Consider the following 41,756-nt stretch of genomic DNA (forward strand, 5'->3'; position numbering starts at 1 on the left):
CTCTTCCAATGTCGGCGGAAACAGGCTGCTTTGTTGCCGATCTTCACCTTGGATATAGCCCATAAACGACAATGCCCCTATCGACCGATAGAGGCATTGTCTTCACCTTGCTCTCAGACTGCTAGGTTTTCACACAGTCTGCGAGGGCGCCGTTTTCTTTACCGCAGCAGCAGTTACTTGCCGGCCCAGCGCTTGAGCACCAGAGTGGCGTTGGTGCCGCCGAAGCCGAAGCTGTTGCTCATCACGGTATCGAGCTTGGCGTTCTCGACGGTGCTGAGCTGGATCGGCATATCAGCAACTTCCGGGTCGAGCTCGTCGATGTTGGCCGATGCGGCGATGAAGTTACCTTCCATCATCAGCATGCAGTAGATCGCTTCCTGCACGCCGGCAGCGCCGAGGCTGTGACCGGACAGGCTCTTGGTCGAGCTGATGGCCGGGGCCTTGTCGCCGAACACGGCGCGCACGCCTTTGATTTCCGCAACGTCGCCAACCGGCGTCGAGGTACCGTGGGTGTTCAGGTAATCGATCGGGGTGTCGACAGTGGCCAGCGCCTGCTGCATGCAGCGGATCGCACCTTCACCGCTCGGAGCGACCATGTCGTAGCCATCGGAGGTCGCGCCGTAGCCGACGATTTCCGCGTAGATCTTGGCGCCACGGGCCAGAGCGTGCTCCAGCTCCTCGACCACGACCATGCCGCCACCGCCGGCGATGACGAAACCGTCACGCTTGGCGTCGTAGGCGCGCGAGGCTTTTTCCGGGGTGTCGTTGTACTGGGTGGAGAGGGCGCCCATGGCGTCGAACAGGCAGCTCTGGCTCCAGTGTTCCTCTTCACCACCACCGGCGAAGACCACGTCCTGCTTGCCCAGCTGGATCTGTTCCATGGCCTGGCCGATGCAGTGTGCGCTGGTGGCGCAGGCCGAGGAGATGGAGAAGTTGACGCCCTTGATCTTGAACGGTGTTGCCAGGCATGCCGATACGGTGCTGCCCATGGTGCGGGTCACACGGTATGGGCCGATGCGCTTGACGCCTTTCTCGCGCAGGGTGTCGATAGCTTCCATCTGGTTGACGGTGGAAGCACCACCGGAACCGGCGATCAGACCGGTGCGCGGGTTGGAAATCTGCTCTTCGCTGAGGCCGGAATCCTTGATCGCCTGCTCCATCGACAGGTAGGCGTAGGCCGCAGCGTCGCCCATGAAGCGATAAAGCTTGCGGTCGATCAACTCTTCCAGGTTCAGATTGACCGAACCGGAAACGTGGCTACGCAGGCCCATTTCAGCGTAGGACGGGTTGAAACGGATGCCGGATTTGCCCGCGCGGAGGCTGTTGGCAACGGCTTCTTTGTCATTGCCCAGGCAGGAAACGATGCCCAGACCGGTAATCACGACACGACGCATGTGCAAGTCCTTCAGAAACTGTCGGTAGAGGTGAACAGGCCAACGCGCAGGCCTTCGGCACTGTAGATCTCGCGGCCGTCGACGGCCACGGTGCCATCGGCGATGCCGAGGATCAGCGAGCGGTTGATGGTGCGCTTGATATGAATGTTGTAGGTGACTTTCTTGGCGGTCGGCAGGACCTGACCGAAGAACTTCACCTCGCCGCTACCCAGGGCACGACCGCGGCCCGGGTTGCCTTGCCAGCCCAGATAGAAACCGACCAGCTGCCACATGGCGTCGAGGCCCAGGCAGCCTGGCATGACCGGGTCGCCTTCGAAGTGGCAACCGAAGAACCACAGGTCCGGGTTGATGTCGAGCTCAGCGACGATTTCGCCTTTGCCGTGCTTGCCGCCGGTCTCGCTGATGTGAACGATGCGATCGATCATCAGCATGTTCGGGGCGGGCAGTTGCGCGTTCCCGGGGCCGAACAGTTCGCCGCGGCCGCAGGCGAGCAGGTCTTCCCGAGAGTAGGCGTTTTGTTTTGTCATGCGAGCTCCTCAATTGTCCCCATGCTTCTAAGGCTGGGCGAATCGTCCTGGCCGGCGCGCCTGAAATAGGGGGCGTCTGCCGGCAGCCTAGTCATAGACTATTGCGTTGTGGTGAAAGTCACAGCGCAGTGAGTACAGTTGTACTCTGCTGTACTGGCATTGTCACAGACACAGCAGTTTCCCCTTGTAACGCCGGCTTGTCACGGGCGCTACTCGCCTATGGTCGGGGTGGTAGCCAGCGCAGCAGAATGCGTTGCAAATCTGCTCGTTTGAACGGTTTTGCCAGGTAATCGTTCATTCCCGCTTCCAGGCAGGCTTCGCGGTCACCCTGCAGGGCATTGGCGGTCAGGGCGATGATCGGCACCTGTTGGTATTGCTGGAGCTGACGGATCTGCCGCGTCGCCTCGTAACCGTCCATCAACGGCAGTCTGCAATCCATCAGGATGGTGGCATAGTCGTGCTGGCTGCAGTTTTGTACGGCCTGCTGACCATCGCCGACCAGACTGACCTGATAGCCCAGGCTGCGCAGCATGGCTTCGATGACCGTCTGGTTGACCGGATTGTCCTCCACCAGCAGCACTGCTTGGCCGTCGCCGCTGCTCAGGCTCTGGCTGTCACTGCTTTGTGCCTGCTCGCTGCGGGCCAGAAAGGGTAAAGGTATCTCCAGGGTGAACACCGAGCCTTCGCCCAGTCGGCTTTCCGCGCGCAAGGTGCCGCCCATGCGTTCGGCCAAGGTGCGAGCGATCGGCAGGCCGAGGCCGGTGCCGCCGTAACGGCGGGAAATCGAGGTGTCGGCCTGCTGAAAGGCGTCGAACATGTGTTCCAGGCGCTCGTCGTCGATGCCAATACCGCTGTCGCGCACGGCGCAGGTGAACCACAGCACCTGGTCGTCCAGCTGCTGCCAGCGGGTTTGCACACGAATCTGGCCTTCTTCGGTGAACTTCAGTGCGTTGCCGATCAGGTTGACCAGAATCTGTCGGATGCGAGTGGGGTCGCCTTGCATCTCCAACTGCTCCAGGCCTGGCTGGTTTTCCAGCAGCAGTTGCAGGCCGCGTTGCTGGGCGCTGTGCTGGAACACCTGAACCGAACCCTGCAGTAGCTCCAGCAGGCTGAAGGGGATGGCCTCGAGCTCTAGTGCGCCGCGTTCGATCCGCGAGAAATCGAGAATATCGTTGATCACCTTGAGCAGGTGCTCGGTGGATTCGGTGGCCAAGGCTGCGTATTCGGTCTGCTCGTCATTCAGGCTGGTGGTTTCCAGCAGTTGCAGCATGCCCAGTACGCCATTCATCGGCGTGCGCAGTTCGTGGCTCATCATCGCCAGGAAGTCGGATTTGGCGCGGTTGGCCTGCTCGGACTCCTCACGCGCCTGGATCAGCTCGGCAATCGCCTGTTGCTGCTCGTGACCGCTCTGCTCGAGGGCGCAGGCGAGGTTGTTGATATGCCGGGCGAGGTCGGTTAGCTCGTCATTACCGCGCTCGATCAGCGAAGGTCGATAATCGCCGCTCTGGATGCGTTCCAGAGCTTGGCCCATGGCGCTCAACGGCTGCGCCAGACGCCTGGCCAGGCGCCTGGCGAGGAGAAAGGTCAGCAGCAACGCCAGCAGCGACAGAATTCCGGCCTTGAACAGTATCTCCTGCTGGCGCGTATTGAAGGTGTCGTTAGACATGCCCACTACCACCCGGCCCAGGTAGCCGTCGCCGAGTGCCTTGCCCAAAGGTGGCAGCGCTTGCGTGCGGGCAGGCTGGCCCTGTAGGCGGATGGGGGCCTGGAACACCTCGACTTGCGGCGTGCTATGACCTTGTTCCTTGGGGCGTTCGACATACACCAGGATGTTGTCGTCACGGTCGCGCACTTCGGCGAAGCGCACGTCGGGGGTGCTCAGGGTGGCACGCAGCAGGCTTTCCAGTGTGTTGAGGTTGTCGTTGAGCACGCCGTATTCGGTGGCTGGCGCCAGTTGATTGGCGATCAGCTGGCCGATATGGCCCTGCTCCAGGCGCAGGTCCTGCAGGCGGGTGAAGGTGAGAAAGCCGGTCAGCAGCAGGGTCAGCAGCAGGGCCGGGCCGACACTGATCAGCTGGGTGCGGGTGTGAATGTTCCAGCCGCGACGCTGGTTCATGGCTCTACCATCCTTGGAAAGCGGCGCTGCTGCCTGACGAGAGGTGCAGGGTGGGGGCAAGGGGCTGCCTGTGGGCACGAATCGTCCTTGGCAATTAACGTCGATCCAGCATGTTAACCGACCCGACGCGCTTTGCCAGCGCCAGGTGTCTGCACTCTGCGGTAATTCTCGTTTGCCCCACCTAACTGACGGCCAGCGCTGAACTTTTGCCCTGGCCGGGCACTCTCGGCTCCGTATAATGCACGCAGACCGCCATTACCAATGGCCTCATTCGGAAGACCTATGACACAGCTCCAACCCATTGCCGTACTCGGCGGCGGCAGCTTCGGCACCGCTCTGGCCAACCTGCTGGCAGAGAACGGCCAGCGCGTCCTGCAATGGATGCGTGACCCCGAGCAGGCCGAGCAGATGCGCCAGAGTGGCGAAAACCCGCGCTACCTGAAGGGGGTCAAGCTGCATAGCGGTATCGAGCCGACCAGTGACCTCAGTGGCGTGCTGCAGCAGGCCGAGCTGGTGCTGGTCGCATTGCCTTCCAGCGCTTTGCGCGATGCTCTGCAACTGGTTGCGCCACTGCTGGCAGGCAAGATGCTGATCAGCACCACCAAGGGCATCGAGGCCAAGACCTTCAAGCTGATGAGCCAGATTCTCGAGGAGATCGCTCCCGAGGCGCGTATTGGCGTGCTGTCCGGGCCGAACTTGGCCAAGGAAGTGGCTGATCACGCGCTGACCGCGACAGTGATCGCCAGTGAAGACGAAGAGCTGTGCTCGCGCGTGCAGCAGGCCTTGCATGGCCGGACCTTCCGCGTCTATGCCAGTGCCGACCGTTTCGGCGTCGAGCTCGGCGGCGCGTTGAAGAACGTTTACGCCATCATGTCCGGCATGGCGGCGGCGCTGGGCATGGGTGAGAACACCAAAAGCATGCTGATTACCCGTGCCCTGGCGGAAATGACCCGTTTCGCGGTCAAGCTCGGCGCCAACCCGATGACCTTTCTCGGCCTGGCTGGCGTCGGCGACCTGATCGTCACCTGTTCGTCACCGAAAAGCCGCAACTATCAGGTCGGCTTCGCCCTGGGCGAAGGTCTCAGCCTGGACGACGCGGTGCAGCGCCTTGGCGAAGTCGCCGAAGGGGTCAATACGCTGAAGGTGCTCAAGGCCCGTGCTGAAGAACTGGACGTATACATGCCGCTGGTCGCTGGCCTGCATGCCATCCTCTTCGAGGGGCGTACGCTGGCTCAGGTCATCGAATTACTGATGCTCGGTGAACCCAAGACTGACGTCGATTTCATCCCCACTGCAGGTTTCTGAACCCGGTAGCCAATCAAGGAGAGTGACTCATGAGCGATGAAAAGCAGGAATTGGCGCGTGAATCGATTCTGTTGCGCATTCTGTGGATGGTGATCTTTCTCATCATCTGGCAGCTGGCCGAATTGCTGCTCGGCGCCGTGGTGCTGCTGCAGCTTGGTTATCGTCTGTTCTACGACGCGCCGAACGCCAGCCTGCTTGGCTTTGGCGACAGCCTCAGCCAGTACCTGGCGCAGATCGGTCGTTTCGGTACCTTCAACACCGATGAAAAACCCTGGCCGTTCGCCGATTGGCCAACGCCACGTGCGCCTGAAGGCGAAACCGCGCACAGCATTCCCCCTGCGCCACATCCTGTGCGCGATGAGGAGCCAAAGCTGTGAGGTTATGGCTGCTGCGCCATGGTGAGGCCGAGCCACAGGCGGCCAGTGATGCTGCGCGCGAGCTCACCGCTCATGGTCGCAAGGAAGTGCAGCAGGCCGCAGCTCAGCTCGCCGGCCGGCCGTTGACTGCCATCGTCGCCAGCCCCTATGTGCGTGCCCAGCAGACTGCCGAGCTGGTGCGCAGCGAGCTGGGGTTCACTGGCAAGATAAACACCGTGACCTGGCTGACGCCCGATAGCGATCCCCGTGAAGCCCTGAAGTATCTCGATGAGCGCGAGCGTGCCGAGGTGCTGCTGGTCAGCCATCAACCGCTGATTGGCGCGCTGGGTGGGCTGCTGGTACACGGTCACCGGCAGGAACCGCTGCCCATGCGCACTGCCAGCCTGGCTGAGCTGGAAGGCGATATCCCGGCTGCCGGGCTGATGGAGCTGCTGGCGCTGATCCACCCCCGTTGACCCTTCGTTCTGTGGCGCCGCTTGTGGCGTCACAGCTGCGTCGTGCCTGGGCCTGTCGCGCTTCTGCGGCAAATGTTCCAGACGAGAAACATTTCTTAACTTGCACCTCTTTTGTCTGCGTGGAATATTCAACCAAGCAAGTGCTTGGTTGATTCCTACAAAAACAACAAAGGAGGAAGCCCTGTGGCTGATGCAATCCGTTTGCCGCTCGAGCTGTTTTACGAACGTGAAGCAAGGCACCCGAACAAACGCTACATGGTGCAACCTTTGGGGGGCGGCCAGCTGCTGGAGCTGAGCTGGGCCGATGTTGGTGAGCAGGCTCGTCGCGCAGCCAGTTGGTTGCGCAGTCGCGAGCTGCCACAGGGTAGCCGCATCGCCATCATCTCCAAGAACTGCGCGCACTGGATCGTTGCCGATCTGGCAATCTGGATGGCGGGCCACGTTTCGGTACCGTTGTATCCCAACCTGACTGCCGACTCGATGCGCCAGGTGCTGGAACATTCAGAAGCTGCTCTGGCCTTCGTCGGCAAGCTCGATGACTGGGCGTCGATGGCGCCTGGCCTGCCGCAGGATTTGCCGACAGTCAGCCTGCCGCTACATCCTCAGGGCAGCTTCGACTACAGCTGGGATGACCTGCAGCGCAGCGCGCCGATTCAGGATGACCCCAAGCCCGCAGCCAACCAGCTGGCCACCATCATCTACACCTCCGGCACTACCGGCACGCCCAAGGGCGTGATGCACAACTTCTCCAATTTCGGTTTCGCCGCCAGCAACGCCATCAAGCTGTTCGGTGTGGGCGAGGATGATCGGCTGATCTCCTACCTGCCGCTGTGTCACGTGGCCGAGCGCATGTTCGTCGAGTTAGCGTCCATCTACGCGGGGCAGACGATCTTCTTCGCCGAGAGCCTGGATACCTTTCTGGAAGATCTCAAGCGCGCGCGGCCGACCGTGATGTTCGGCGTGCCGCGTATCTGGACCAAGTTCCAGATGGGCGTGTACAGCAAGATGCCGGCGCAGAAGCTCGAGCGTCTGCTGCGGCTGCCAATCATCGGCCATTTCATCGGTCGTAAGGTACTCGCCGGCCTTGGCCTGGACGCCATTCGCTACGCGCTGTCCGGCGCTGCGCCAGTGCCTGAAACACTGCTCAACTGGTATCGCCGCCTGGGTATGGAGATCCAGGAGGTTTATGGCATGACCGAGAACTGTGGTTACTCCCACGTCTGTTTGCCCGGCAAGTTCAAGCAGGGCTGGATTGGCCAGAACAACCCCGGTGTCGAGGTGCGCATCGCCGAGGATGGCGAAGTTCAGGTGCGCAGTGGCGCGACCATGCAGGGCTACTTCAAGGACCCGATGAAGACCGCCGAGACGCTGACTGACGACGGCTTTCTGCGTACCGGGGACAAGGGCGAGCAGGACGCCGAAGGTAACCTGCGTCTTACCGGGCGTATCAAGGAAATCTTCAAGACCAGCAAGGGCAAGTATGTCGCGCCGGCACCGATCGAAAATCGCATCGGTGAACACTCGCGTATCGAGCAGGTGTGCGTGGTTGGCGACGGCTTGCCGCAACCCATCGCTCTATGCGTGCTCTCCGATGTGGGGCGCCAGGAGGCGGCCAATGACAGCCGCGATGAGCTTGAAAGCAGCCTCAAGGCCTTGCTCGCCGAGGTCAATGGTCGCCTCGATCATCATGAGCGGCTGCAAGGCCTGGTGCTGGTCAAGGAGGTCTGGGCGGTGGAGAACGGTTTCCTCACCCCAACCCTGAAGATCAAGCGCGCGGTGATCGAAGGCACCTACGGCGAGCGTTTCGCCGAATGGCAGCAGCGCAGCGAAGCCGTGCTCTGGCACGATTGAGTATCAGTGGGCCGGGCTGACCGGCCCGGTTTCAACGCACAAGGGACACGCTCATGGGATTGTGGCAACGAACGCCCGATATCGATGCACTCAACGCGACCTTGAAAAATAGCATCGGCGAGGTGCTGGACATTCGTTTCGAAGCCTTCGACGACGAGTCGCTCAGCGCCAGCATGGTGATCGACTCGCGCACTCATCAGCCTTACGGTCTGCTGCACGGCGGCGCCTCGGTGGTGCTGGCGGAAACCCTCGGTTCCACCGCCAGCTACCTGTGCATCGACAGCAGCCGCTTCTACTGCGTCGGTCTGGAGGTCAATGCCAACCATCTGCGCGGTTTGCGCAGCGGGCGTGTGCATGCGGTGGCGCGGGCGGTGCATCTGGGGCGTACCACTCACGTCTGGGACATTCGCCTGAGTGGCGATGACGGCAAGGCCAGCTGCATCTCGCGGTTGACCATGGCCATCGTACCCCTGGGTGAGCAACCGCCGAAACTATGATTTTCGGCCTGCAATTTCATCCAAGATTTGCCTGATCCATGGCGCTACAGTACGCGCCATGGATCACATCACTCATATCCAAAGCAGCTTGCCCGGCGTTCGCCTGATTGACGCCGAGTACCGCCGCTTCGCCTTTCCTCGGCATTTTCATCTGGAATACCACGTCGGCCTGCTGATCCAGGGGCAGCATCGCTACGCCTATGGCGGTGAGCGCCGGCATGTCGGGGCAGGGGACGTGTTGTTGATGGCGCCGGAAGGGATTTATGACGGCGCCTGCCTCGATGGCCAGAGTTACCGCATTCGGGTGATGGCGTTCGATCCCTCTTGGTGGATGAAGCCAGTCGTACCCTGAGTGACGGTCGTCAGGGCGCGCCACGCTTGACCACCAGCAGTCTGCGTCACCCGCTGCTGTCACAGCACCTGCAGCGCTTTCATGCGGCGATGCTGGGCGGCTCGAGACTGGCCCAGGAAGAAGCACTCTGGCAGGCGTTGGCCCATTTGTTGGAGATGGGCTCGACGTTGCGTGTCAGCGAGCCGCATCGCGTTTTTGATCCGCACACCTGGCAGCGGCTGCGCGATTGGCTGGAAAGTCGCCTGGACGATCCGCCTTCGTTGGATGAAATCGCCGCTTTCTGCGCCATGAGTCCGTGGCAGGCGTTGCGGCGTTTCCGCGAGCACACCGGCCTGCCACCGCATCAGTGGCTGACGCAGCTGCGTTTGCAGCGGACATTGCCGCTGGTGCTGGCCGGTGAGCCTCTGAGCGAGATCGCCTTGCGCCTGGGCTTCTACGACCAGGCGCATTTCTCGCGGTTGTTCCGCCGCACCTACGGCCTGCCACCGGCGCGTCTGCGTCAGGGCTGACCCACTCACACATCGCGTTTTTCACGTTCCTGGAGATCACCATGCAGGAGACGTCCGTCTTGCTGTCGCTGGCTGCCGTGTTCGCGGTGGCCCTTATCAGTCCCGGCCCGGATGTGGCGCTGGTGGTGCGCACCGCTCTGCATCAAGGGCAGCGTGCAGGCTTGCTCAGTGCGCTTGGGCTGGCTTGCGGCATTCTTCTGCATGGCACACTGGTGCTCAGTGGCGTGGCTTTGCTGCTCAGTCGCACCGAGTGGTTGTTCGCTCTGGTGCAGGTCGGTGGCGCGCTCTACCTGGGCTGGCTGGGCATCGGCGCGGTGCGCGCCTGGTGGCATGGCAGTGCGGGCAGCAGACGTCTGGATGGCGAGCTGACACCTTCGCTGTTCGGCCCCTGGTTACGCGGCGTGCTCACCAACCTGGGCAACCCCAAGGCCCTGGTGTTCTTCCTGGCGCTGCTCAGCAGTCTGGTGCCGGCGGACATGTCGCTGCCCGGCAAGGTGGCCTGTGCCGCTCTGTTGTTCGGCCTGAGCCTGTTCTGGTTTGGCCTGCTCGGTATGACCCTGAGCCGACCGCTGATGCGTCAGCGGCTGCTGCAGGTGGCGCCGACCATCGACTTCGTTTGCGGTCTGGTATTTATGCTGGTGGCGGCCAGTATCGTCGGACGTCTGCTGCTATAGCTCTGACCATTGCGCCGCCATCAATGGCCGTTACGGTCATTGCCACTGCTACGTAGCTGCCGGAGAATCCGGGCATATTCGCCTTCTCGAGTTTGATGCATGCCGCAGCCGGTCTTTTTCGCTCATGCCAACGGCTTTCCGTCCGCCACCTACGGCAAGCTTTTCGCCGCGCTGGCGCCGGATTTTCAGGTGCAGCACCTGGAGCAGCACGGCCATGACTCGCGTTTTCCGGTCAATGACAACTGGTCGAATCTGGTCGATGAGCTGATCCATCACCTTGAGGACAGTGGCGAGCCGGTCTGGGGTGTCGGTCATTCGCTCGGCGGCGTGCTGCACTATCACGCCGCTTTGCTTCGCCCCGAGCTATATCGTGGGGTAGTGATGCTCGATTCGCCGGTGCTGACGCTGGCTGACCGCATGGTGATTCGCGCCGCCAAGCGCTTTGGCTTCATCGACCGCATCACGCCTGCCGGCCGTACCCTGGGGCGCCGCGAAGCCTTTGCCGATCTGGTCGAGGCGCGCGATTACTTCGCTGGCAAGAGCCTGTTCCGCCGCTTCGATCCCGAGTGTCTGGATGCCTATGTCAGTCACGGTCTGCAACGGGCGGAGCAGGGACTACGCCTGAAATTCGACCCGGCCACCGAGATCAGCATCTATCGCAGCGTGCCGCATACCTCGCCGGGCAGGCCGCAGCAGCTGGCTGTGCCGCTGGCCTTGGTGCGTGGCCGCCACAGTAGAGTGGTATTACCGCATCATGCGCATCTGCTGCGGCGCATGCCGCGGGCCGAATATCACAACCTGCCGGGCGGACACATGTTCCCGCTGGAGCGCCCTCAGGCGACTGCCGACCTTTTGCGTCAGCTGTTCACCCGCTGGGCTGGTAGCCAGGAGCAACGTGCATGAGCATGGGTTTCGAGGAAATTCGTCTGAGCCTGCCGCATATCGAGTTGGCGGCGCATCTCTACGGGCCGGAGGACGGTGTGCCGGTGCTGGCGCTGCACGGTTGGTTGGATAACGCGGCGAGCTTCGCGCGGCTGGCGCCGAAGCTCGAGGGGGTGCGCATCGTCGCCCTGGACTTCGCCGGTCATGGTCACTCCGAGCATCGTTCGGCTGGCGCCGGTTACGCGTTGTGGGACTATGCCTTTGACGTCCTGCAGGTCGCCGAGCAGTTTGGCTGGGAGCGATTTTCCATCCTGGGTCACTCCATGGGCGCGATCACTGCGGTGTTGCTGGCAGGGGCGATGCCGGAGCGGATCGAGCGCCTGGCGCTGATCGATGGCTTGGTGCCTTATACCGGTGAGGCCGAACAGGCGCCGGAAAAATTGGGCGAAGCGTTGCGCGCCAGGCAGGCGCTCACCGACAAGCGCAAGCCGGTGTATGCCGAGATGGCGCGTGCTGTCGAAGCTCGTATGAAGGGCGTGGGGGCGGTCAGTCGTGAGGCGGCCGAACTGCTTGCGCAGCGAGGGTTGATGCCGGTGCCGGGCGGTTACACCTGGCGTACCGATAGCCGCCTGACCCTGCCGTCGCCGCTGCGTCTGAGCTGGGCCCATGCCCAGGCGTTCGTTCGTGCGCTGCAATGCCCGGTCAGCCTGGTGTTGGCGGAGCAGGGCATGATGGGCGCGCAGTCCGCCGTGCGCGGCTTGCTGCAGGATTTGCCGTTCGAGGTGCACCGTCTGCCCGGCGGGCACCACCTGCATCTGGATGATGAAGCCGGCGCGCAGCTCGTAGCGGATTGTTTCAATCCATTCCTGCGCTTGCCTTGACTTGCCTGCAGTCGTGGGGAAAGGTGTGGCGGTCTGCCATGGAGGATCGCATGATCGACCCGTTAAACGTCGCCACTCGCTGCTCAGCAAGCCCGTCTGCCGCTTTCCTTCAACAGGTTTCCACTCGATGACGGGGCGCATGAAGCTGTTCTCGGCAGCGCTTGCCACCTTTTGCAGTGGGGCCGTGCTGGCAGCCGATCTGCCTGGCAGTCGCGACCTTGAGGTATTGCCGCGTTTCCCCGCCAGCCACATCGTCGCCTTCAAGGAAGCGTCCGATGTCGAGCGCATCTACCCGCAAGGCTCCATTCGCCGCATCAGCGGGCGGTTGCGCTATGAGCGTGAGGTCCTGGTGCAGGGCCAGCACAGTGCGGTGACCTACGAGCTGCCGCGTACCCACAGTGCCGATCAGGTCTTCACCGAAGCGCGGGAAACCCTGCTGGAGAAGGGCGCGGAACTGCTTTACTGGTGCCAAGGCCGTGAGTGTGGCGCGAGCAGTTTGTGGGCCAACTCGGTGTTCGGTAATGCCACGCTGTATGGCTCCGACGACCAGCAGGCTTACGCATTGCTGCGCCTGGCCGAGCCGAACCACGAGAGCTTGCTGGCGCTGTACAGCATCACCCGTGGTAATCGCCGCGCTTACCTGCATGCCGAGCAACTGGATGCCGAAGCTCCTCTGGGGGCATTGCTGCCGACGCCCGCGACCCTGCTGCGTCAGTTGCGTACCGATGGGCAACTGAAACTGCCCGACGAAGCCAAGGCCGACAGCGCCTGGGTGGAAGTGCTGGCGCGCAGTCTCAACCTCGACAGCACCTTGCGCGTCAGCCTCGCCGGTAGCCAGGCCGAAGCCTGGCGCGAGGCGTTGATCGAACAGCGTGTGCGCGAAGCCCGCCTGGAGTTGGGTGAAAGTTCGGATGAAACACTGAGCGTGCGTTTGTTGCGTTAAGCTAGCACTCGCAATCGCCATAACAGAGCGCCCGTAAGGGCGCTTTGTCGTTTCGTCGAATGGAGTTTCGCTTGATGGCCACTAATGATCGTCTGCTGGTGCAGATTCTTCTGCTCGGCCTGCTGGCCGCCAGCCTCTGGGTGCTGGCACCATTCTGGTCAGCGTTGTTCTGGGCCGCCGTGCTGGCCTTTGCCAGCTGGCCGCTGATGCGCCTGCTGACGCAACTGGTCAACGGGCGCATGTCGCTGGCAGCGGGCATCCTCACCGGCGTCTGGGTGATCATGGTAGCGGTGCCGTTGGTCTGGCTGGGCTTCAACCTGGCCGACCACATCAAGGACGCCAACGCGCTGGTCAAGGATCTGCAGGTCGAAGGTCTGCCTCCACCGCCGAGCTGGCTGGGCAGTATTCCGTTGGTCGGTGATCGCCTGGTGGAGCTGTGGCGCACCATCGATCAGCAGGGCGCAGCCTTCTTCGACACGCTGCGGCCCTATCTGGGGCAGGTAGGCAACTGGCTGGTGGCACGTAGTGCGAAGATCGGTGCGGGCATGGTCGAGCTGGCCCTGAGCCTGGTGCTGGTGTTCTTCTTCTACCGTGACGGGCCGCGCCTGGCGGTGTTCGTGCATAGCCTTCTGGAGCGACTGATCGGCGAGCGTGCCGATCATTATCTGGAGCTGGTCGCTGGCACCGTGCAGCGGGTGGTCAACGGCGTGATCGGCACCGCCGCCGCGCAGGCCGTGCTGGCTTACATCGGTTTCGTCATCGCCGGGGTGCCGGGCGCCCTGGTGCTGGGCCTGCTGACCTTCGCCTTCAGCTTCATCATGATCCCTCCGCTAATCTGGGGCCCCGCCGTGGCCTGGCTGGTGTGGCAGGGCGAGATCGGCATGGCGATCTTCCTGGGTATCTGGGGCTTTTTCATCATCAGTGGGGTGGACAACATCCTAAAACCCTACCTGATCAGCCGTGGCGGCAACCTGCCGCTGGTGGTGGTGCTGCTCGGCGTATTCGGCGGCATTCTGGCCTTCGGCTTCATGGGCCTGTTCCTCGGCCCGACCCTGCTGGCGGTGGCCTACAGCCTGCTCAGCGACTGGGTGGCGGACAAGGCGCCGCCGGCTGAAGCAGTGGTCGACAAACCACTGCCGGGCGAGGAAACACGCGGCTGATCAGCCGCGTTCGCTTTCGTATTTATCGAGGGTGTCGCGAGCGATTTGCCGACCCAGCATGATCAGCTCCGGCGCCTTGTAGAACTCGAAGAAGCGGCAGGCACGCTTGGGCACGTTGATCAGGATGTCCGGCGGGTAGCCGGCGATCTTGTACTGCGCCAATGAGGTCTGCATCACCTCGAAGCTCTGGTTGACCAGTTCCAGTAGTGACGCTGGCCCGCTGAATTCGGCTACGCGTGAGCCGCTGGCGGATTTTGGCGCGGGTTCATCGTCCTCTTTGCGACTAGGCGCTGCGGCCGGGCTGACGTCATCGGCGAGGCTCTGTTCCTCGGCGAGCAGCAGGGTTTCGTCCTCGCTCTTGCGGCGAAAACTGGGCAGACGCGAGCCGAGCGACGTCATCAACTGGTCGATGCGCCCCTTGAGGGCGGCAGGGCGTTCGATCACTGGCAACTGGTAGTGATTCTGGTTGGTGGCGTTGAGGTTGACCGCGATGATCAGGTCGCAGTGGCTGGACACCACCGGGACGATCGGCAACGGGTTGAGCAGGCCGCCGTCGACCAGCATGCGCTTGCCCTGGATGACCGGAGTGAACAGGCTCGGAATCGCCGCCGAGGCACGCATCGCCTGATGTAGGCAGCCTTCCTGGAACCAGATTTCCTGCTGGTTGGTGAGATCGGTGGCGACGGCAGTGAAGGGGATGGCGAGGTTTTCGATATCCACGTCGCCAACGATTTCCTGAATGCGCCCGAACACGCGCTCACCGCGAATCGCGCCGAGACGGAAGCTGACATCGAGCAGGCGCAGCACGTCGAGATAATCCAGGCTTTCCGTCCATTCACGGTATTCGCGCAACTTGCCGGCAGCGAAAATACCGCCGACCACAGCGCCCATCGAGCAGCCGGCGATGCAGCCGATTTCATAACCGCGCGCTTGCAATTCCTCGATCACGCCGATGTGCGCATAGCCGCGCGCACCTCCCGAGCCCAGCACCAGCGCCACTTTCTTGCTCATCGATAACTTCCCTCTGTGAAGGCTCCGACCTTACTCGGGCGATGAGGCTCAGCCAAGGGCGCGTTTGCTAGAATCTGCCGGCTGACGCTTCGCAGGGGCGATGGGCTCGCCATCCGTTCGTCGGCGCCGGTATGATCGGGCAAGCGAAGCGGCGGGCGCCGGGCACTTTCCCCATGCCGCAGCGTCATAGTCTGGGCCAACCCGTAGTCATGTCCGTTCGAGGAGTGTGGTCGATGAAACACTGGTTCTGTTTGCCGCTGCTTGTGGTGACGCTCGCCGGCTGTGCCGGCAAGACCGTCTACCGTGAGACCTGCGCCAATCAGCTGGATGCCGCCTGGAAGGAACTGAGCATCGCCGAGGCCGAAGGCTTCGCCGGTACCGTGAGCTATTCCAAGGCATTCTCTCTGCTCACCGCTGCCAAGACCCAGCAGCAGTTCGAAGCCTACGCAGGCTGTACCAGCAAGGCCGAACGTGCGCGCTTCTACATTCGTGAATCGCGAGCGGGGCGTTGATGCAACTCGATTTCGCCGATCTGAGCCCGCTTGAGGCCTACCGCTGGCTGGCCTCCAGTGTGACCCCCCGGCCCATCGCCTGGGTTTCGACCCGCTCGACCGACGGCGTGGCCAACCTGGCGCCGTTCAGTTTCTTTCAGGTGATCAGCGACAACCCCCCGACCTTGCTGGTCAACGCCAACACTCGCGATGACGGCAGCCTCAAGGACAGCCTGCGCAACGCCCAGGCCAGTGGCGAACTGGCGATCCAACTGGTCAGCTTCGCCCAGGCCGAGGCGATGAATGACAGCGCTGCGATCCTGCCCCATGAGGTCAGCGAGTTCGCCCACTGTGATATCGCCAGCCAGCCGTGCGAGCGCATCGACGTGCAGCGCGTCGTTGGCGCAGCGGTGACCTTCGAATGCCGCGTAGCGCAGATCCAGCCCTATCCGCCGCAACAGCCCAATTGCCACCTGATCTTCGCCGAAGTGCTGCTGGCGCACATCGATGATGCGGTGCTCAACGAGCAGGGGCGTATCGACCCGCTCAAGCTCGATCTGGTCGGTCGCCTGGGGGGCAGCGCCTACTGCCGCACCCGGGATCTTTTCCAGATGCAGCGGCCCTGAACCCGTTCTGAAAACGACGTCCAGTTAACTCTCCCGGCCATCTTGGCGTCTGCTGGCTTGTCGCCAGTAGCGCTGCGCTCCTATGTTCCAGAATTGTCAGGCCGTTGAATAACGCAGGTAGTTTTTCAACAGCTTGTTAGGGCTGGCTGCAGTAGGCAGGGGGTTGTCATGGGTGGCTCATTGAGCAAGCGGCTGGCCAGTCTGAGCACGGCCAGCAAGTTGATGCTGGGTTTTGCTCTGGTATTGATTCTGACTGTTCTGGTAGCGGTTACTGGTCTGCTGGCGTTGCGCGAAGTCAGTGCTGGCGCCGAGCTGCAGCAACGCATGAGTGCGCTTGGCGAGCAGGTGCTGCGCATGCGCCAGAGCGAGCAGGCGTTCGCGTTGAGTGGTGACAGCCAGCACGCCGAGCGGCTGGCAGAGCAGGCTGAGAGCATTTTGCAGGCCGGACAGGCACTGCAAGTTGAGCTCGATAGCGACACAGCTGCCATTCTGGCGCAGGTCGAGCCTGCACTGGCCGACTACCGCAGCGCTTTTGCCCGTTACGTTGAACTCACCGACAACATGCAGCTGTCCCTGCAAGCCGCTGACTGGCTGGTGGTCAGCGCGGCCAACAGCCTGGATCTGCTGCAGGAGGGGTTGGCCGAAGATGGCGTCGACTTGCTCAAGAGCACCCAGGGTGAGCGCGGTGGCGACTCGGTTGCGCAGGCTGGCAAGGTCAGCAAGATCCATCAGTTGCTGCTGCAGGCGTTGGATCAGGCACGCCAGCGCCTGGAGGCCAGTCGGCGCAGCGATAGCAGTGAGCAGGCGGAAATTGCCCAGGCCGGCGAGGCGCAAGCCCTGGCTGCCGAATTGCGCGATGCGCTGGATGATCCCGGTTATGCCGCGGTGCTTGGTGAGGTGGTGGTCAATGTCGACTCCTTCAATGAGCGCCTGAAGGAATACGCCACCCAACTGCAGCAACAAAAACAGGTATACGGGCAACTGGTTGCTCAGGTCGAGCAGTTGCTGCAGCGGGTCGAGCTGGCCCTGGAAACCCAGCGTCAGGCCATGCATGCCGAGCGTCAGGCCAGCAGTGGTCTGATCATCGCGGCGGCGGCCCTGGCGCTGCTGTTTGGCCTCAGCGCGGCCATCATGATCAGCTTGGCCATCGTGCGTCCGCTCAAGCGAGTGATCGGCCTCGCTGAATCCATCGCGGCTGGTGATCTCAGTGTGCGCATCGAACAGGATCGTCGTGACGAGATCGGTCAACTGCTCGCTGCCATGCAGGGAATGTCCGCCAACCTGTGCGATATGGTTGGTCGCCTTCAGGGGGGCGTGGCGCAGATTTCCAGTTCTGCCCAGACCCTCTCGACAACTGCCGAGCAGACGCGCCAGGGCGTCAATGGTCAGAAGCTGGAGACCGATCAGGTCGCCACCGCCATGAGTCAGATGACGGCCACGGTGCACGAGGTGGCACGCAATGCCGAGGCCGCAGCAGCTTCCACCGAGCAGGCTGACCAGCGTGTCGGTGCCGGTAGCCAGGTAGTGCGCCAGACCCTTCAGCGCATCGAACAATTGGCTCGTGCCATGGATACCACTACCGAGAGCATTCAGCGTCTGAGCCAGGACACTCAGCGTATCGATGCGGTACTCGAGGTGATCAAGAGCGTTGCCGAACAAACCAACCTACTGGCGCTCAACGCGGCCATCGAAGCGGCGCGTGCCGGAGAGCAGGGGCGTGGCTTTGCTGTGGTTGCCGATGAGGTACGGGCGTTGGCAAAACGCACTCAGCAATCCACCGCGGAAATCGAGTCGCTGATCGCGGCCTTGCGCGAGGGTAGCCGCCGCGCTGTGACGGACATGGAGGAGAGCGCCAGCCTGGTGAACCTCACGGTTGGCGACGCCAACCAGACTGAAGGCGCTCTGGCGGCCATTGCCGAGGCGGTGAGCCTGATCTCGGAGATGAACCAGCAGATCGCTGCAGCAGCGGAGCAGCAAACCGCCGTGGCCGAGGAAATCAACCGCAGCGTCACCTCGATCCGCGATATTGCCGATCAGTCAGCTACGGCCATGGACGAAACCGCTGCGTCGAGCATCCAGCTGGCTGAGCTGGGGCGGGAGCTGCAGGGCATGGCAGGGCACTTTCGCCTGACATAGCGTCTGCCCTCACAGTTTCGTGAGCAAACTTTGCATAGCGCTATGCCACGCCTCGGCGCCCCAGTAGCATCGGTGTTCTGCATAAGGAGCCAACGATGCGAACCAAACTCGATGCCTGTCTCGACTCGGTCAATCAGGTATTGCTGGGCAAAGAGGCGCAGGTGCGCCTGGCACTGACCTGCCTGCTGGCGCGTGGTCACCTGCTGATCGAAGACCTGCCGGGCATGGGCAAGACGACCCTCAGCCATGCCCTGGCGCGCGTGCTGGGGCTGAGCTTTCAGCGTATCCAGTTCACCTCTGACCTGCTGCCGGGCGACATCCTTGGTACCTCGGTATTCGACAAGGACAGCGGGCAGTTCGTCTTTCATCCCGGGCCGATCTTTGCTGAGCTGGTGCTGGCGGACGAGATCAACCGCGCCACACCGAAGAGCCAGAGCGCGCTGCTCGAAGCAATGGAAGAAGGCCAGGTGACCATCGAAGGCGCAACTCGGCCGCTACCTGAGCCGTTCTTCGTCATCGCCACGCAGAACCCGGTCAGCAGCGGCGGCACCTTCGCCTTGCCCGAATCCCAACTCGATCGCTTTCTCATGCGTCTGTCGCTGGGCTACCCGGCGCAAGCGGCGGAGCGGGCCTTGCTGCTGGGCGATGCCCGGCGTGATCTGTTGCCGCGCATGGAATCCATTCTCGACCATGCCGAACTGGCCCGTCTGCAGGCGCAAGTGCCCAAGGTGCGTGCCAGCGATGCGCTGATCGACTATGTGCTGCGCCTGGTCGAGGCGACGCGCAGTCAGCCGCAGTTCGCCTGGGGTTTGTCACCGCGGGCCAGTCTGGCGTTGCTGGCTGCAGCACGGGCCTGGGCGCTGCTGGCCGAACGTGATTACGTGATTCCCGAAGATGTGCAAGCGGTGCTGCCGTCGGTAGTGGGGCACCGTCTGCGCGAGCGCGCCGACCCTACCGGTCATGGTGGCGGCAGTCTGGTGCAATGGTTGCTGCGCGAAGTTCCGGCGCTCTGATGCGTGCAGCGCTGAAGCCGCTCTGGCGGCGGTGGTTGGCCAGGCGTATTCCGCCAGCGGCCAGCGTGCGTTTGAATCAGCGGCGCATTTTCATTCTGCCCAGTCGGGTCGGGGCTGTGTTTGCCGTGGCACTTCTACTGATGCTGCTGGTGGGCATCAATTATCAGAACAGCCTGGCCTATGGCCTGACCTTCCTGCTGGTATCGGTGTTCGTTGTCACCATCCTGCATACCTACCGCAACCTGGCCGGGCTGGTGCTCAAGGCTGGTGGTGGCGGGGCAGTGTTTGTCGGCGAGCAGGCGCGCTTTCGCGTGCGCCTTGAGAGCCCTGAGCGCGAGCACCAGGCCGTGGCGCTGGGCTGGCCACCGTCTGAGCTGGTGGTGCGCGATGTACCGCGCCAGGGGCAGACCGAAGTGGATTTGAGCCAGCCAGCCGTGAGACGTGGCTGGCTGCGACCCGAGCGTCTGAGGGTGGAAAGCCGTTTTCCGTTGGGCTTGCTGGTGGCCTGGAGCTGGGTCGATCTGGATCAGGCGGTGCTGGTCTACCCGCGGCCGTTGGAGGGTGAGCTGCCGTTGTCGGCGGGCCTGGGCGAAGAGGAGGAGGAAGAGGGCATGCGCGCGCGCGGCCAGGGCGCCGACGACTTCCAGGGCCTGCGCGAGTATCAGCCGGGCGATTCGAAACGGCGTCTGGACTGGAAGGCCTATTCACGTGGTCAGGGCCTGCTGGTCAAGGATTTCGCCATGCTCAGTGGCCGTGATCTATGGTTGGACTTCGACAGTCTGGGTGGCGACAGCGAAATGCGTTTGTCGCTGCTCTGTTACTGGGTGCTGCAGTTCACCGAGCGGCAACAGGCATTCGGCTTGCAACTGCCTGGGCAGGTGATCGCACCGGATTACGGTGAGGGGCATCGCGATGCTTGCCTGCGCGCCCTGGCGTTGTTCGGAGCGCGCGCATGAGCAGCCTGCTGGGTATTCCGAGGATCGCTCTGACCTGGTTGCTGGTCGCCCAGGTGCTGGTGATCGTGCCGCATCTGGTGCATCTGCCGCTGTGGATGATCGCGCTGTGGCTTGGTGCTGCCGGTTGGCGTGTGCAGATTTTCCACATGCGTGCGCGCTATCCCAATGGCTGGGCCAAGGGCGGCCTGGTGCTGCTGGTGTTGGCTGGCATCCTGCTTTCGCGCGGCACACTGGTGGGGCTGGATGCCGCGTCGGTGCTGCTGATCGCCACCTTCACCCTCAAGCTGCTGGAGATGCGCACGCGGCGTGATGCGCTGGTGCTGATCTTCCTCGGTTTCTTCTGCGTGGTGACCGCCTATCTGTTCGAGGACGGAATTCTTGCCGCGCTCTACAGCCTGCTGCCGGTTACGGCGCTGCTGACTGCGCTGGTCGGCCTGCAGCACAGTGGTTTTGCCGAACGCCCCTGGCCACCCCTGCGTCTGGCGGGTGGCCTGGTCCTGCAAGCGATACCGCTGATGCTGTTGCTGTTCGTGTTCTTTCCGCGCATGGGGCCGTTGTGGTCACTGCCAATGCCCAGCGACAAGGGCGTCACTGGCCTGTCGGACAGCATGGAGCCAGCCGATATCGCCGAGCTCAGTCGCTCCTCGGCACTGGCCTTTCGCGCCAGCTTCGAGGGGGAAGTGCCGGCGAGAGGGCAGCTGTATTGGCGTGCTCTGACGCTGGAGCGTTTCGATGGCAGACGCTGGTCGCAGTCCAGTTACGCTGATGTACCCGTCGCGCCGCAGTGGAGCAAGGCCGGCGAGCCGCTCGATTACAGCATCATCATGCAGCCCAGCGGCAAGCGTTGGCTGTATGCGCTGGATGTCGGCGAGATGGCGCAGGACAGCGGGCGGATGATGAACGACTTCCGTTGGCAGAGGCTGCGTCCGGTAGATAGGCCCCTGCTGTACCAGGTGCGTTCCTGGCCTGACGCAGCACGTGAAGCATCGGCCGAACCACCAGGTTTGCGTCAGGCGTTGCAACTGCCCGAGCAGGGCGACCCGCGCAGTCGCGCCTGGGCGGCTGAGCTGAAGGCAAAGTACCCGCAGAGCGATGCGCTGGTGGCCGCAGTGCTGCAGCATTTCAACCGTGAACCTTACGTCTACACGCTGCGCCCGCAGCCTCTGGGGCGTGACAGCATCGATGAGTTCCTGTTCGACACCCGGCGTGGTTTCTGTGCGCACTACGCTGGCGCGATGACCTTCGTGCTGCGTGCGGCGGGCATTCCTGCACGAGTCGTCGCCGGTTATCAGGGCGGCGAGCTCAATCCCAATGGCAACTACATCCAGGTACGCCAGTTCGATGCCCATGCCTGGGTCGAGTACTGGCAGCCGGGCCGTGGCTGGCGCAGCGTCGATCCGACTTTTCAGGTAGCGCCGGAGCGTATCGAGCAAGGGTTGGAAGAGGCCTTGGCCGAAGAGGATGGTTTTCTTGACGATCAACCCTTCTCGCCACTGCGCTACCGCGAGCTGGCCTGGCTCAATCAGCTGCGCATGACTTGGGAGAATCTCAACTACGGTTGGCAGCGCTGGGTGCTGGGGTACCAGGGCGAGCAGCAGCTGAAACTGCTGCAGAACTGGTTCGGCAGCCTCGATTGGCAGCGTCTGGCGCTCGCTCTGGTGGGCACTGGTGCGCTTTTGATCGGCCTGCTGGCGCTGTGGCTGCTCAAACCCTGGCAACAGCGGCCTGATCCGCAACGCCAGGCGTTTCGCAAGTTCGAGCGGCTGTTGGCGCGCCATGACGTGCGCCGGGAAGCGGGTGAGGGCTCACGCTCCTTCGCGTTGCGCGCGGCGCGGCAGTTGCCCGAGCAGGCGGAGCAGATCGAGACATTTGCCCGATGCTTCGAGCAGCAGCGCTATGCCGGCGGGCCAGTGTCACGTGATGCTTTGCGGCAAGCATTGAGTGATTTGCGCAGAGCATTGCCCTGGCGCTTGTCGCGTTAGCGACCATTGGCCACTTGCTTGAATGGGTGCTCGGGCTGTTAGCTTGGTGCATCGTCGTTTGGAGGAGTGAGCATGAGCGATTTCATCGAGCACTGCCTGGGCCGCGTCCTGGCTCTGCAGGTGCGACTGTATGCCTGCCAGGCGCGGTTGGCTGACTGTACCGACACCGAGGCATTGCACGATTTACGCATCGCCCTGCGGCAATTGCGCAGCCTGTTGCGTCCGTTACGCGGTTTGCCGGCTGTAGATGTTCTGGAGCAGGGAGCAGCGGTGCTGGGCCGCCTCAGCGGGCCACTGCGTGATCGCGAAGTCCTAGTCGCCGAGTTGGCGCGCATGGGCCTTGCCCATCTGGCGCCTGTCGATGAGGCGCAGCGCGCCGCAGGCTACGCTGCCATTGCCAGTAGTCGCGAGTTGGCGGATCTGATGCTGTTGCTCGACGGCTGGCCGGCGAATTGGCGTGAAGCCGCCAGGCAAGGCCAGTTGAACGATATAGACAAACGCATCCGGCGTCGCCTGCGCCGTCAGCAACGACAACTGGCCCTTGCGTTGCGCGATCCGGCGCATGATCGTCACCGCCTGCGCCTGTTGATCAAGCGCGTGCGTTACGCCGCTGAAACCTACCCCGCACAAAGTCGTTTGAGCAAGGCGGCGCAGCTCAGGCTCAAGCGTGCGCAAAGCGCGCTGGGCGACTGGCACGATCGGCTGCAGTGGCTGGCACAGGCTGATGCGATGGTGTCCCTGGAACCTTGCCGGGCCATCTGGCTGCAGGCTCTGCTGACTGCAGAGGGGCGCGCCGATGATGCCTTGCTGGCGCTGTATGGCGACCTGCCGAACGCAGACTAAGGTGTCATTCTCGCCGCAAATATGACCGAATAGGCATCCTTGCGGACTATCGTTCAGTCGTCAGCATCCCCTAAGATCGTCGCCATCGATGAATGCCGAGGTGCATATGATCTTTTCCGACATGCTTGAGGCGGTGCGCCGCGATCCCAATGCCGTGGTGATCCCGGCTGAGTGGGGGCAGGGCCGCGCCAGTTTCGGCGGCCTGGTGGCGGCTCTGGCGTTCGAGGCCATGCGCGCCAAGGTGCCGCAGGGTCGTCCGGTGCGCTCGCTGGCTATCACCTTCGTCGGCCCCGTGGCGCCGGATGTTCCCGTCAGTTTTCAGGCCGAGGTGCTACGCGAGGGCAAGGCGGTCAGCCAGATGTTCCTGCGCGCGTTTCAGGACGGGCAGGTGGTGACCGTGGTGCAGGGCAGCTTTGGCGCATCGCGCCCTTCGGCGATTGCCGTGGAGGCGCTTGCCGCGCCGCAGATCACGCCGGTGGAGCAGTGCCAGGAGTTGCCCTACGTGCGCAACGTCACGCCGGAGTTCACGCGCTTTCTGGCCATGCGCTGGGGAATCGGCGGCATGCCTTTCAGCAACACGCCATCGCGGCAGATGGGCGGCTGGGTGCGTTTGCGTGGTGAGCGCGAGCCGCAGCCGCTCAGCGAGGCGCACTTGCTGGCACTGGTCGATGCCTGGCCGCCTGCGGTGCTGCCCTATCTGAAAAGCCCGGCGCCGGGCAGCTCGCTGACCTGGACCATCGAGTTCGTCCAGCCGCTACACGCTCTCAGCAGCGAAGACTGGTGCCTGTATCGCGCGGACATCGAATATGCCCGCGATGGTTACGGGCACGTAGCGGCGGCGATGTGGACCCCCGCAGGTGAGCTGATCGCCCTGAGCCGGCAGACCGTCACCGTCTTTGGTTGAATCAGTGGCGCCAGGCACCGCTTCAGTAACAGGCGCTTCAGGGCATCGCCCCTGTTGCTGAGAGGCTCTGCGGGCTCGGCCGTGGGCTTGCCGCGCCAGGGAGGTTTCCAGCAGGCACGAGCCACATATGCGATTGCCTGGCAGCGTCTTTACAGGCGCAACTGGCCGATGGCCTTGTTCAGCTCGCCCGCCAGCTGTGCCAGTTGCTGACTGGTGGCGGCCGATTCGAGGGTCTGGCCGACGGTCTGCTCGGTCACGTCACGGATGCCCACCACCGAGCGGCTCATTTCTTCGGCTACCTGGCTCTGCTGCGTGGCAGCCACGGCAATCTGCGTGTTGCTGTCGCGCATCAGGGCCACGGCGGCCGTGATGGCGGCCAGCGATTCCCCGGCCTCCTGCGCCAGTTGCACGCAGTGATTGGCGTTTTCCGAACTTTCGCGCATGAATTCGACGGCGTCGCGGGTGCCACCCTGCAGGTTGCCGATCATCTGGGTGATTTCGTCGGTTGAGTCCTGCACGCGCTTGGCCAGGTTGCGCACTTCGTCGGCGACCACGGCGAAGCCGCGGCCCATTTCACCGGCGCGGGCGGCCTCGATGGCGGCATTGAGGGCGAGCAGGTTGGTTTGCTCGGCGATGCCGTGAATCACGCCGACCACGCGACTGATGTGCTGACTGTCTTCGGCCAGGCGCTCGATGCTGCCGGCGCTCTGGCGCACGCCTTGCGACAGCGCTGCGATGGATTGCTCGACACGTTCGACCACCTGCTGACCAGCGCGTGCAAGCTGATCGGCATTAAGCGACTGGTCGCGAGTGGTGCCGGCGTGGTCGGCAATATGTTGAACGGTGGCCGACATTTCGTTGATTGCGGTAGCAGCCTGGTCAGTCTCGCTCTGCTGGCTGAGCATGCCCTGGCGCACGGCCCCCATGCGTTCGGCCATAGCGCGGGTGCTGCTGTCCAGCTCGCAGGCCACCTGGCCGACGGTGCCAACCACGCGCTGGTAGCCGGCTTGCATGGCGTTGAAGGCAGCGGCCATCTGGCCGACCTCGTCACGGCTGTCCAGCGGCACGCGCAGGGACAGATCCCCGCTGCGTTCGGCTTGCAGCATCACATCCTTGAGGGTGTTGAGGTGACTGAGCAGAAAGCGTATCAACAACTGCGAGGCAGCCAGCAGTAACAGCATCAGCACGGCGACGGCGATGGCATATGTCAGCGCGTGCTGGGTGAACAGGTCGAGCAGGCTGGGTGCGCGCACCATGATCGCCAGATCACGTCCATCGCCGAGGGTGATGCGCTGTGCACCGACTACCGGCGAATCACCGAATAGGGCGTCGTGCGACAGTGCCTGCCAGCCGCTGGCGTCAGGAGCTCCCTGAGCGCCCGGCAGGCTGCCTTGCACCATCTGGATATTGGCTGCATTGGGCAAGGTGGCCTGCTCTGGCCACTGCTGCAGCACGCGCGCTTGGGACACGGCTGCCTGGCGCGCATCGGCGCTGCGCGCCTGCTGCTCGATGTGCAAGGCGAATAGCACCAGGATCAGGCTGATGACGAGGACAACGGCGTTGACCGCCCAGAATTTGTACTTAAGAGAAAGATCGCTGATCCAGGCGCTCATGTTGTTGTTATCCGTCTCGCTGCGTTCTATTGGCCAAGTGCCAGTAGTATGCCTTGACTGGTAGCCAGAACCTTGACGTCAATCAATACTCTGGCGCCTTAGTCTTCCACTATGGCTGGCATATCGAAGAACGCTCGCGCACAGGTTGTGGTCTGTGCTGCCAGGGTTTCCTCGCTTTGCCCGCGGTGCAACGCCACCTCGCGCAGCACCTCGCCGAGAAAGGCGGGCTCGTTACGCCCGCTCTTGGGCTTGGGTCGCAGGCTGCGCGGTAGCAGGAAGGGCGCATCGGTCTCCAACATCAGGCGCTCGCCGGGGATGTCCTTGAGCAGCGGATGCAGATGCGTGCCGCGACGTTCGTCGCAAACCCAGCCGGTGATGCCGATATGCAGGTCTAGATCGAGATAGGCATAGAGTGCACGGCGCTCGCCAGTGAAGCAGTGCACCACCGCTGCCGGCAGCTGATCACGATAGCCACGCAGGATCTCCAACAGACGCTGGCTGGCTTCGCGCTCATGCAGAAACACCGGCATTTGCAGTTCGACGGCCAGGGCCAACTGTTCTTCCAGGGCTTTTTCCTGCGCCGGACGCGGCGAGAAGTCGCGATCGAAGTCCAGGCCGCACTCACCCACAGCGCGTACTTGCGGCTGCGCCAGCAGCGCCTTGAGAGTATTGCTGCTGGCGCTGTTCCACGAGCTGGCATCATGTGGGTGAACCCCGGCGGTACTGAACAGACGTTGGCCACTGCTATCCAGCTGTCGGCAAAGTGCGAGGCTCGCCTCGCTTTCATTCAGACTGGTGCCGGTCAGCACCAGCTGACACACGCCGGCTGCGTAGGCACGTTCGAGCAGCGCCTCGGCCTGCACAGCGAGGCTGGGGTGGGTGAGATTGACTGCAATATCGATGAGCTGCATGGTGCCACCTGTTGAACGCGAAAGGGCAGAATAGCAGAAGCCGTCCATTCGTCAGGAAGTCGATTTAAAACAATAACTTGTTCGCCATTTTTAAGGTTGATGCAAGGTTTTGGGGTGGCGCTGTGACGCTTGGCTGTGCCAATCTCCGCGCCCCTGCCAGCTTTGGGAACTTGTTCGGCGGGCGTAAGGTCTGAAGCCGTCTGTCGCGCATCGGCGAGCAGCAGGCCACCAAGAGGCTGCGGCGGCCAACCGCCTTCCCTGGAGAATCGATGTCGCGATTGCTGCTGATCCTGTGTCTGTTGGCCATGCTGCCGCTGCCGGTCAGCGCACGCCTGGCTGGCCCGCCCGAGGTTGGCAGCCAGATTCGCAGTACCCGCGATCTACCGGCGATTCGTAGCAGCGGCGAGTTGCGTGTGCTGGTCAATCAGAGCCGCAACAGCTCGGGCTCGGTCAAGGGCCAGAGCATCGGCGTCGAGTACCACCGCCTGCGTGCGTTCGAGCAGTACCTCAATCGTAATTCCCGTGATGGCCGCAACCTCAGGCTGAAGATCATCCCCAAGGCCAAGGATCAGTTACTCGGCGCCCTGCAGCGCGGCGAGGGCGATGTGGTCGCGCCCGGCGAATTGCTCAATGTGCGCACCGGGCATGATGTCAGTGCCAGCACGGCGATTCGCCGTGAGGTACCACTGGTGTTGGTCTCCAAGCAGGGTAACCGGCACTACCGCAGCCTTGAACAATTGGCCGGGCGTAGCCTTTCGTTACCGGCGGGTAGCGCCGTGGGCGAAGCGCTGAGGTTGATCAACCAGCAACTGGCAGATCGCAAACTGCCGCCCATCGTGGTCGAGTGGGTCGACCCCAGCCTGGCCGTTGAAGATGTACTGGAAATGGTCCAGGCCGGCATCTTCGAACGTACTGCGGTGGAGCTGCCGATCGCCGAGCGCTGGGCCAAGGTAATGCCCAAGTTGCGCGTCGACAAGCATTTGATCCTGGCGCGCGATGGCGACATGAAATGGTTCGTGCGCCCCGATTCGCCGATGCTGCGTGCCAGCATCGACCGTTTCTTCAGCAGCTATCAGAGCCCGGCCGACCAGGATGCGGCGTTTCAACGTGTCTATCGCCGCCTGTACAAGGTGCATTCACCGCTGGGACGCGCCGAGCGACAGCGGCTGGAGAAGGTGCGTCCGGTGTTGCAGCGGCATGCCGAGCAGCAGGGCTTCGATTGGCTGATGCTGGCCGCGCTGGCATTCAAGGAGTCGACGTTGAACCCGTCGGCGCGCGGTGCCAGTGGCGCAACCGGTCTGATGCAGATCACCCCGGCGGCAGCGCGCAGTGTCGGGGTGGGCAGCATTCAGAGCATCAACGACAACGTTCAGGCCAGCAGCAAGTACCTGGCGATGATTCGCCGCAATTTCTTCAATAGCCCGCAGCTCAACGAGCGCGAACGTATGGCATTCGTGCTGGCCGGATACAACCTGGGCCCGCAACGGGTGCAGAGTCTGCGTGCCGAGGCGCGCAGGCGGGGCCTGAATCCCAATCAATGGTTCTTTCAGGTCGAACGTGTGGCCATGGAACAGATGGGCATGGGTGTGGTGAGTTATGTGAACGCGGTGAATAAGTACTACCTTGCTTATGACCGTGAACGCTATTTGCTCGAACCGCAGGGACGGCGTTTGACGGCCAAATAGATATCTATTTATTCGATTTTTATAAGCGGTATTTTGCTATTTTTTAATCGAATAAATTGGATATTCTGTGCGCCATCCAACCCACACACCAAAGGAAGCCTTGCAATGAACAACCTGATCAAAAGCATTACCGACAGCCAGGCCGGTTTGGGTATCACTATCCTGCGCATCATCGCTGGCATTACCTTCGCCGCTCATGGTGCACAGAAGCTGTTCGGCTGGTTTGGCGGTTATGGTCTGGCGGGTGTCGCGCAGTGGATGGAGAGCATCGGCCTGGCTCCGGGCTACCTGATGGCGCTGATCATCGGCCTGCTGGTGCGCCCGGCGGCGGCGGTGCTGGCGGTAACCATGCTGGTAGCGATCTTCACCGTGCATCTGGCCAATGGCTTCTTCATGAGCAATAACGGCTATGAGTTCGCCCTGGCGCTGCTGGCCATCAGCGTGGCGCTGGTATTCGAAGGTGCCGGCAAGCTGTCGGTCGATGGCAAGCTAGCGCGCTGATTCAGCCCGGCAGCAAACGAGAAGGTCCGCCAATGCGGGCCTTCTTGCGTTTGTCTTTAACGATCAGGCCGTAGCAACCTGTTCGGCTTTCTTCTCCTGGGCGACCACCTGTTGCGCCAACTCGATCATCTGTTCACGCATCCAGCGGTTAGCCGGATCCTGGTCGGTGCTTTCATGCCAGTACAGGTGGGTTTCCAGCGTCGGCACGTCGCCTACCGGCAAGGTCACGTGGTGCAGGTTGTGGCGGCGGGCGAAGCGTTCCGGCACGGTCATCACCATATCGGTCTGCTGCATCACGCTGCTGGCCATCAGATAGTGTTGCGAGCGCAGGGCAATCTTGCGCTGGATGCCCATCTTGCCCAGCGCCAGGTCGACGTATCCGAGGCCGCTACGGCGGCTGGAGATATGGATGTGGGTCAGCGACAGGTATTCGTCGAGGCTGATCTTTTCCTTGGCCAGCGGGTGGCCGGGGCGCATGGCGCAGACGTAGCGATCATCCAGTAGCTTGACGTGACGAACCTGCGGGTCGGTGTTCAATGGCGCGTCGACGGCGAAATCGAGCCGGCCGGCTGCCAGCTCCTTGGTGGTTTCGCGGCGCTTGGCCAGAAAGCTCTCGATGCATACGCTAGGCGCCAGGCGACGCAAGCGCTGGAACAGTGGCGGCAGAAGAATCTGCTCGGATAGGTCGGTCATGCTGATGCGGTAAGTCTTGCCGGCCTGCTGCGGATTGAACGTACGGCTTTCCTGCACTGAAACGCGCAGCAGCTGCAGGGCGTTACGCACCGAACCGATGATGTTCTGCGCCATGGGTGTTGGCACCATGCCTTGGGCGGTGCGTACGAACAGCGGGTCGTTGAAGGTTTCGCGCAGGCGGGCGAGGGCGTTGGACACCGCCGGCTGGGTGATGCCGACGATTTGTCCGGCACGGGTCAGATTGGCCTCGGTGTAGATGGCGTCGAAGACGATGAAGAGATTCAGATCCACCTTGGTCAGGTTCATGCCGGCAGTGCTCCAGGGGCGTCGATATCAGTCGATCATATATCGGTTATGAATGTTCATACACGCTGAAAATAGGTTCGATAAATCTTAAGCGCTGTTCTAGCATCATTTCCACAACCTCTCACCCTTTGTCATAAACAGGTAACCCCATGGATTTCGCCTATTCCCCGAAGGTTCAAGAGCTGCGTGAGCGTGTCAGCGCATTCATGGAGGCGCACGTTTATCCGGCCGAAGCGATATTCGAGCAGCAGGTGGCAGAAGGCGATCGCTGGCAGCCGACCGCGATCATGGAAGAGTTGAAGAACAAGGCCAAAGCCGAAGGTTTGTGGAACCTGTTCCTGCCCGAGTCCGACTATGGCGCGGGCCTGACCAACACCGAATACGCGCCGCTGGCGGAGATCATGGGGCGCTCGCTGATCGGCCCGGAGCCGTTCAACTGCGCCGCGCCGGACACCGGCAACATGGAGGTGCTGGTGCGCTACGGCAACGAGGCGCAGAAGCAGCAGTGGCTGGAGCCGTTGCTGTCTGGCGAGATTCGCTCCGCCTTCGCCATGACCGAGCCGGGCGTGGCATCGAGTGACGCCACCAATATGCAGGCCAATGCTCGCCGCGAGGGCGATGAGTGGGTGATCAACGGCCGCAAATGGTGGACCTCGGGCGCCTGTGATCCGCGCTGCAAGGTGATGATCTTCATGGGCCTGACCAACCCGGACGCGCCGCGTCACCAGCAGCACTCGATGATTCTGGTGCCGATGGATGCCCCAGGCGTCACCGTACTGCGTCCGTTGCCGGTGTTCGGCTACGACGATGCGCCGCATGGTCATGCCGAAGTGTTGTTCGAGAACGTGCGCGTACCTTACGAGAACGTGTTGCTGGGCGAAGGCCGTGGCTTCGAGATCGCCCAGGGGCGCCTTGGCCCAGGCCGTATCCACCACTGCATGCGTTCGATCGGCATGGCCGAGCGTGCCCTGGAACTGATGTGCAAGCGCGCTGTGAGCCGCACGGCCTTCGGTAAGCCGTTGGCACGCCTGGGTGGCAATATCGATCACATCGCCGATTCGCGCATGGAGATCAACCAGGCACGCCTGCTGACTCTGAACGCGGCTTATATGATGGATACCGTTGGCAACAAGATCGCCGCCAGCGAAATCGCCCAGATCAAGGTGGTGGCGCCTAACGTGGCGCTTAAGGTGATCGACCGCGCGATCCAGATGCACGGCGGTGCCGGTGTCTCCAACGACTTCCCGCTGGCTTACTGGTACGCCATGCAGCGCACTCTACGTCTGGCCGACGGCCCGGATGAAGTCCACCGCGCCGCCATCGGCAAGTACGAAATCGGTAAATACGTGCCGCGTGAGGTGATGAAAGCCAGTCGCTGATCAGGCAAATGACAAGGCCCGCAGATGCGGGCCTTGTCATTGACGGGTATTGCAGGCTTTATCAGTGCTGTGCAGCGCTTTGGTCGCGCGTCTTCAGCAGTGACAGCAGCACGCCACCAGCCAGCAGGCCCAGGGTGACGGCCAGCGAGAGCAGGGCGGGTACCTTGATCAGGTCATGTAGGAAGATCTTGCCGCCGATATACATCAGCACCAGCGCCAGGGCGTACTTCAGGTAGATAAAGCGGTGCATCAGTGCGGCCAGGGCGAAATACAGCGCGCGCAGGCCGAGAATGGCGAAGATGTTCGAGGTGTAGACGATGAACGGGTCCTGGGAGATGGCCAGAACCGCCGGTACGCTGTCCACGGCGAACACTAGGTCGGCCAGTTCGATCAGCACCAGTGCCAGCAGCAGCGGGGTGGCATAGAGCAGCGGCTTGCCACTGATCTTGTCTTTCAGGCGCACCAGAAATTTGCCCTCGTGCAGATCATCGGTGACGCGAATGTGCTTGCGCACGAAGCGGATCACCGGATTCTGCGCCAAGTCTGGATGCGACTCTTCGTCACCGCTGCGCAGCATCTTGATGCCGCTGAACAGCAGGAAGGCGCCGAAGAGGTAGAGAATCCAATCGAACTGCTGCACCAGCGCCGTGCCCAGGCCAATCATGATCGCGCGCAGCACGATCACCCCGAGAATGCCCCAGAACAGCACGCGGTGCTGGTACTTACGCGGGATGTTGAAGTAGCCGAGGATCATCGCCATGACGAAGACGTTGTCCATCGACAGCGATTGCTCCACCAGGAAACCGGTGTAGTACTCCATCGCCTTGGTGCCGCCGAGCTGCCACCAGATCCAGCCGCCGAAGGCGACGCCGACACTGAAATAGCCGGAATACAGCAGCAGGCTCTCGCGCATCTCGATTTCATGCTGATCGCGATGCAGCACGCCGAGGTCGAGTACCAGCAGGGTGATGATCAGTACCAGGAACGCCAGCCAGAACCAGCCGGGGGTACCGAAGATGGGGGATGTGAAAAAGGCAAGTAGAGCGTCCATGAGCCCTCCCTTATGTCTGCCTGAGTTGAAAGAAATCCACTCAGTGACTCCGACATCACGGTGAGAACACTCACCGCCAGAGGGGCCCGGCGTCACGCGGTGCAAAGGCTAACGCCGAGTCGAGAAGCTGCCAAGCCCCCTGCAGAGGAATATTTTCTGGCGTCAGTACACCCAGATCTCGACGCGGCGATTGCGGATGCGGCCGTTGTCCTGATCATTGGCCGCCACCGGCAGTTCGCTGCCCATACCGGTGATTTCGCGAAACAGCACGCCTTGCCTGGCCAGCTCGCGACGTACCGCCATGGCCCGCAGCTTTGACAGCAGTTCGGCGCGCTTGGGGTCGTTCTTCGGGTCGCCGAAACCAACCAGCACCACCTTGTTCTGCAACTTGTCGTGCTGCTTGAGGTAATCCAGTACGCGCTGCAGGTCACGGTGAGCCTTGTTGTCCATCGTGGCGCTGCCTTCCTGGAAGCGGAAATTCACTGACAGCCGCTGCGCCTGCTGCGCCAGTTGCCGATAATCCGTCGGCATCTGTGGATCTGCTGCGACCTTCACCGCCTGAACGGTCTGGGCGATGAAGCCGCTGTCGGCGACGATGGCTTGGCCCCGAGTGCTGTGGGCGAAGTCGATCAGTGCACGTGCCCAGGGATTGGTGAGCTGTGGGTCGTTGTAGAGAAACAGGCGACGCGCCAGCGGATAATCCTCGGTAGCGATCAGTGTGTTGCTCGGCAGCATGGGCTGCGAATCACCCGCTGCGACGGCGATCGCCTTGGCCTGACGAATGTAGGGCAGGCCTATGAAACCGATGCCATTGGGGTCTCTGCTCACCGAGTCCGACAGCTGGGTGCTGGATTCGAAGCGTTGGGCATTGGCCACCAGCGTGCGTCCGCCCGGAGCCAACACAAGCTCCTTGAAGGTGTCATAGGTGCCGGAGTTGTCATCGCGCGCATAAGCGCGAACCTTGCCGGGCTTGCCACCTAGCGCCGCCCAGTCATCGATCTCGCCGGAGAACAGTTGCGCGATCTGCTCGACGCTAAGGGCGGCAACCGGGTTTGACGGGTGGACGATGATCGCCAGGCCGTCGATGGCGATGACCTGCTCGCTCTGCGGGCTGTGCATGTCGCCCAGCGTGGCTAGGGTAGCGGCTTCACCATCCTTGATCGGTCGCGATGAGGCGGCCAGGTCGGCGCTGCCATCCTTGAGCGAAGTGAAACCGGTACCCGAACCATGGGCCGCCACCTCGACGATGACCAAACGGCCATCGGCCTGGCGCGCCAGCACGCGCTGTTCGTTTTCCAGGGCGCCGTCTTCGCTGTGGATGTCGTGCAGGCCTTGAGCTTCGAACAACCCTTTGACCAATGCCGGGCCGAGCTTGGCGCCAATGGTGTTGGAGCCTTGGATGCGCAGCACCGGCTTGTTACCTTCGGAGGCAGGCAGCGCGGCAAAAACGGAGAGAGGCAGGGCGTAGCAGATGAAACCGATCAGCAGCAGAGACAGAGTACGACCCCAGAGGTCGCGGTCGATGGCAGGCAGGGCGCGCGGCATGCGGCAGGCACCTTCTAGTGGGTGAGAGAAAGTGCCATGCAGATTAAGTCAGTCAGATTGCAGTCATGTGACGGGGCGCGTCATCTTTCGCGCCCCTGGTTTCAGGCCAGTTCCAGCCAGATTGGCGCATGGTCCGATGGCTTGTCCATTGCGCGCAGGTCGTAGTCGATGCCGGCATCCTTGAAGCGCGCCTGCAGCGGCTGACTGGCGAGGATCACGTCGATGCGCAGGCCGCGCTTGGGCTCGTCTTCGAAGCCGCGGCTGCGGTAATCGAACCAGCTGAAGCGGTCATTCACCTCGGGGTTGAGGTGGCGGAAGCTGTCTACCAGGCCCCAGCTCTTGAGGGTCGCCAGCCACTCGCGCTCTTCCGGCAGGAAGCTGCACTTGCCGGTTTTCAGCCAGCGCAGGCGATTGGGCTCGCCGATGCCGATGTCGCAATCTTCCGGGCTGATGTTGATGTCGCCCATCACCACCAGTGCCTGCTGCGGTTCGAAACGTTCCACCAGCAGTTGCTGCAGGTCGGCATAGAAGCGCTGTTTGGCCGGGAACTTCACCGGGTGATCGCGGCTTTCGCCTTGTGGGAAATAGCCATTCATGACGGTCACCGGGTTGCCATTGGCATCGGCGAAGGTGCCGTAGATGAAGCGCCGCTGGGAATCTTCATTATCGCCGGGGAAACCCTTGTGCAGGCTCAGTGGCTCCTGGCGCGAGAGCAGGGCGACGCCGTAGTGGCCTTTCTGACCGTGGTAATGCACGTGGTAGCCGAGCTGGCGAATCTCCGCTTCGGGGAACTGCTCATCAGACACCTTGGTTTCCTGCAGGCCAATCACGTCCGGCTGGTGTTTTTCGATTAGAGCTTGCAGTTGATGAGGGCGCGCACGCAGGCCGTTGATATTGAAGGAGACGATTTTCATGGGCAGCGGGTCCTGGGCTAACGGGCATGCCACGAGAGGCATCCCGGATGATGAAAGCCTTCGCGGCATGCCTTCGCTCATCCGGCGCTTCGCGCCACCTTCTCTCGAAGGGAGAAGGGTATGAGGAAGGTGTCGCTGCGCGACTTTCAGATTAAACGGCGATGCTAGCCGATCCTCGGCGCTCGCGGCCAGCGCCTGGCGGGTGTCATGCGCTGGTGCTAAGTTGGCTGTGACGCGCTGAACCACAACTTATAAAAACAGAGGTCCGCCATGCCCCATAACGCCCCAGCAGAAGTGCGCATGCTCGACGGTGGTTACGCCCGCGAGGTGCGTTCGCTGCTCTACCATGCCTATCGTCACGAGCCGACCTTCGCTTACCTGTTCGAAGCCGAACGCCCGGGTTTTGATCAGCGCGTGCGCGCGACGATTCGCGAGTTGGTGCAGCAGCACTTCGCTGAAGACCAGCCGGCCATCGGCCTGCTGATCGATGATCGGTTGATCGGCGCAGCGCTGATCGCACCGCCACAGCGTCGCCTGGATATCACCGAAAGTTGGGGTTGGCGTCTGCGCATGCTGCTGAGCACCGGCTTTGGCTGCACCAAGCGCTACCTCGAATACCACGATGCGGTGCTCGCCAGCCTGCCTCCCGGTCCTTATCACGTGCTTCCGCTCCTGGGCATTCACCCGGAGTTCCAGGGCCAGCATCGCGGCGAACAGCTGCTAGAGGCGCTGCACGACTGGTGCGCGCAGGACAGCGGCTCGCAAGGGGTGGTGCTGGACACCGGCAATGCGCGCTATCTGGAGTTCTATCGGCGCCAGGGTTACGAAGAAATTGGTGAGCTGGCCATTGGCCCGGTGGTCGAGCACGTGTTCTTTCATCCCAACCCTCAGCCAGTGGTCAAAGCAAGCGCCTGAACCCCGGCTGTCTGGCAGAAACGCAACGGCTCTGGCGCGGGCTCCGCTCCGTGGTAGCATCCTCCGCCATGAGCGTATATGGACATATTCAGCGCAGCCTGGCGCTGCTGCTGATCAGTACGGGTGCCTTCGCAGCGAGCGAACTCGACGTACGAATCACCCCGAGCAATTCGGCTCTCAAGGCCAATATCGAAGGTTATGTCGGCAGCCTGGATGGGCGCGACGCGCAGTCGTTGCGGCGCTTGCGTCGTATCGCCGAGAGCGAGGCCGACAAGGCGGCTCAGGCCCTGGGTTATTACCAGGCGCGCATTCGTAGCCGGATCGAAGAGGGGGAAACACCGCGCCTGGTGCTCGATGTGGAGCCCGGCGAACGCATCCGTCTGCGCAACGTCGACATCCGTATCGAGGGGCCTGCCAGCGAGCTACCGGCCTTTCGCGTGCCCAATGCCAGCCGTCTGAAAGCAGGTTCGGTGCTCAATCATGGGCGCTATGAGGACGCCAAGCGGCTGATCCAGAATCAGGCCTCGCGCTACGGTTTCTTCGACGGTCGCTTCTCTCGCCAGAGTCTGGAGATCGATCCGGCCGCCGGGGTGGCCGATATCGAGCTGGTATTCGTCAGTGGGCCGCGCTACAGCCTGGGCGATATCGCTTTCAGCGGTGACTTCCCCTTCGATGAAGAGCTGCTGCTACGCATGGTGCCGTTCGATCCGGACACCCCCTACGACTCCGAATTGATCGCCGAGCTGTATCAGGCGCTGCAGTCCAGTGGTTATTTCGAATCGGTGCGGGTCGATGCCATCCCGACCCAGGCCGACCAGCTGCGCATTCCCGTGGCGGTGGCGCTGCAGGTACGTGAGCCACGTACCATGGGTCTGGGGCTGGGTTTTTCCACCGACGTCGGGCCGCGTCTGCGCGCCAATTGGACACGCCACTGGCGCAATCCGCAGGGGCATAGCTACGGCATCGAAACCGAGCTATCTGCCCCGCGGCAGAACGTTGGCCTGTGGTACGACATTCCCGGTGATCCGCCACTGATCGACAAGTTGCGCCTGGCCGGCGGTTATCAGTATGAAGAGCTGGCCAGCAAGGACAGCCTGAGCCGGCTGCTCACCCTCGGCCCGGAATGGCACAGCCAGCGCCCCGGTGGCTGGCAACGCGTGTTGTCGGTGAAATGGCAGCGCGAGGAATATCGCCTGGGCGACGATTCCGGGTTGAGCACCTTGCTGATGCCCGGCGTCAGCTATTCGCTGTTGCGCAGCGACAACCGGCTCGACCCGAACCAGGGCTACCGCGTGCAGTTCGACTTGCGCGGCGCGGTCGAGGGCGTGCTGTCCGATGCCAACGTGCTGCATGGCAACGTCATGCTCAAGGGCCTGACCACCGTATTTGACAATCACCGTTTGCTCGGCCGCGTGCAGTTCGGCGGTACCGAAACCAATGGTTTCTCCGCTGTGCCGCCGTCGCTGCGCTTCTTCGCCGGTGGCGATCAGAGCGTGCGCGGTTACGACTATCAGAGCCTGTCGCCGGAGAACAACCTAGGTGACAAGATCGGCGGCCGTTACCTGTTCACCGCCAGCGCCGAGTACCAGTACAGCCTCACTGACAAGTGGCGTCTGGCGACCTTCATCGACCAGGGCAACTCCTTCAATTCGCTGGACATTCCCACCCTGAAGACTGGCGTTGGCTTCGGCGTGCGCTGGGTTTCGCCGGTGGGCCCGCTGCGTCTGGACCTTGCCCACGCGCTGGATGATGACGGTGGAGTACGCCTGCATTTCTCCATGGGGCCTGAACTATGAGCCGGCGCCTGCTGAAATGGTTGGCCGGCGGTCTGCTTGGCCTTGTGCTGCTGTTCGTAGCCGCTTTATGGGCGGCTCTCGGTACTCAGGGCGGCAGCCGTTGGTTGCTGGCCCAGGTGCCTGGGCTGCAGGTCGACAATTTCGCAGGACGTCTCGGGGGGGGCTGGCAGGCCGATGCGCTGCTTTGGCAGCAAGGTGAGATGCGTGTTGAGCTGCAGCAGCTGAACATGGCCTGGTCGCCGTCCTGCCTGCTGCGCTTGACGCTGTGCCTGGATCGTCTGCATCTGCAGCAGGTCGCCGTGACTCTGCCCGAAAGTGGGGAGGCCAGCGATGAGCCGTTGAGTCTGCCGAACCTCAACCTGCCACTGCGTTTGCAACTGGGCGATATCCAGCTGGGCGAACTGCGCCTGGACGGCCAGACGCAACTGAGCGATCTCGAACTGATCGCCAGTTGGAACGAGCAGGGCGTGGAGCTGCAGCGCCTGGCCTTGCAGCGTGACGACCTGAGTCTGGACGTCAGTGGTCAGCTGACACCACAGGGGATTTGGCCCTTGACCCTGAGTGGTCGCCTGCAGTTGCCGGAGGTCGATGGCAAGGCCTGGCAGGTGGCGCTGCAGGTGGGCGGCGAATTGCAACGCAACCTGACGATCGAGGCCGATAGCAGTGGCTATCTAGAGGCCCGCCTGGAAGGACAGGTGCGGGCGCTGGCCGAGCATCTGCCCGCTGAACTGCGCCTGACCAGCCAGGATTTCCAGGCCAGCAGCGGTTTGCCGCAGACGCTGCACTTGCAGGCGCTGACGTTGTCGGCAAAGGGTGACCTGAGCAGCGGCTATCGCATCGATGGTAGCGCCACTCTGCCCGCCGAACAGGCGCCGATGCCGCTGAGCTTGCGTGGCAGGGTCGATGCCAAGGGCGCGGATATCGAATTGCTGCGCATCGAGGCTGAGGATCAGCAGCATCTGCAGCTCAGTGGCATGCTTGCCTGGAGCGAGGCGTTTCAGGCTGATGCCACACTCGATTGGCTGAATTTCCCCTGGCAGCGTCTGTACCCGCTGGATGAGCCGCCGCCCGTGGCCCTGCAGCAACTGCAGGCCGAAGTCAGCTACAGCGCAGGTAATTACCTGGGTAACTTCGCTGCGCAGCTCAAGGGGCCGGCAGGGGACTTCAGCCTGAGCAGTCCGGTCAGTGGCGATCTCGGCCAGGTCAGCCTGCCGCAGTTGCAGCTGGTGGCTGGCCAGGGCCGTGCCGAAGGGGGGGTCAAGATCGGTTTCGCCGACGCTATCGATTGGCAGGCCATGCTGCAGCTCAGTGCCCTCAACCCGGGTTACTGGCTGGCTGAGATGCCGGGTAATCTGGCGGGGCCGCTGAATACCTCGGGTAGCTTCAATGCCGGTGCGCTGCAGGCCAAGGCCGATATCGACCTCAACGGCCGTCTGCGTGGCCAGCCAGCGCAATTACAGGTACAGGGCGCTGGTGCCGGCGAGCAGTGGCAGCTCGAGCGATTACTGGTGCGTCTGGGCGATAACCGGATCAGCGGCCAGGGTGCGCTGGATCAGCGTTTGCGTGGCCAGCTGGAACTGGCGTTGCCGCGGCTGGGACAGCTCTGGCCCGGCCTGCAAGGCCAGATACAGGGCCAGCTGTCCCTGGCCGGTACGCTGCAAGCGCCGCAAGGCCAGCTTGCGTTGAGCGGGGAGCGTCTTGCTTTTGGCGACCCCAGTCTGCGCCGCCTGCAGCTGGACGCGACGCTGGATGCTCGCCAGCAGGCGCAGATCGGTTTGAATCTGCGCGGTATCCGTATCGGCGATACCTATCTTGGGCGCCTACAGGCTGAGGGGCGTGGCGACCAGCGCCGTCAGGCACTGGAGCTGAATCTGCAAGGCCCGCTGCTGCAGCTGGCCTTGGCACTGGACGGTAACCTCAGCGAGCAGGGTGATTGGCGCGGGCGCATTGCCAGTGGCCGTGTGCAGAGCGGCGGCCAGGACTGGCAATTGCAGCAGGCTGCGAGCCTGGAGCGCCTGGTCAGCGGCCGCCTGAACCTGGGGGCGCATTGCTGGCAGTCCGGTGACGCCAGCCTCTGCGGAGGGCAGCAACGGCTGATGCCGCAGCCCAGCCTGGACTGGCGCCTGGAGAATTTCCCCCTGGCCAGCCTGCAGCCCTGGTTGCCCGATGATTTCGCCTGGCAGGGGCGTCTCGACGGGCAGCTCAAGGTCGAGCTGCCCGACAGTGGCCCCAACGGCCAGGTCTCGCTGAATGCCGGCAGTGGCAACCTGCGTATTCGTCAGCCGGATGAAGAGCAGTGGCTGGACTTCCCCTACGACATTCTGCGCCTGGATAGCACGCTACGCCCGCAGCGGGTGGACAGTGAGCTGCGTTTCGTCAGCAGCCGCCTGGGTGAGTTGGTGTTGCAGGCGCAGATCGACCCCCGGCCGGAGAACAAACCGCTGAATGGCGAGTTCCGCCTGAGCGGCTTCGATCTGGCAGTGTTGCGCCCGTTCGTGCCTGTCGCCGATAAAATCGAAGGGCGCCTGCAGGGCAGTGGCAATATTTCCGGGTATCTGCTGACGCCGCAGATCAACGGCCAGATACGCCTGGAAGGCGGTGAGTTGTCCGGTAACCAACTGCCGGTAAGCTTGGAGGATTTGCAGCTACAGGCGTTGATCGCGAGTGAGCAGGTGCAGCTATCGGGTAACTGGCGCAGTGGTGAGAACGGCCGCGGTAACCTGAGCGGTGAACTGAACTGGGCCGATGGATTGATTGGTGATCTGTCGATGCAGGGGCAGCGTCTGCCGGTAAAGGTCGAGCCTTACGCTGAGCTGGAGGTCGAGCCCGATCTGCAATTACAACTGCGTGCCCAGCGTCTGGCTGTCAGCGGCAAAGTTGGTGTGCCGCGCGGCCTGATCAGCGTGCGTGAGCTGCCGCCGTCTACCGTGAAAGTCTCCAACGACGCGCGGGTGGTCGGTCGTGAAGTGCCGGAAGCCGAGCAAGGCATGGGCATTGCCATGGATGTCGATGTCGAGGTTGGCCAGGACAAGCTGGCCTTCAGCGGTTTCGGCCTGACTGCCGACCTGCGTGGGCGGGTGCATATTGGCAACGACCTCGATACGCGTGGTGAGTTGGATCTGGTCAACGGGCGCTACCGTGCTTACGGCCAGCGCCTGACCATTCGCCGCGCGCGCCTGTTGTTTACCGGGCCCATCGACCAGCCGTTCCTCGACGTCGAAGCGATTCGCCGGGTCGACACCGTGGTGGCCGGTATCCGCCTGTCCGGCAGCGCCGAGCAACCCACGACTACTGTATTCGCGGAACCTGCCATGAGCCAGGAACAGGCGCTGTCCTATCTGGTGCTGGGCCGGCCTTTGGGGCAAAGCACGGGGGACAACAACATGCTTGGCCAGGCAGCGCTGGCACTCGGTCTGGCCGGCAGCAGTTCGATTACCACCGTCCTGGCCAACAGCCTGGGTATTCAGGACTTCCAGCTCGACACCGAAGGCAGTGGCGTGACCACCAGTGTGGTGGCCAGCGGCAATATCACCGAGCGCCTGAGTCTGCGTTACGGCGTGGGTGTGTTCGAGCCGGCCAACACCATCGCCCTGCGTTACGAGCTAAGCCGGCGTCTTTACCTTGAGGCCGCCAGCGGCCTGGCCAGTTCGCTCGACCTGTTCTATCGCCGGGACTTCTGATGGCCGCACGATCTTTTGCTAAATCCCTACATGGCTGCGGGTGTATCGGCGGCGCTTCTGCGCTAGTCTGGACGGATGGTCGGGCCGTGACCTGCCATTCGATGGAGCATTCGCCACGGCGAACCCCATGTCACACATTTGCCCTTCAACTCCCTGAACGATAAGGAAACTCCCATGGCGCAAGTCACTCTCAAAGGCAACCCGGTGCAGGTCGACGGTCAACTGCCGCAGGCCGGCCAACAGGCGCCGGCGTTCAGCCTGGTCGCTGGCGACCTGAGCGACGTCACCCTGGCCAGCCTGGCTGGCAAGCGCAAGGTGCTGAACATCTTCCCCAGCGTCGACACCCCGACCTGTGCCACCTCCGTGCGCAAGTTCAACGCCGAAGCCGGTCAATTGAACAATACCGTGGTGCTGTGCATCTCCGCTGACCTGCCATTCGCCCAGGCACGCTTCTGCGGTGCCGAAGGTCTGGAAAGCGTGGTCAATCTGTCCACCATGCGTGGCGCCGACTTCCTCAAGAACTACGGTGTGGCCATTGCCAGCGGCCCGCTGACCGGCCTGGCCGCGCGCGCCGTGGTAGTGCTGGATGAAAGCGACAAGGTGCTGCACAGCGAGCTGGTTGGCGAGATCGCTGATGAGCCGAATTACGCAGCTGCTCTGGCCGCGCTGAAGTAACTCGCAGCTGGTTCGATAAAACGGCCTGCTTCGCAGACTGTGTGAAAACCTAGCAGTCTGAGTGCAAGGTGAAGACAATGCCTCCATCAGTCGATGGGGGCATTGTCGTTTATGGGCTATATCCAAGGTGAAGACCGGCAACAAAGCAGCCTGTTTCCGCCGACATTGGAAGAGCTGGTTCCTGAGGATCATCTAGTTCGAGTCATC

35 protein-coding genes and 2 pseudogenes are annotated in these 41,756 nt (G+C 62.6%); 27 read left to right on the forward strand and 10 right to left on the reverse strand.

Translation table 11 applies throughout. The features are described 5' to 3' along the window. Positions 1–173: 173 nt before the first annotated feature. The 3 genes from fabB to ACNFCJ_RS20415 form a co-directional block, all read right to left on the reverse strand. Positions 174–1,394 (reverse strand): beta-ketoacyl-ACP synthase I, encoded by a 1,221-nt coding sequence (gene fabB, locus ACNFCJ_RS20405; protein ID WP_416773276.1) that lies wholly within the window; start codon positions 1,392–1,394, stop codon positions 174–176. Positions 1,395–1,405: 11 nt separating this feature from the next. Continuing rightward, positions 1,406–1,921 (reverse strand): 3-hydroxyacyl-[acyl-carrier-protein] dehydratase FabA, encoded by a 516-nt coding sequence (gene fabA / locus ACNFCJ_RS20410; protein ID WP_024308081.1) that lies wholly within the window; start codon positions 1,919–1,921, stop codon positions 1,406–1,408. A 217-nt stretch (positions 1,922–2,138) separates the two neighbouring features. Then, a complete protein-coding gene (locus ACNFCJ_RS20415; protein WP_416773277.1) occupies positions 2,139–4,037 on the reverse strand; it encodes a response regulator in 1,899 nt (632 codons plus the stop codon). A 282-nt stretch (positions 4,038–4,319) separates the two neighbouring features. Here ACNFCJ_RS20415 and ACNFCJ_RS20420 point away from each other — a divergent pair, with 282 nt between their 5' ends. The 11 genes and pseudogenes from ACNFCJ_RS20420 (at position 4,320) to ACNFCJ_RS20470 (ending at position 13,923) form a co-directional block, all read left to right on the forward strand. Beyond that, positions 4,320–5,342, forward strand: coding sequence for an NAD(P)H-dependent glycerol-3-phosphate dehydrogenase (locus ACNFCJ_RS20420; RefSeq protein WP_416773279.1), 1,023 nt, complete (start codon positions 4,320–4,322; stop codon positions 5,340–5,342). Between the two features lie 29 nt (positions 5,343–5,371). Next, entirely contained in the window at positions 5,372–5,719 is a 348-nt protein-coding gene (locus tag ACNFCJ_RS20425) for a DUF4389 domain-containing protein (RefSeq protein WP_106732157.1), read from the forward strand. After that, on the forward strand, positions 5,716–6,174 hold the full coding sequence (sixA, locus tag ACNFCJ_RS20430; RefSeq protein WP_099523813.1) for a phosphohistidine phosphatase SixA: 459 nt from the start codon (positions 5,716–5,718) through the stop codon (positions 6,172–6,174). The genes ACNFCJ_RS20425 and sixA overlap by 4 nt, the downstream gene beginning before the upstream one ends. Before the next feature lie 183 nt (positions 6,175–6,357). Next, positions 6,358–8,025, forward strand: a complete 1,668-nt coding sequence (locus ACNFCJ_RS20435; RefSeq protein WP_416773282.1) for an AMP-binding protein — start codon at positions 6,358–6,360, stop codon at positions 8,023–8,025. A gap of 53 nt (positions 8,026–8,078) precedes the next feature. Next, a complete protein-coding gene (locus ACNFCJ_RS20440; protein ID WP_256837065.1) occupies positions 8,079–8,522 on the forward strand; it encodes a hotdog fold thioesterase in 444 nt (147 codons plus the stop codon). A 58-nt stretch (positions 8,523–8,580) separates the two neighbouring features. After that, a pseudogene (locus tag ACNFCJ_RS20445) lies at positions 8,581–9,383 on the forward strand (AraC family ligand binding domain-containing protein). A 41-nt stretch (positions 9,384–9,424) separates the two neighbouring features. Then, positions 9,425–10,057 (forward strand): LysE family translocator, encoded by a 633-nt coding sequence (locus ACNFCJ_RS20450; RefSeq protein WP_416773283.1) that lies wholly within the window; start codon positions 9,425–9,427, stop codon positions 10,055–10,057. A 99-nt stretch (positions 10,058–10,156) separates the two neighbouring features. After that, entirely contained in the window at positions 10,157–10,960 is an 804-nt protein-coding gene (locus ACNFCJ_RS20455; protein WP_416773285.1) for an alpha/beta fold hydrolase, read from the forward strand. After that, positions 10,957–11,820 (forward strand): alpha/beta fold hydrolase, encoded by an 864-nt coding sequence (locus ACNFCJ_RS20460; RefSeq protein ID WP_416773287.1) that lies wholly within the window; start codon positions 10,957–10,959, stop codon positions 11,818–11,820. Before ACNFCJ_RS20455 ends, ACNFCJ_RS20460 begins: the two co-directional genes overlap by 4 nt. Positions 11,821–11,959: 139 nt before the next feature. Then, the gene (locus ACNFCJ_RS20465; RefSeq protein ID WP_416773288.1) at positions 11,960–12,763 is read left to right on the forward strand and encodes a DUF4892 domain-containing protein; all 804 of its coding nucleotides are present in this window, start codon (positions 11,960–11,962) and stop codon (positions 12,761–12,763) included. Positions 12,764–12,837: 74 nt separating this feature from the next. Then, positions 12,838–13,923 (forward strand): AI-2E family transporter, encoded by a 1,086-nt coding sequence (locus ACNFCJ_RS20470; RefSeq protein ID WP_416773290.1) that lies wholly within the window; start codon positions 12,838–12,840, stop codon positions 13,921–13,923. On the opposite strand, the gene ACNFCJ_RS20475 is transcribed toward ACNFCJ_RS20470, so the two are convergent. Continuing rightward, positions 13,924–14,934: a patatin-like phospholipase family protein gene (locus tag ACNFCJ_RS20475; protein ID WP_143507483.1), complete on the reverse strand. Its 1,011-nt coding sequence runs from the start codon at positions 14,932–14,934 to the stop codon at positions 13,924–13,926. Positions 14,935–15,167: 233 nt separating this feature from the next. Between ACNFCJ_RS20475 and ACNFCJ_RS20480 the strand changes: the two genes are divergently transcribed. The 9 genes and pseudogenes from ACNFCJ_RS20480 to ACNFCJ_RS20520 all read left to right on the forward strand — a co-directional run bounded on the left by ACNFCJ_RS20480 (position 15,168) and on the right by ACNFCJ_RS20520 (position 23,885). Continuing rightward, positions 15,168–15,446, forward strand: coding sequence for a hypothetical protein (locus ACNFCJ_RS20480; protein WP_416773292.1), 279 nt, complete (start codon positions 15,168–15,170; stop codon positions 15,444–15,446). Continuing rightward, a complete protein-coding gene (locus ACNFCJ_RS20485; protein WP_416773294.1) occupies positions 15,446–16,051 on the forward strand; it encodes a flavin reductase family protein in 606 nt (201 codons plus the stop codon). Before ACNFCJ_RS20480 ends, ACNFCJ_RS20485 begins: the two co-directional genes overlap by 1 nt. Before the next feature lie 1,131 nt (positions 16,052–17,182). Next, a pseudogene (locus ACNFCJ_RS20490) lies at positions 17,183–17,326 on the forward strand (HAMP domain-containing protein); the annotation flags it as partial. A gap of 144 nt (positions 17,327–17,470) precedes the next feature. Beyond that, positions 17,471–18,187 carry a methyl-accepting chemotaxis protein gene (locus ACNFCJ_RS20495; RefSeq protein ID WP_416773321.1) on the forward strand — a complete coding sequence of 239 codons (717 nt, stop codon included), beginning with the start codon at positions 17,471–17,473 and terminating at the stop codon, positions 18,185–18,187. A 95-nt stretch (positions 18,188–18,282) separates the two neighbouring features. Then, positions 18,283–19,200, forward strand: coding sequence for an AAA family ATPase (locus ACNFCJ_RS20500; RefSeq protein ID WP_003460516.1), 918 nt, complete (start codon positions 18,283–18,285; stop codon positions 19,198–19,200). Next, positions 19,200–20,156 carry a DUF58 domain-containing protein gene (locus tag ACNFCJ_RS20505; protein ID WP_416773295.1) on the forward strand — a complete coding sequence of 319 codons (957 nt, stop codon included), beginning with the start codon at positions 19,200–19,202 and terminating at the stop codon, positions 20,154–20,156. Before ACNFCJ_RS20500 ends, ACNFCJ_RS20505 begins: the two co-directional genes overlap by 1 nt. Next, positions 20,153–22,138 (forward strand): transglutaminase TgpA family protein, encoded by a 1,986-nt coding sequence (locus tag ACNFCJ_RS20510; RefSeq protein WP_416773297.1) that lies wholly within the window; start codon positions 20,153–20,155, stop codon positions 22,136–22,138. The genes ACNFCJ_RS20505 and ACNFCJ_RS20510 overlap by 4 nt, the downstream gene beginning before the upstream one ends. Before the next feature lie 72 nt (positions 22,139–22,210). Further along, the gene (locus tag ACNFCJ_RS20515) at positions 22,211–22,981 is read left to right on the forward strand and encodes a CHAD domain-containing protein (protein WP_416773299.1); all 771 of its coding nucleotides are present in this window, start codon (positions 22,211–22,213) and stop codon (positions 22,979–22,981) included. Positions 22,982–23,087: 106 nt separating this feature from the next. Next, positions 23,088–23,885 (forward strand): acyl-CoA thioesterase, encoded by a 798-nt coding sequence (locus tag ACNFCJ_RS20520; protein WP_416773300.1) that lies wholly within the window; start codon positions 23,088–23,090, stop codon positions 23,883–23,885. A 149-nt stretch (positions 23,886–24,034) separates the two neighbouring features. Here the strand turns inward: ACNFCJ_RS20520 and ACNFCJ_RS20525 are convergent, their stop codons facing one another. Continuing rightward, positions 24,035–25,498 (reverse strand): methyl-accepting chemotaxis protein, encoded by a 1,464-nt coding sequence (locus ACNFCJ_RS20525; RefSeq protein ID WP_416773302.1) that lies wholly within the window; start codon positions 25,496–25,498, stop codon positions 24,035–24,037. A gap of 98 nt (positions 25,499–25,596) precedes the next feature. Further along, the gene (locus ACNFCJ_RS20530; RefSeq protein ID WP_416773304.1) at positions 25,597–26,409 is read right to left on the reverse strand and encodes a TatD family hydrolase; all 813 of its coding nucleotides are present in this window, start codon (positions 26,407–26,409) and stop codon (positions 25,597–25,599) included. A gap of 269 nt (positions 26,410–26,678) precedes the next feature. Between ACNFCJ_RS20530 and ACNFCJ_RS20535 the strand changes: the two genes are divergently transcribed. Together ACNFCJ_RS20535 and ACNFCJ_RS20540 are read left to right on the forward strand one after the other, a co-directional pair. Next, entirely contained in the window at positions 26,679–28,094 is a 1,416-nt protein-coding gene (locus tag ACNFCJ_RS20535; protein ID WP_416773306.1) for a transglycosylase SLT domain-containing protein, read from the forward strand. Between the two features lie 105 nt (positions 28,095–28,199). After that, a complete protein-coding gene (locus ACNFCJ_RS20540) occupies positions 28,200–28,595 on the forward strand; it encodes a DoxX family protein (protein WP_416773307.1) in 396 nt (131 codons plus the stop codon). Positions 28,596–28,658: 63 nt separating this feature from the next. On the opposite strand, the gene ACNFCJ_RS20545 is transcribed toward ACNFCJ_RS20540, so the two are convergent. Further along, the gene (locus tag ACNFCJ_RS20545; protein WP_416773308.1) at positions 28,659–29,594 is read right to left on the reverse strand and encodes a LysR family transcriptional regulator; all 936 of its coding nucleotides are present in this window, start codon (positions 29,592–29,594) and stop codon (positions 28,659–28,661) included. A 149-nt stretch (positions 29,595–29,743) separates the two neighbouring features. Between ACNFCJ_RS20545 and ACNFCJ_RS20550 the strand changes: the two genes are divergently transcribed. Next, positions 29,744–30,973, forward strand: a complete 1,230-nt coding sequence (locus tag ACNFCJ_RS20550; protein ID WP_416773309.1) for an acyl-CoA dehydrogenase — start codon at positions 29,744–29,746, stop codon at positions 30,971–30,973. Between the two features lie 61 nt (positions 30,974–31,034). Here ACNFCJ_RS20550 and ACNFCJ_RS20555 read toward each other — a convergent pair whose 3' ends face one another. The 3 genes from ACNFCJ_RS20555 to xthA form a co-directional block, all read right to left on the reverse strand. After that, on the reverse strand, positions 31,035–32,024 hold the full coding sequence (locus ACNFCJ_RS20555; RefSeq protein WP_416773311.1) for a TerC family protein: 990 nt from the start codon (positions 32,022–32,024) through the stop codon (positions 31,035–31,037). 162 nt (positions 32,025–32,186) lie between these two features. Beyond that, positions 32,187–33,569 carry a substrate-binding domain-containing protein gene (locus tag ACNFCJ_RS20560; protein ID WP_416773312.1) on the reverse strand — a complete coding sequence of 461 codons (1,383 nt, stop codon included), beginning with the start codon at positions 33,567–33,569 and terminating at the stop codon, positions 32,187–32,189. Positions 33,570–33,670: 101 nt separating this feature from the next. Beyond that, positions 33,671–34,483 carry an exodeoxyribonuclease III gene (gene xthA / locus ACNFCJ_RS20565; protein ID WP_416773314.1) on the reverse strand — a complete coding sequence of 271 codons (813 nt, stop codon included), beginning with the start codon at positions 34,481–34,483 and terminating at the stop codon, positions 33,671–33,673. 270 nt (positions 34,484–34,753) lie between these two features. Here xthA and ACNFCJ_RS20570 point away from each other — a divergent pair, with 270 nt between their 5' ends. The 4 genes from ACNFCJ_RS20570 to tpx all read left to right on the forward strand — a co-directional run bounded on the left by ACNFCJ_RS20570 (position 34,754) and on the right by tpx (position 41,549). Next, a complete protein-coding gene (locus ACNFCJ_RS20570; protein ID WP_099523871.1) occupies positions 34,754–35,398 on the forward strand; it encodes a GNAT family N-acetyltransferase in 645 nt (214 codons plus the stop codon). Between the two features lie 68 nt (positions 35,399–35,466). Beyond that, positions 35,467–37,194, forward strand: coding sequence for an autotransporter assembly complex protein TamA (locus tag ACNFCJ_RS20575; protein WP_416773316.1), 1,728 nt, complete (start codon positions 35,467–35,469; stop codon positions 37,192–37,194). Next, complete coding sequence (locus ACNFCJ_RS20580) at positions 37,191–40,874, forward strand: translocation/assembly module TamB domain-containing protein (RefSeq protein WP_416773318.1); 3,684 nt, start codon at positions 37,191–37,193, stop codon at positions 40,872–40,874. The genes ACNFCJ_RS20575 and ACNFCJ_RS20580 overlap by 4 nt, the downstream gene beginning before the upstream one ends. A 174-nt stretch (positions 40,875–41,048) precedes the next feature. Continuing rightward, positions 41,049–41,549 (forward strand): thiol peroxidase, encoded by a 501-nt coding sequence (gene tpx, locus ACNFCJ_RS20585; protein WP_143503850.1) that lies wholly within the window; start codon positions 41,049–41,051, stop codon positions 41,547–41,549. Positions 41,550–41,756 lie beyond the last annotated feature (207 nt).

The sequence above is a fragment of the Pseudomonas sp. NY15364 genome (genome assembly GCF_048068235.1).
GTDB classification, from domain to species: domain Bacteria; phylum Pseudomonadota; class Gammaproteobacteria; order Pseudomonadales; family Pseudomonadaceae; genus Aquipseudomonas; species Aquipseudomonas mendocina_D.

Bases quoted from the DNA above. Each gene is read 5' to 3' on its own strand.
- ACNFCJ_RS20525 (WP_416773302.1), bottom strand. From the start codon at position 25,498: ATGAGCGCCTGGATCAGCGATCTTTCTCTTAAGTACAAATTCTGGGCG.
- ACNFCJ_RS20495 (WP_416773321.1), top strand. From the start codon at position 17,471: ATGAGTCAGATGACGGCCACGGTGCACGAGGTGGCACGCAATGCCGAG.
- ACNFCJ_RS20545 (WP_416773308.1), bottom strand. From the start codon at position 29,594: ATGAACCTGACCAAGGTGGATCTGAATCTCTTCATCGTCTTCGACGCC.
- ACNFCJ_RS20580 (WP_416773318.1), top strand. From the start codon at position 37,191: ATGAGCCGGCGCCTGCTGAAATGGTTGGCCGGCGGTCTGCTTGGCCTT.
- ACNFCJ_RS20560 (WP_416773312.1), bottom strand. From the start codon at position 33,569: ATGCCGCGCGCCCTGCCTGCCATCGACCGCGACCTCTGGGGTCGTACT.
- ACNFCJ_RS20425 (WP_106732157.1), top strand. From the start codon at position 5,372: ATGAGCGATGAAAAGCAGGAATTGGCGCGTGAATCGATTCTGTTGCGC.
- xthA (WP_416773314.1), bottom strand. From the start codon at position 34,483: ATGAAAATCGTCTCCTTCAATATCAACGGCCTGCGTGCGCGCCCTCAT.
- ACNFCJ_RS20510 (WP_416773297.1), top strand. From the start codon at position 20,153: ATGAGCAGCCTGCTGGGTATTCCGAGGATCGCTCTGACCTGGTTGCTG.
- ACNFCJ_RS20550 (WP_416773309.1), top strand. From the start codon at position 29,744: ATGGATTTCGCCTATTCCCCGAAGGTTCAAGAGCTGCGTGAGCGTGTC.
- ACNFCJ_RS20455 (WP_416773285.1), top strand. From the start codon at position 10,157: ATGCCGCAGCCGGTCTTTTTCGCTCATGCCAACGGCTTTCCGTCCGCC.
- ACNFCJ_RS20515 (WP_416773299.1), top strand. From the start codon at position 22,211: ATGAGCGATTTCATCGAGCACTGCCTGGGCCGCGTCCTGGCTCTGCAG.
- ACNFCJ_RS20480 (WP_416773292.1), top strand. From the start codon at position 15,168: ATGAAACACTGGTTCTGTTTGCCGCTGCTTGTGGTGACGCTCGCCGGC.
- fabB (WP_416773276.1), bottom strand. From the start codon at position 1,394: ATGCGTCGTGTCGTGATTACCGGTCTGGGCATCGTTTCCTGCCTGGGC.
- ACNFCJ_RS20555 (WP_416773311.1), bottom strand. From the start codon at position 32,024: ATGGACGCTCTACTTGCCTTTTTCACATCCCCCATCTTCGGTACCCCC.
- ACNFCJ_RS20450 (WP_416773283.1), top strand. From the start codon at position 9,425: ATGCAGGAGACGTCCGTCTTGCTGTCGCTGGCTGCCGTGTTCGCGGTG.
- ACNFCJ_RS20530 (WP_416773304.1), bottom strand. From the start codon at position 26,409: ATGCAGCTCATCGATATTGCAGTCAATCTCACCCACCCCAGCCTCGCT.
- ACNFCJ_RS20465 (WP_416773288.1), top strand. From the start codon at position 11,960: ATGAAGCTGTTCTCGGCAGCGCTTGCCACCTTTTGCAGTGGGGCCGTG.
- ACNFCJ_RS20420 (WP_416773279.1), top strand. From the start codon at position 4,320: ATGACACAGCTCCAACCCATTGCCGTACTCGGCGGCGGCAGCTTCGGC.
- ACNFCJ_RS20440 (WP_256837065.1), top strand. From the start codon at position 8,079: ATGGGATTGTGGCAACGAACGCCCGATATCGATGCACTCAACGCGACC.
- ACNFCJ_RS20470 (WP_416773290.1), top strand. From the start codon at position 12,838: ATGGCCACTAATGATCGTCTGCTGGTGCAGATTCTTCTGCTCGGCCTG.
- ACNFCJ_RS20485 (WP_416773294.1), top strand. From the start codon at position 15,446: ATGCAACTCGATTTCGCCGATCTGAGCCCGCTTGAGGCCTACCGCTGG.
- fabA (WP_024308081.1), bottom strand. From the start codon at position 1,921: ATGACAAAACAAAACGCCTACTCTCGGGAAGACCTGCTCGCCTGCGGC.
- ACNFCJ_RS20415 (WP_416773277.1), bottom strand. From the start codon at position 4,037: ATGAACCAGCGTCGCGGCTGGAACATTCACACCCGCACCCAGCTGATC.
- ACNFCJ_RS20505 (WP_416773295.1), top strand. From the start codon at position 19,200: ATGCGTGCAGCGCTGAAGCCGCTCTGGCGGCGGTGGTTGGCCAGGCGT.
- ACNFCJ_RS20570 (WP_099523871.1), top strand. From the start codon at position 34,754: ATGCCCCATAACGCCCCAGCAGAAGTGCGCATGCTCGACGGTGGTTAC.
- ACNFCJ_RS20575 (WP_416773316.1), top strand. From the start codon at position 35,467: ATGAGCGTATATGGACATATTCAGCGCAGCCTGGCGCTGCTGCTGATC.
- tpx (WP_143503850.1), top strand. From the start codon at position 41,049: ATGGCGCAAGTCACTCTCAAAGGCAACCCGGTGCAGGTCGACGGTCAA.
- ACNFCJ_RS20475 (WP_143507483.1), bottom strand. From the start codon at position 14,934: ATGAGCAAGAAAGTGGCGCTGGTGCTGGGCTCGGGAGGTGCGCGCGGC.
- ACNFCJ_RS20500 (WP_003460516.1), top strand. From the start codon at position 18,283: ATGCGAACCAAACTCGATGCCTGTCTCGACTCGGTCAATCAGGTATTG.
- ACNFCJ_RS20540 (WP_416773307.1), top strand. From the start codon at position 28,200: ATGAACAACCTGATCAAAAGCATTACCGACAGCCAGGCCGGTTTGGGT.
- ACNFCJ_RS20520 (WP_416773300.1), top strand. From the start codon at position 23,088: ATGATCTTTTCCGACATGCTTGAGGCGGTGCGCCGCGATCCCAATGCC.
- ACNFCJ_RS20460 (WP_416773287.1), top strand. From the start codon at position 10,957: ATGAGCATGGGTTTCGAGGAAATTCGTCTGAGCCTGCCGCATATCGAG.
- ACNFCJ_RS20535 (WP_416773306.1), top strand. From the start codon at position 26,679: ATGTCGCGATTGCTGCTGATCCTGTGTCTGTTGGCCATGCTGCCGCTG.